The sequence below is a fragment of the Anabaena sp. AL93 genome, assembly GCF_001672085.1.
GTDB classification, from domain to species: domain Bacteria; phylum Cyanobacteriota; class Cyanobacteriia; order Cyanobacteriales; family Nostocaceae; genus Dolichospermum; species Dolichospermum heterosporum.
Map to the genome: position 1 here is coordinate 1 of NZ_LJOU01000013.1, position 57671 is coordinate 57671.

Consider the following 57671-nt stretch of genomic DNA (forward strand, 5'->3'; position numbering starts at 1 on the left):
TGTAAAACCCTATGAATGTAAGGGTTTAAATGTCATGAAACCTTAAAATGAGAATTGCTGAAAGATGAACTTACAAAAACCAACCGTAAGAATGTAAACCCTTACCTAAAAGATTCACACCGAGATAACAAATCCAAACTACAACAAACCCAGCAGCGGCTAAAATTGCCGGTTTTCGACCTTGCCAACCGCGAGTTATTCTAGAATGCAGATAAGCCGCGAAAACTAACCAGGTAATTAACGCCCAAGTTTCCTTCGGGTCCCAACTCCAGTAAGAACCCCAGGCTTCATTAGCCCAAACCCCACCAGCAATAATCCCAATTGTGAGGAGAGGAAAGCCTAAACCAATAATGCGATAGCTGATATTATCGAGGGTTTCAGCTAGATTAAGACGTTGAGGTGAAAGGATTTCAGCAGTTTGAATGGGGGTACTTGTGATTAAATCTAAAACCGCAGTCCCATTTCCGTTGTTGTTACTTTCTACAAGGGAAAAACCATTAGTTTCCGCAGCGAGTGTAGATGTAACTAACTCACCAGCTTTTAGTAATTTATAACCATTACTTCGATAACCGCCATTACCAACGGAACTACCTTGTAATTGGATATTTTGACCGCGAGTAACAATTAAAAAAGCGATCGCTAACAATGCACCTACCATCAAAGCTGAATAACTCAACATCATTACACTAACGTGCATCATCAGCCAATTAGATTTTAAAGCTGGGACTAAAGGCTCTGACACCTGCATATTTGATGGTAAAGTCAGAGTCGCAAAAGCAGCAATTCCCATGGCTACAGGTGCAGTTACAACCCCCACTAAACGGCTACGACTGCTATTTTCGGCAATTAAATGGACAGCGGTAATTCCCCAAGTCAGGAAAAATAAAGATTCGTAGAGATTACTCAGGGGAAAATAACCCGCTTCGATCCATCTTGCTGCTAATAGAGTCGCCATACACAAATTAGCGATCGCCATTCCAGCCGTCCCCAAAGCCGCTGTCACCGATAAACTCGGAAAGGCTGCCCCCACCCAATACACCAACATCGTACAGAATAAGACAGCAAATGAGGCATTATCTAGCCAGTTCTGGAGTACAACCAGATCCATAAACACTTCTCTCCAGTGGATGCTTGAAAATATAAATTCCGATTTCCTTGATCCTAACTGGTTTTGGGTATTAGTAATTGGCAAGATTAATCTTCATAATTCATAGCGCCCAGATATTTAGTTAAAAACCCAGGTGCGTAGGAGTAAAGCAGTGATCATTGGTGTCAACTTAACGTAAAACCCATAGCCCGCCTGGGAATGAATTCCCAGTCTAATAGCAAAAGTTGTCTGTTGATGACTAAAAATCCCCAGTTTACTTTAGTAAACTTTGGCTATTAGCCCTGAAATTCATTATCTCGTTCCCAGTCTCTGACTGGGAATGAATTCTAGAAGGCTCTGCCTTCAATGATATTAGAGGCAGAGCCTCATCAACTGCATTCCTAGTCAGAGACTAGGAACGAGATGCGGTAGTCTTGAGAATATAGTTTTATTTTATAACCGATTTACCATAAATTAGAATATCTTTGACAGTCTCCGGTCTAAAAACGCGGAGATTCTATAGAGAGTTTTAGCTTAAACAGTAGAAGCCTCTCACTTACCCGATAGGGAGGTGATGAGATGAATACGCTCAAATTTTCAAATTAACGTCAATGCAGGATAAAGCAAAGCAACTAGCTTTCATCCCTTGTCTGAAGCCCAGATGCGTTCTCCTAAGTCGAACGCATCTTCAAGGGTTTTCGGCATCTACTTTATAATACCCGGCTGCTTTTTTAGTGACAGACACAGTTTTAATATCAAGAGGTTGTTTGAAAGGTGGTATCCCGTAATTTTCACCACATTTTTACCTCCCTTTCCCCTTTAGAAGGGGGGAAACAAGAAAAATCTGGTTCCCTCCCCTTCACAAGAGGAGAGTTAGGGAGGGCTAACCTAACTTAATTCTAGAAAGTGAAGGTAGTCCGTAAAGTACCAACATATTCGTTGGAGTTCTTATCGTTATGCTCAGGATTCAAGATTACCAACACACCAGGAGTGACCAGGATGTTGTCAGAAAGCTTAATCTTGTACAGACCTTCGATGTGATAAGAAGTGTTTGCATCTCTGGTAATACCTTTACCGCCAGCTAATTTAGGAGGTTGACCGAAGATAAGACCCAAGGTATTACCTTCTTTACCGAAGTCTTTAATACCCAAAGTACCAGCCCAGTACCAGATTTCTCCACTCTTGCTATTACCTGCTAAAGTGCTGGCGGCAGTATAACCACCCCAACCGCCAATTGTGATATTCTTAGTGGGTTGGAGTGTAGCTTGTACACCGTAGTTGCTTGATTCTGCTGCAACGCCAGCACCAAAGGGACTATTTGCACTACTGCTACCTGTGGAACTAAAGAAACTATTCTTTAGATCAATTGTTTTACTTTTATCTGCTGGATCAGTAATAGTAATTCCCCGCTGATAAGTGTGCGCGTAAGTTAGACCAATGTTGATAGCCTGGTTAGGCTTGAAAGCTAACTGACCGAAAATAGTATTATCACCGTTGAATAGCCCATTACCGACATTAGGATTGCTAGAAGAAGTTCTATCGTTAGTTCCATCTTTCAGCCCTTGAGCAAAATAAGCAGCACTTAATGCAATCTTATCATTAGGAGTAACGTTAACAGTGATACCAGCACCGTCACCAGCTTGACGATAAATAGGGCTGAAACGTCCGTAGCGAGATAAAGCACCTGTACCACTGCTTCTAAAGTCGGGGTTGAAAACATTGACGTTCTCATTTAACTCAGCACCAGTAGCATCAATCTTGACGCGAACTTTGTCGCTCAAACTGAAAGCGTAGTTGAGTTTGTCAATGCTTATGGCATTATTTTCGCTGCCATCATAACCTAAACGGGTCATGTTGGTACCAGTGGTATCTTTATTACTGGCAATATTCCGACCTTGCAAACGAGTTTGCAATTGGTCTTTACCAGTGAAGCTGCTATTTAAACTCAACCGCACCCGGTCAGAGAAAGTTGAATTGCTGCTTAAGTCTTTTGTTGGTGCGCCAGAAGCAACTGCTACCTTATCCCCAAAAGCTTGGGATACGCTGAAAATTGCTTCACCAGATAGTTTGGTGGTGGTGGAAAACTGATTGGCTTCCAGTTCGCCAGTACGAGCTTCTAAAGCATCTACTTGACCGCGAATAGTTGCTAATTCTGTAGAATATTCTTCTTGCAAGCGCTGTAAGGTAGCTAAATCTTGCTTGCTTACCATGTCAGCAGTTGCAGTAGCAATGAGTTCATTAACGCGGTCTAAGCAGGAATTTAAACCAGCCGCAAATTCATAACGACTCAAGGCGCGATTACCACGGAAAGTACCGCTAGGATAACCAGCTACGCAACCATAACGTTCAACTAAAGATTGTAAAGCTTGAAACGCCCAATCAGTAGGTTGTACGTCGGAAAACTGAGAAACAGATGTTACTTGACCCAAGCTGTTGGACTCTTGGGACAATTGAGCAACACTTGTTACTTGTTCCTTAGCTTCACCAGCAAAGGCACTGTTACTGGTCAATAAGGTCAAAGCTAGGACGGGGCTAACCTTGAGGATATTCCAAAAAGCTTTTTTCATAAATTTCAATCTCTCTCACACCTATAGTGAATCCAGTCTATGGTAAAGTCCCAAGGGAACTTATACATAAATGTTCTATAGTGATTCTACATCATTAATGGCAATTAAAACAACTAAATATCAAAATTTTTATACAAGGTTATAATTTATTTATTATCTGGTAAATCTGAGATTATACCCTGTCTATGGTATGTATTGATGGGGATCAATATCCAATTTACGATCGCTGACCTGTAACAATATATGTAACTCGTTGAGCAATATTAGTTGCGTGATCTGCCATGCGTTCTAAACAACGAATTGCTAAAGTTAACAAGAGAATTGGCTCAATTACGCCAGAAATATTTTCCTGTTGGGCAAAGGTTTGATAAAGATGCTCATAAGCATTATCTACAGCATCATCTAACTGCTTCATTCTTTGTCCACTGGTTTCGTCTAAATCTGCCAATGCGACTAAACAAGTTGCTAACATTGCTTGGGCGTGCTGGGACATAATTGCAATTTCTGGTAAGGAACTATGTTGAGGATAAGGGAAGAGTTTAATGGCAATTTCCCCTAGCTCTTCGGCATAATCCCCAATTCGTTCTAAGTCACGCACCAATTGCATGAAAGCACTTATACAGCGCAAATCTCTTTCTGTGGGTACTTGACGAATGATAATAGTTGTGCAGTCTGATTCTATTTGCCGATAAAAGCGATCAATTTTTTTATCTAACCGGGGTATTTGTTCCGCTGCGATTAAGTCACCAGCAAATAAGGCTTGGTGACTCAGCCGAAATGATTGTTCTACTAAAGCCCCCATGCGTAATAAATCCCGTTCTAAACGCCTAATGGAGCGTTCTATTGGTAGTATTTTGTGATTGGGAGGATCAAATACAGTTTTCACAGTGGTTATATTAAAAGTGTATATATTTTCTTAACTATAGTCTTGACTAGTACCGCAGGGCGGAATTAAAAATTAACAATTAAAAATTAAAAAAGCAGATTGTATAAGCTTTTTAAGGATTTTTAATGGTTATCTTACTTGCGCTGTACTGTACTAGGTAAATTTGTCATAACTTGAGAAAATTGAATTTGTATCCAAGCACCACCTGTTTCTGGATGGTTCATGGCTTTAATTACACCACCGTGAGCCATGACTATTTGCTGGACAATGGCTAAACCTAAACCGCTACCAGCAATTCTCGTTGTCGAATTTACTTCATTGACTGGTGAACGATACCGGGCTTTATCTCCGCGATAAAACCTTTCAAATACATGAGGTAAGTCGTCAACAGCAAAGCCAACACCGAAATCAATAATATTTATTTCCAACATTTGACCGTTATCAGTAGAAATTATTTTAGTCTCAATGTCAATAGTTGTGGTGGCTGGACTATATTTGATGCTATTATCTAGCAAGTTGACGAATACTTGATAAAGTCGAGATTTATCTGCCTGAATGCAGATGCTGTCTAGTCCAGAATAGTTAATACTGAGAGAATGACGCTGGGCAATTGGTTCTAGGGTTGCCCATGCGGAGATGATGAGCGATCGCATTTCCACCATTTCTAAATTTAACTGCATGGTAGGATTATTTTCCATTTGCGTCAGTTCCAACCAACTTTGCACCAAATTAATCAGTCGGTCAACTTCTTGCATTAACCTATTAACCCAACGGTCTAAAGGTGTTTCTAGACGGGTTTGCAGAGTTTCCACTACCAGACGAATTGCCGTGAGGGGTGTTCTCAGTTCATGGGCTAAATCAGAAAAAGAGCGATCGCGTTCTTGCTTCATATCTAGCACAGATTGGCAATTTTCCAAAAATACCCCCACTTGTCCCGTTGGTAGAGGCAAACTAGAAGCCCGCAAAAACATAGATTTTACCGCTGTCATCTCCCTAGCATCTTCACAAGCAGGATGAAAAACCCATTCCTGCACCTGTGGCTTTTGCCAATCACGAGTTTGTTCAATTAACTGATCTAATTCATAAGACCGCACCAATTCTAACAACAAACGCACCTGTCCTGGCTGCCACCTTTGAAGATATAAAATTTCTCGCGCTTGCTGATTGCACCATAGCAGTTGATTTTCCTCATCTACCTGCAAATATCCCAGAGGTACAAAATCTAGCAATTCCTGATACATAGACAATGATTGCTGCAAATCCTGTCGTTGTTTATTCACCATAGACATATCCTGCCGTAAGCGAGGTCTTAGCAGCAACTTGATGTTATTGGTTTCATGGGAACGAGAATTTAACGGTTGCAACAATCGCTCTAAATACCAGTTCAGGTGAACCTGTTGCCAAACCCAAAAACCAAGGCCGACAACTAAACCCAGAAAAAATCCCAGAAAGAACATGGAAGTCGTTAGTTGGTGTATGATTCAAAACTAACAACTATCTTCACAAATCACCCAAATCTGTAACCAAAACCCCTCACAGTCACAATATGTTCTGGATGACTAGGATCTTCCTCCAGCTTTTCCCGTAACCAGCGAATATGAACATCCACAGTTTTGCTATCCCCCACAAAATCTGGACCCCATATCTGATCCAACAACTGCTCCCGTGACCATACTCGTCGAGTATAACTCATAAATAATTCTAACAGCCGGAACTCCTTCGGAGACAAATTCGCCTCTTCTCCACGTACCGTTACCCGACACTCTTGAGCATTTAAAGTTATATCTTTGTGCTTGAGAACCGGAACTTGTGGCAATGTACTTAAACGTTGACGACGAAGTAACGCCCGACACCGCGCCACCAATTCTCGCATACTAAACGGTTTTGTCAAATAGTCATCAGCACCTACCTCCAAGCCCAGCACTCGGTCAGTTTCACTACCTTTAGCACTCAACATCAAAATTGGCACTGAGTTGCCCTGGTGACGCAAAAAACGGCAAATATCTAGACCATTAATTTGCGGCAACATCAAATCTAACAGCACCAAATCTAAAGGCAGTTTTTCAGAATTATCTTCACAATTTTTCAGATATTCTATCGCTGTTCTGCCGTCACTAGCAACAATTACATCATAACCTTCCCCTTCCAAGGCTACAACTAACATTTCCCGAATTAGTTCTTCGTCTTCGACTACGAGAATACGGCTTGTTTGGCCAATATCTGCCCTGGCGGAATATTTAGCTAATTCACTGGTATACATTAATTTTTTCAGTGTATAACAAAGCCTAGTATATTATAAATCATACCAATCATATATTTATTTTTATTTTCTTTGTATTTACGTTAATTGTAAATTTTTGTGTCAGTAATCCAGTCATCCCCCTTGACAATTCTTATCAAGCTATGAAAGAAATAGCCTTAGAACAGGCGAAAAGTCAGGCAAAAGCTAAATAGACATCTCCGAAAATTAAATGTGCGTCGTTTGAAACCCTTGTAGAGACGTTCCATGGAACGTCTCTACAATCTTTACCGGAGAAGTCTAATAATTAATCGGTTGTTGGCAGATATTTTACCTGTGGATTGTGTATTTGATGGTAAGACAGAATTTCCACAGTCCTATTATGACACTGGTACTGACAAGGAGTAATAATAATGCGTAAGTGGATTGTTTTTCGGGCTGAGAAGCGTCAACCCGGTTAGCCCGCCTGGGAATGAATTCCCAGTCTAATAGCAGAAGTCATCTGAAGATGACTAAATAACGCGGAAATTTTTGAGTAAACTTTAGTTTACTTTCGCTATTAGCCCGGAAATATGGCTTACGCCACGCTACGCCACGCTACGCTATCATTTCCGGGCGGGTGTGGAAGCCAACAGATAAGCCATTTTTAACTTAAGTTGACACCTATGATGAACTAAAAATGTCCATATTCTGAGTATTTAGCAGTTCAAGCTTTTGGATAATCAAATATTTAAATATTTTCACTGAGTGTTGGTGGGTATTGCCCACCCTACGAAGTATTTTGTACAACAACATCAGCTATGAATGCTACCATCAGGCATAATTGCGCCAGTTAAAAAAGTCTCACTCATATCTGTATCATCTAAATTAGCGCCTGTTAAATTCACTTCGCACAAATTAGCCTCGCTTAAATCTGCACCACTCAAATCTGCACCTTGTAAGTCTGCTTTCCACATTCTCACACCTCCCATTTTTGCGCCACTGAGGTTTGCACCCTGCAAATTTGCGGCGGAAATTGATGCCATGTGTAAATTAGCATCACATAAATTAGCACCACTCAATAATGCACCGCTAAGGTCTGATTCATTTAAATGAGCAGTTTTTAATGTAGCTTGAGTCAAATCAGCACCACAGAGAATAATTTCGGATAAATGCGCTCTTGCTAATGTTGCTCCTTTGAGATTTGCCTTACTCAAATTAGCACCACTTAAAGAAGCTTCTGTTAGATTTGCTCCTCTCAAATCTGCTCCACCGAAGTCTACACCACCCAAATTGACTCCTTGTAGATTTGCTCCTGGTAAAGCAATACAGTTAAAGCTTCTTTCTCCTGTGGCATATCTATCTAAAAGTTCTTGAACATTCATAGTTTTTTTAGACCTTGGTAAGTCCAATTATTAAATTATTCACATTTTTTAACTTCTCAGCAATTAATAAAACGGAAGTTTAGCAAATGCTACAATAGAATCACCAGTCTCATAGCCAATCCAGTATTTATGAATAGTCATAATTTAAAACTAGGAAAATATCTAACCTTAGAAGAATTTTGTACCTGCACACAAACCTATCATAAATACGCCCAAAATATCAACCCCTATCCACAAAATCTACCAGAAGTAATTCCCGCATTACAGGATTTAAATAAATTTATCATTGACCCAGTGATAGATTATTTTGGTAGAGAAAATTTTCGACTTACTTACGGTTTTTGTTCTCCAGACTTAAAAAAGTATCTAGAGAAAAAAGACCCAATTACAGGGCAAAAAAATGGGCGTGTAGCTCCGCATCTTGACCAACATATTAGCCATGAAATCAACAAAAACGGTAAATACTACTGTGAAAGATTAGGTGCTGCTTGTGATTTTCTAATTACAGATTTACCGAGTACAGAATTAGTAGAATGGATATTACAAACAAAACTACCCTTTGATTCCCTCTATTTTTATAGTCACAACCAACCAATTCATATTAGTTATGGACAACAACATAAACGAGATATGTGGACATTTAATAACTCAGGAATCCCCACAAAAAAAGGAATTACAGATTGGGTCAAACTAGCAAAACAAACATAAATAACCCTCTATTCCTCCTCTCTGCGCCTCTGCGTCTCTGCGTGAGCAACATTCTTCCTTCTTTGTCGAGTTCTCAAAGCTGCTTTCAGTGCTTTCAACTTATAAGCATCTGCATCTTTAGCCCAAGCTAACCGATAACCATCAATAACAGTACAATTTTCCTTTAGACATTTTTCCCAACCAGAAACATGACTAATACTGTGCCAATTATCTAAAAGACCCCTATCTTCTTCTTGACAAGTTAGTTTAACTAATTTCTCATATTGGGGATAATCGGGAGTAACTAAAGCTTCTATTTGGTGTAAGATTGGTGGGTCATCTTCTTGATCATAATCTTGATAAGTAACGTGCAAATCTCGCAAATCAATTGTCATGACTTTTGATAAAATGGGATGAGGGTTAATATCAAAATCAGGATAAAATAAATAAGATATCTTAGGCGTTTTTAGATGAAATTTAATCACATTGGCTGCTTCTAACCGTCCAATAGTGCGACTAGCACAACCTTCATAAAGACGTAATAAGGGGTCAACTGCTTGTAATGCAGAAATGTGAACCCAAAGGGAATTAGGTAATTTTTTCCCGACTTTGCTTTCTTGACAACGTTTAATAATTAGTTCTGTATTTCCCAAACTGCGTAACATTTGGTCAGCATCTAAACAGGCTTGCTTATAACTACTATATAAACCCAGGATGTCCTCTTGTACTGCTGGTGCTAATTGTCCTAATCGGGGACGACGGCTAAAATTACACAGTGCTAAATAAACCATTAAATCTTGACGGCGTTTGTCAGCGATCGCTTGCCATTCTTCCGAGTCAGTTGCCTGTATAATGATATTAAATGCCCGGCGTAAACTCCCAAATTCCTGAACAATTGCCAATTCTTGAGGTAATTCTCCCTTAATAGGCATTCTTCCCCGTTCCGTCAGAAAAGTCATCAGCGGTGTCAATAATTCCTGATGTTCCTCAAACCTTTTTACACAAAGACGGATTCTGGGAGTAGTCGCGCGGGAACGGAAGCGAGAAGCACGGAATAACTCAGCTTCAGCTTCATCTCGAAACACAAAATAAACCCCCAAAGCCACAGGAATTGCGTCAACACCTAATACTTGGTCAATGTAAATTTTTAATTCTTCTTGTTCATAATATTTCTGAAATGTGTTGCGGTTAGTAATGATGCCATCGCCATAAGCAATTACACCCCGCTTAATATCAGATATCAACACTTGGGCGGCTACCAGCAGGACTTTTTGAGTCAGTTCCCAAGCTTGGATTAGGGATTCCCGGCGCTCGCTTTGGTGTTCAATGACATTAATCACAAAACCAATATTCACAATGTCCGCAGCTACTCTAGGCGTATGTGTAGAGTAATAGGGGTCCCAGCCACAACTTGTATAACCCTGTTCAGCAATACGGGTAACATCGCCACCATGTCCACAACCATAATCAAAAAAGGTGGTTTCTGGACTAAATAAGCTCAATTCCAAAGCTAACCGCACAGGACGAGATAAATCAGAGCGAATAATAGCGGCTTTGTGACGGTCTATTTTGGGAACTATATTTGTACTTATGGAACTACTTTCCCGTTTAATTAAGCAATGTCCTTGCACTTCCACCCCAAAAACTTTTAACCGTTGTTCCCAACCCAACTTAGTCCCAATTCCTTTAGGATGATTAAGTAAACCTAAAGCAACTTGAGCGCGAGTTAAAGCTGCAAACTCTTCATAGAGGGGATATTCTGGAGTCACAAAAGTTTCTTTGCGGTGCAGAATCGGGGGGTTTTCCGAATCGCTGTAATCCCGATAACCAACTTCTAGAGTTTCTAAGTCAACCTGAATACTAGCTTGTAAAGCCGGATGAGGATCAGTATCAAAATCAGGATAGAATAGATAGGAAATTTTGGGTTTGTTTGTACTAAACTTGACCAGAGTTGCCAACTGGACTTTAGGTAAGACACTACGGGCGCGGCTTTCACATTCCTGAAGCCAAGGGTCAAGAGTATGTAAAGCTAAAATATGAATGTAAAAGGCATCAGGTAACATTTTGCCAACAGGATTGTTTTGGCAACATTGATGTATGTTATTTATATCAATAGAGTGAAACCTTGAGAGGTTTTCCTCAACTGCATTCTTTATGTTGTCAGGTTGAACCATTACTTTGTCATCTTGTAAAAATATAGATAACCTGGTTACATTTACCTTAGTACAAAAAATCTGAAATTGGAAGTTAATAAACTTTGAAACCAAGAGAATGTTTGAAAAGTTTTTAATGTATAAACAAAATAAACCCCTCTCCAAACCTCTCCCCGCAGCGGGGAGAGGCTTTGAAACCCCCTTCCCTTGTAGGGAAGGTGGGCAGGGGGGTTAGGTTTTTGGAGATTATCGGTTTCATCTAATACTTTTCAAACAACCTCTAAAGTAAAAACAGTTCAAACCATTGTTTATCAATTTTTTTGTCAAAATAGTAAAACACAACAAAAAATAACGTTCATTGATGACAAATTGTAGTCTTAGTTAAGTAAAATTAAGTTAATTCATATAACTTGACATTTCTTAATTTTCAGCAAAACATTTGGTCATTTATTAAATTTTTAATAATAGTTATATCTAGTTGTAGATTTATGCAGTCAGTTAATATGAGAATTGTGTAATCTGAAAAGAACTAAACTAATGATTAAATAGAGGTCTAATGACTCCAACTATCATGCGTCAGCTTTGGTCAATCGTTGAAGCCACCCACACAGTAACACTCTTACAGCTTGATGATGCTAGTTTGGTGCAGTGGTTGGTTAAACAAATAACTAATCAAGCTTTTTTAGATCCTCATGAAATTGATTTCTTGTGTGATTACATCCAATCTCGGCTGAGTCTGATTCGTGATTTAGCTTATGAACGCCAACAGTCATAGTCAAGTGGCTGTGCTGTTTATTTAAGTTTCGATGGTAAATAACCTTCTACTAAGCAATCATTACCGACAATCCGCCAAGTTACCCGCTCCAACGGTAACGCCTCAGTCATACTAGTTAAACCCAAGTCTCCCACAGGTGTAGGAGCATGATCTCCACCAATAATTTTGGGGGCGATAAATGCCATGATTTTTTGGACAGCGCCTTGAGCGATCGCACTAGCTGCTAAAATACCACCACATTCCCATAGCACGCTACAAAAACCGCGCTCATATAAATAACCCATGACTATTTCCGGAGTGAGGGAGCTAAATTCCAGCACCTCCACGCCTTTTGACCGCAGCATTTTTTGAAAAGCTTGTGAACTGCCAACTTCCGTTACAACCAAAGTTGGAGCTTCCTGAGTATCCCATAGGCAAGCCTGTTCTGGTAAATTCAGACTACGACTCATCACAACTCGTAGAGGATTATGAGCCGCAACTTGATGGCTAGTCAAGTAAGGATTATCTTTTCTCACTGTATTCCCACCAACAATCACCGCATCACAAGCCCCTCGTAATTGATACACCTCAGTGCGAGCATCTTGATTTGTTACCCAAGAACTATGACCAGCAGTAGTGGCAATTTTACCATCTAAAGTCATAGCATATTTCAAAATACCTAAAGGTCGTTGATAGAGAATGCGATGAATAAACCCTTCATTTAAACGCCGACAAGCCGCTTCCTCTACTCCAACTACAACTTCAATCCCCGCAGCCCTTAACCGTGCAATCCCGCTACCTGCTACCAAGGGATTAGGATCAACCATCCCTACCACCACCTTAGACACACCAGCATTGATTAATCCTTCTGAACAGGGAGGAGTCCGTCCATAGTGATTACAAGGCTCAAGACTCACATAAATAGTGCTTAAGTGCGCCCTTTCTCCCGCTGCTCTGAGGGCAAAAACCTCGGCGTGTGGTTCACCAGCACGAGGATGAAACCCTTCCCCCACAATCTCCCCATTTTGGACAACCACTGCCCCCACCAAGGGATTTGGTGAAGTGTATCCCAACGCAATGCGAGCTAATTCTACGCACCGTAACATCATCCGCGAATCAAAGTCATTACCTACTAATTCCGGGACTACAGGCTGTGCAAATTGATGGTTTTCAGATAAGGGTGTAGATGCTGGAGAGACTCCTGGAAAATTATCCATTTGACTTAAGAATTACGAATTAATTTCATCTGCTGCCACCAGCGATTAAGAGGATAATAAACCACAGGCGCCCACAAACTACTAAGAATTGCCGAAGCTAAGGTTGCACGCTGGTAATATGTCCAAATACTGGCGGCATGACGATTTCCTTCCCAAGATAACTGGAAAGCAAAAATAGTGCCTGCCACCACAGCCATCACAAATACAATTAAAGCAATAGAAATAAAGTCTTCTTGAATAAACCGCTGTTTTTGCATTAGGGCTGTTAACATTCCCACGATTCCCAAACCCAAAGCATGAGTGGGATTTGGCGATGTCATTGCATCTTGCAATAGTCCTAAAATGATTCCTGACAGCAGACCAGAAAATACTGAGCGATTAACACTCCAAGCCACTACCCAAATTAGTAGCCAGTTAGGACCAATGCCTAATAATTCCATCCCAGGAAGACGAGTTGGCAACATTATTAAGCATAACATTACAGTTAAAAATATTACCATCCAATCCATAAATTGATGCCACCAAGGATGCCAAAGTGCTAATGGGGGAATCAAAAAATAGGATTTTCCTCTAGTTGAAGTTGATTTTTTATCTCTGTTACTGGTAAATCCAGGTATCTTCATCTTTTTATGATTAGTGATTGGTTATTATATAGCAGGGAACAGGGAACAGAGTGGAAAGTCCTTTGGTGTATGGTTTTTTAGGTAAATTCTGTATCTTATTCAAGTGCATACCGCTATGTCATCGCTTAATTTTAATCTTTCTCAACCTAATCTGACTACAGATTAATTTCTCAAAAGCTGGGAAAATATACTTATAAAATTAGTTACTTTTTCATATATCAGTAGCTTTTGCCGAATAATTAGCGACAATTTTGCCAAAAGATACAAACAAATGTCCAAATTTTTGCCAAGATAGAGATATTATTTTGTAAAAATTCACTTGGCAAAAATCAGTATGAGTGAAAAAACCATAGAAAGCCCTGGCAAAAGTTTTCTCGTTCTAATTTTGCCGATATCGTTTTTGATTATTTTCTTGGTCAATACCTGGAAAGTTTTACTGGTAATTTTGGGGCTGTTAATGGTTTTCAACCTTTGGCAGCAATCTAGATGGGAAAAGTGGTGCAACCAAGTTAACCCACTCTTTTATGAATTGGTTGAGGAAAATCATGGCAAAATTACACCCACGGACTTGGCAATCAAGGGTAATTTTTCGGCAGAGGCGGCAAAACGCTATTTAGATGGCAAAGCTAAGGAATTTGGTGCTAGTGTACTAGATTCAGAAAATGAGGAGGATCAATCGTACTACTTTATTAATGCCAGTATTCTTGGTGATATTATTGATAGTAGTGAATTGGTAGAAAAACTTCCCGATCAACCAGTTACTAAAATTGCCCGTTCGTTTTTAGCTCCACCTTCACCTATTTCCCTGGAGGGAGAAGCGCAATCTGAATCCTTATCTGTTCCTACCCATGAGGAAGTGAGAAAACCACTAGAAGAACAGTTAGTTTTTGGTTCGCTGATTCAATCTGAATTAGCTAAACGGCTAAATGTCTATTCCAGTACGGTTTACAAGCGACGCAATGACCCAGATTTTGCTGAGTGGTGTCGTAGCCGTGATCCTGATGGTATTGCTTGGTCCTATTCTCGTAGGTCTAAGGAGTTTTTCCCAATTCAGGAATAGGCAACGGGAAAAAGAATTTTTTTTAGCTTGGGGGGTGTTTGAAAAGTCATGGTTGCTGGATTTTTACCCCACCCTAACCCTCCCCTTAGAGGTTGTTTGAAAAGTATTAGATGAAACCGATAATCTCCAAAACCTAACCCCCCTGCCCCCTTCCCTACGTTAGCGCAGCGTGCCGAAGGCTGGGAAGGGGGGTTTCAAAGCCTCTCCCCGAAGCGGGGAGAGGTTTGGAGAGGGGTTTGTTTATTAAAAACTTTTCAAACATCCCCTTATAAAGGCTACGGTGTACACACAAGTTATCGAATCACCATTATTCCTCAAATTACCCCTCCCTAACCCTCCCCGATGCTTTGGGGAGGGAACTAATTTTTCCGGTTTTCCCCCAAAGCATGGGAACTAATTTTTCCGGTTTTCCCCCAAAGCATCGGGGGGACTAAGGGTGGTAACAATGTGATGAAAATTATGGGATACCACTTTTAAAACATCCTCTAAAATCGCATTACCTATTACCCATCCCGATCGCTTGACTGATGGATGTTAAGCCGTTTTCTTCTAGTTTGGTTAATAAACCGGCGAGGATGCGGCGTACCATTATTGGTCCTTCATAAATCCAGCCTGTATAGGTTTGAATAAGACAAGCACCGGCTGTGATTTTTTCCCAAGCATCCTCGGCGGTAAATATGCCACCTACGCCAATGATGGGCATTTGTCCCTGGGTTTGTTGGTAAATAAAGCGAATTACTTCTGTGGAGCGATCGCTCACTGGTTTACCGCTAATTCCTCCCGCTTCTTCTTGGGGGGATTTGCCAGTTTTTTCAATGATTTGGGTTTTGAGTCCTTCCCGGCTAATAGTGGTGTTAGTGGCGATTAAACCAGCGATTTGGTAAGTTTTAGCCAGAACAATAATGTCAGATATTGCTTCCCATTCTAAATCGGGGGCTATCTTCACAAATATGGGTTTTTGTAAATTATTTTCTTGTTTTAACACATCTAGTATTTGACTGAGCATGGCAGCATCTTGGAGCGATCGCAATCCCGGAGTATTGGGAGAGGAAACATTAACTACAAAATAATCACCCAAATCCTTGAGTAACCGAAAACTCTCTAGATAATCCTGGGCTGCTAATTCCAAAGGTGTGATCTTGGATTTACCCAAATTTATACCTATAGGTATGGGTATTGGATAATTCGACTTTTCTTTAACCTCATTCAGTCTTGCAGCCATAGCGACAGCACCAGCATTATTAAAACCCATCCGATTAAGTGCTGCTTGATCTAAAGGTAAACGAAACAACCGAGGGGGCGGATTTCCCGGTTGGGGGTGATAAGTCACAGTACCCAATTCAGCAAAACCAAACCCAAAATTATGCCAGATATTAGCGCCAACGCCGTCTTTGTCAAATCCAGCCGCCAAACCCAAAGGATTGGGAAATTTCATTCCCAGTATAGTTTGTTCTAGTCGTGGATCATTTAAACACAGATATTGCTGAAGGAGGTTATTCAACCAGTTGGTAGAAGGATAATAACTGGCTTTCGACAGCCAATTTAGACTACCGATGGTTTGTTTGTGCAACCACTCCGGTTCGGTTTTCACCAGAGTAAATAGGAAATGACCAACTAATGATTTATAAAGATCCAATTTATGTTACGAGTCAGTTAACGTAGAATTATATTCATATTATAGCTTTACGTGAATCTGAGAATTTTAAAAAATGTTTTGCTTCTTTCAATTCTGATTTCGTAGATGTAATTTATAAAACTGGTAATTTGCAAAATCCCAACTGAGAAGAGTTCCCGCTTGAAAATCCTCAACTCTGAAAAGACCATGCTTAATTAATGGTTGTATTTCCTCCTTAGCAGCTAGAATAGGTGCTTGGAAAGGTTCTGGTTCTACTCCAATAACAGAAGTAAACCCTGTACGAAGCAATTCCTCTAAAAATGCTCCATCCCCTGTGCCAATATCAATCGCACCATCTAAATTAGGAATATGTTGCATAATTTCGGGTAGAAAACTGGCATAAGTACGACTCGCATAATGAGCTTCTTCCGAACTATCAAAAGCAGCTTCATGGTAGGCGGTTGCTAATTCACTTAATTCAGGAATTGGACTGGCATACAGTACATCACAAGTTGGACAAGATATCAGTCTGTAGTGCATATATTCAAGCAGTTTACGACAAGCAGAGGCAAAACCGTCTAATTGATTAAGATCACAGTCAGCCTCAGCAAAGACTTTAGGGACTTCCAAATAAAAATACGTCCCAAAACTAACGCAAAAACTCTCTCTATTTCTTCTCTCTCTGTGTTCTCTGTGCCTCTGTGGTTCTTTTGTTCATTTATTGGGATAATTTTTTTCTTGGAAGTTCCTTAGACTGATCCTTTGAACCGCAAACTGGACAAGAACGATTAACTATTTTCATTTTTATTTTCTCCTTTTCAGAAATTTCAGACTTGAAATTCTGTTTTCTGCAAATTATCGTAGAATCTGGGAAAACCTATGTAATTAATTTTGCTTGGTTAATTGTAGACAGTACAAGTATTAAAAAATCCTTGTCATCCGTCTTTAGATGTATTTTTTGATAGATGATGTTTTTCGTGTTTATTGTTACGTTATTGTTACGTTATGCGTCCTACTTGTTCTAAATCTGATTTACCGGAAAAAATCTGTGTAGTATGTCAACGTCCGTTTACTTGGCGGAAAAAATGGCAAGATTGTTGGGATGAAGTGAAATATTGTTCAGAACGTTGCCGTCGTCGTCGTTCTCAGGCTAAAAATGAGAGTTAGACCAACCAATAAATATATGGGCGCAGGCCCTGCGCCCCTACGAAGAAAATAAATGATTTTACAAATGCAACCTAAATTAATTATTCATGGTGGCGCTGGTAGTTCTCTCCAAGGTAAGGGGGGATTAATAGCAGTCCGCAACTCTCTGTCTCAGATTGTTGCGGAAGTTTATGCTCTTTTGCTGACGGGTGCAAGTGCGACTGAGGCTGTAGTTCGGGGTTGTCAGATGTTGGAAGATGAACCCCGCTTTAATGCTGGTACTGGTTCTGTCCTCCAATCTGATGGACAAATCCGCATGAGTGCTTCCATTATGGATGGGACAACAGGGCGCTTTAGTGGTGTGATTAATGTGTCACGGGTGAAGAATCCGATTGAAATGGCGCTGTTTTTACAAGATGCTGATGATCGGGTTTTATCCGATTATGGTGCGGCTGAGTTGGCGCGGGAGTTACAACTGCCTATTTATAATGGTTTAACTGATTTGCGCTTGAAAGAGTGGACTCTAGAACGCCAGGATAACTTTAAAAGAACCATGGCTGGGGTAGTAGCAGAACCAGAAATGGCAGAAAGTGCTGGTAGGGGAACTATTGGTGTTGTGGCTTTAGATGGCTATGGTAAATTAGCTGCTGGTACTTCTACTGGAGGTAAAGGCTTTGAACGCATTGGGCGAGTTAGTGATTCAGCTATGCCAGCGGGTAATTATGCGACTAGTCAGGCGGCGGTGAGTTGTACGGGGATTGGGGAAGATATTATTGATGAGTGTTTAGCGGCTAAGGTTGTGGTGCGCGTTACTGATGGAATGTCACTACAGGAGGCTATGCAGCGATCATTTACAGAAGCAAAGAAGAATAATCGGGATTTTGGAGCGATCGCTCTTGATGCCACTGGTGCGATATCCTATGGTAAAACCTGTGAAGTATTACTGGCTGCTTACCATAATGGGGAAAACATTGGTGATACTTTGGAATGGAATGATCAAGAACTAATTGGTAATTGGTAATTGGTAATTGGTAATTGGTGATTGGTGATTGGTGATTGGTGATTGGTGATTGGTGATTGGGAAGAGTAAAGATGAATATTTATCTTGATTTTCCCTTTATTATTCTTTTCGCTTTTGTTTTAGGAAAATGAATCTCCCTGTAACACAATCTTGGCAAGATGTTCGCGCAGCATTAAAGGCAATTTGGGGATATGATGATTTTCGTCCTCCTCAAAAAGAAATTGTTAACTGTTTAATATCACAAAAAGATGCTCTAATTATTATGCCCACTGGTGGGGGAAAATCAATTTGTTTTCAACTTCCCGCCCTCCTAAAAACAGGATTGACTTTAATAGTTTCTCCTTTGGTGGCACTAATGGAAAACCAAGTTGCGGAATTACGGCAACTATCACAAAAAGCAGCACTTTTACATAGTGAATTAACTGCATCTCAACGCAATGCAACCTTGCAAGCTTTGGAAAAACAGCAATTAAGATTATTGTATTTATCACCAGAAACATTACTCAGTCCAGCAGTATGGCAAAAGTTATGTAATCCCCAACTCCAAATTAATGGTTTAATTCTGGATGAAGCCCATTGTTTAGTACAGTGGGGTGATACTTTTCGTCCGGCTTATCGGCGTTTAGGGGCTGTGCGTGAAGCTTTGCTAAAATCAAAACCACCGGGAACAAAAATTAGTATAGCAGCTTTTACGGCAACGGCTGATCCTTTAGCCCAAAAGATTATTTCTACAGTTTTAAAATTAGACAAACCTGAGATTTTTCGGATTAATCCCTATCGGGAAAATTTAAATCCTATTGTCCGAATTGCTTGGACTCCTAAAGGGAGAAAACAACAATTATTAAAGTTTATTCAAAAACGACCAAATCAAGTTGGTTTAATTTATGTACGGACTCGAAGAGATAGTGAAAATTTAACGGAATGGTTAACAGAAAATGGTTATCAAACTGCTAGTTATCATGCAGGATTGAGTCCAACGGAACGCCGCAATATTGAAGCTAGTTGGTTAGGTGGAAAAATCCCATTTGTTGTGTGTACTTGTGCTTTTGGGATGGGGATAAATAAATCGGATGTGCGCTGGGTGGTTCACTTTCATGCGCCACATTTATTATCTGAATATGTGCAAGAAATAGGAAGGGCAGGAAGAGATGGCAAACCTGCTGATGTTTTAACTTTGGTAAGTGAACCGACGGGATTTTTAGATGCTGAGGATAAGCAAAGACAGAAGTTTTTTGAGTCACAAATGAAATTGCAACAACAAAAAGCTCAACAATTAGCCAAACAATTACCACTCCAAGGAGAAATAAATACTGTAATTAAAGAATTTCCGAATAGTGCTGTGGCACTTTCTCTTCTGCATAGTAATGGACAATTGGCATGGCTTGATCCTTTTCATTATTCTATGTCTTTGCAGTCAGGAAATCCAGAAAAAACACAATTACAAGCTACTAAACAAATGAGTGAATATCTCACTAATAAAAGGTGTCGTTGGCAATTTTTATTAAATGCCTTTGGCTTTGAAACACCAACTGCTAATTGGCGTTGTGGACATTGTGATAATTGTGATTAAATCAAGAAACACAATCTGGAAAGCTAATTATTGCGATATTTCCATATTAATTATATGCCTAATTTTTTAAATAAAATATTATTTCTTTGTTTTGCATCTTTAACAAGTTTGTTAAATGATAATACTTCAATATAGGTTTTTAATCCAGGGTTAAAACCAAAAAAACCTTGAAGGTCTGGTGTTGGAGTCAGAGAAGAATTAACAGCAAAAGTTTGTATTTCTTCTGTTAAGTCACAAATAATATAGGCATAGAAAGGTGTATCTTCACGAAGGGATATTAATCTACCATCTTTATTCTTGTGTTTTCCTGATCTAACCTGGCGTATATAAGAATAAACTTGAGCAATAGGATCTTCTGATGCAGAATATCCCTCTCTCATTGGGCGTTTAAATTCTATTACTACAACGGAAGAATAAGGCTGTTCTTCATCTGGTACAAAAGCAATAGGATGGTTGAAAACTAAAAGGTCTGGTCTATCATTACTTTCTGAATCTAAATTTTCTAGTCTTTTTAAGGATTGATCAGAGGAAAGATACTCATGATAAGACAATCTTTCATCTATTATCCAGAGATTTTGTTTTTCAAAAACATTGATTTCATCAGAAGATGTCCTCATTGGAAAAATTATTTCATGTATATCTTTTTCAAGACTATATCTTCCATCTGAATCAACAATTAGGTTTTTTTCAAACAGACTGATTATGATTTTTCTATGAATAACATATCTTGCTAACTTAGACATCCCTAGATCATTATACTGTTCAAGAAAATCATAATATTCTTTGCTATATTCAGGAAATCTCTCAAAGTGTTCTAGAGGAGTTCTCAATATTTTTACTCCCGTTTCTTTCAGGGATAGTTCATAGCTCGACATTATTTTATGAAGTTCTATTTCTAGCTTTTCTGGAGGGAGTCCAGGTTTTATAGACTCTAATTTATCTGTAGCATATTTTAGTAACGGACGATATTCTACAGCTTCTTCTATAATGTATTTTTGGATTTCTTTCTGTTTCTCTTCCTGTAATCCTTGTAAAAATGGAGAAAGATTATTAGATATTACAGAAATTAATTCATTTTGTATTTCTTTATAAGCAATAAGTCCAATGTCTTCTGTAAAACCCTCATGATTATGAATTAGGTTAAAATTAGTTCTTTCTTGATTAACATATTGATCTAAACAGTCACTAGAAACAAAAGCCAGATAGGTAAAAAGCCTTCCTTCTCTGTCACGAATTTTTCTTTTTTCAATTAAATTAGGGATATAGTTGTGTAAATTTTCAGAAATAACGGTTCTATGATTAGCGCAATAAAAAAGTTTATGGCTTGAATCGGATGAGTTGTAATATTTAATTCCTTTAAGATTAAAAGTATATTCTTTTATTTTAATTACATCATTATCCGAGAATGATTCTAAATTTTGATTAAAGTATGTATTAATGTTGAATTCTTTTTTTCCATCAATTACTCTAATTTTGGGTGGTGTTTCTAAAATAAAGTATGAAATACAGTGTTCTAGAATTTGCTTGCCTATAGTTTCACATTTTTGATGGCATTTTCCTTTATATGGGTTTAAGAAATTTTTAAGTTCAACTTTTGTATAAAATTCTTGTTCATTATTTAGTTCTATTTTCTGCTTAGAAGTTTCTTGAACTCCTTTGCAAAAAAGGCTAAATTCTATATTACGTTTGTAAAAATTATTTTCTTCTTCAAAAACACTTTCAATCAGTATTTCTGTAAAAGCTTTAAGCCATAAAAATCTACCAACTCCTTTTGAGCCTCTGCTTTTTTTATATGTACTATCTGAAGTACAAAAAGACATATAGTTAATATAGTTAAATCCTACTCCGTTATCTACAACAACAAAACCTTGTATTGGAGATAAATTTCCATCTTCTATGAGTTCTGTTTGATTACCTTCCCTTAAAAGAATAATGTCAATATATCCATTATTGATTTTTGAATCCTCAATAGAATGAATTGAGTTTACTACACACTCAAACAATGGCAATAAACATTTATTCTCAGCTAAAGGGGTGTTGTTAATTCTACCTTCTAAACTTATGTCCATGACTTAATGGGTTTAGTTATTTACGTATCCGTTACATTTTACTATACTATATACAAATTTATTTATGTGTTCAGATATTTAAATTAACTTAGCATTTCTTTTTAAATTCTCATTTTCGATCTAGCTTGCCACGCTTTTACTTCAACAGTAAGTAGGTGAACACAATAAAACCAAACTGTGTAAAGAAATGTAAAATCGCCCAAACCCTTTTCACTCTTGCCTCTTGCCTCTTGCCTCTTGCCTTTTGCCTTGCCATAACGACAATTTTCAACGCTCACCTACTTAAGTGCCTAAATATTACACAAAAACACACTACAATGTATTAATGCTTTTCGTAATGCGAATAAATTCGTCCTTATCTTTGTGGATGATTAATTTGTACAGTCTGTAGGTCTTAGCAAGATTAAAAACTAAAAAAAGAAGAGTAAAGGATATAACTCTTACAATTTTTAATTTTTAATTCTCAATTTTTAATTGATTCCGCTTGGCTACAATATTTATTTAATTGAACGCCTAGAGTATCTGATTCTTTCCCGGCAGTTTTGGCGGCTGTTGTTAGTGCGGAATCAATTTCTTTTCTGGCTTTTTCAATTTTTGCTCTACCATCTGATGATGCCTCTGCTTTTTTAGCTTCTCCAAGTGCTTGAGAAGCTTTGGCTATGGCTTCACTAAGATGATCAAAGATTTTGATAAATTTGGTTTCAAATTCTTGCAGTTTGGGATCTTTTAAATTTAATTCCTGAATAGACTTAGTAACATTTTTTAAGTCTTTGGATAGTTGCAAGCTAGTTGATACTTGCTGACCTTTTTTCATATCAATCAGTGCTGTACCCTGATTGACAACTGTAACTAATCGCTGACATTGGGAGATTTTAGTCTCGCTGCAACTAGTAATTAACAAAGCAATGCTCAGGCTAACAGGAGCAATAACTGAATGACGGGAAAACAACATTAAAATCCCAAGAGCAATAAAATCCCCTAAATATTAAGCCAATTGATTATTAATTCGCAATTACGAATTTCTGTGTTGAGCAGTTTACCAATCTAATGGCAATCCTAATTTATCTAAGGTTTTGCCATCTTGCAACAGTGTTTGAATGTCGCTGTCTATTTGGATTTTACCCGTAGATAGGACTAAAGCCCGTTGAGTTACTCTTCCTAGCCAATTGAGATCATGGGAAGCTATTAACATCACTTGTACGGGCAATTTTAATAACACGTGAGCTAAATGTCGTCGCCATGCTGGGTCTAGTCCGTTGGTGGGTTCGTCTAAGATGAGAATGGCTGGATCTAGGGCTAAAATTGCTGCTAAGGCGGCTAAACGTCTTTGTCCTCCAGAAAGTTCATGGGCGGAACGGTGGGCGTAAGCTTCTAATCCGAAGTCGGCTAATAGTTGATGGGCTTTATCTTTTGCAGCTATGGGTGAAACACCATAGTTAAGGGGTCCGAAAGTAACGTCTTCCAGAATTGTAGGCATAAATAATTGGTCGTTAGCATCTTGAAAGCTAAAACCAATTTGTTGGCGTATTTGAGGTAAGGTGGTTGGCAATAGGGGGATGCCGTTAATCCAGATTCTGCCACTTTGGGGATGTTTTAAGCCGATGAGGTTTTCTAATAAGGTGCTTTTTCCTGAGCCTGTAGCCCCCATTAAGGCGATGCGATCGCCTGTTTGTAAGCTAAAAGAAATTTCTTGTAATACGGGTTGCTGGTGCGAATAGGCATATACCAGATTTTGGACTTCAACGACATTGGTATGCGGTTGAGAGAGGGAAATTTGGGGATTAGAAGTTAAGGATGTCAAGATTCACCACTCAAATAACAGTAAGGTAGGAACTTAGGGTTAAACAAGTAGCTGTCACCCCAGCTATTAACAAGATAAAACGTTCTTTCGATTTGAGGGGGGAATCTATCGGTAATTGTCCATTATATCCACGAGCTACCATAGCAGCATAAACTCTTTCCGCTCTGTCGAGGGTGCGAAGATACAACGCCCCAATCATGGAAGCACTGGCATAACGCAGCCATCCTGCTGCACCATTTAAACCACGTAATTGGGCGCTGCGCTGCATTTGCGTTACTTCTGAAAGTAAGATTTCCAAGTATTGTGCGGCTAAGATCAGGTTTTCTTTTAATGGGGCAGCTATTGGTAAGCTTTTGAGGGCAATACCCAAACTGTGGGGGGGTAAGGTTAATAAGAAACTATTCATGGTAATTAAACAAATTAGGGAACGCACAAGTAAAAAACTGGCTTTTTCCCATCCCAAAGGCAAAGCCATCAATGATAGAAAAATTAATTCTGCACCAAGTAAACCGCTTAATTTACGAATGGGTACTTGTAATAGGCCAACCCATAAAAGGGCGATCGCCCCATATACTAGTAAATTAGACCAAGTATGATGTTTTAAAAACGCTGCGCCAATTACAATAATGAGGGATAATTGCAAGCGTAATGGCAAGGAAATTTTAAGCATTCTTAGGTTTCATAACTTTAGCAATTCCAAAAGCCACAGTGAAGCAAGCTGTAGAACCTACCAAACCGGCAATACTTGTGCCGATTTGCCCTAAACCTTTAATCTCATAGTCAGCCAAAGGTGTTGGTACTACCACTCTGACTTGTTCAGCTAAGTTGATAAAACCCACGTTTTCTGCTACTTTTTCCAAACCATCTGGCCAAGCAGAAGCAAATAGAGACAACACACCCGAAATCAGCAAAATACTGACAACGGGAACTAACCAGCCTCTAACTTTGTGTTCTTCACCTGGTAACAAATCTGGACGGGCTGTGGCTAAATAGGTTAATACACCCCCGGTAATTAATCCTTCTCCAATACCAATCAAAATATGTACACCTGCCATGGTGGGTAAAACTATGCTGGCTGGCGCTGTTCCAGAAAGGGCTAATTCAATAGCACAAGCTACTGCGGCGACAACTACGCTAACTGCGGCCGCTATGCCGGCTGCTAGGGGTAAACGCCTTTGAGAACCGCCCAATAGTCTTTGTAAGGTTTGGGTTAATCCCCACGCTACCCACACGCCGACTATTCCCATATTGAAAATATTTGCACCTAAAGCCGTAATTCCACCATCAGCAAATAACACGGCTTGAATAATTAAAACTGTGGCAATACATAACATTCCCGCCCAAGGACTACCTAAAATAATTGCCGCTAAAGCCCCTCCTAATAAGTGGCCGCTAGTTCCTCCCGCTACGGGAAAATTAATCATTTGGGCGGCGAAAATAAAGGCTGTGGTTAAGCCGAGAATGGGGGCGCGACGAATGCCAAAGGCTGTTTGCGATCGCTCAAAAGCTACAAATAAGGCGGCTGTACTGGCTAAACTGGTGGCTGCGGCTACTGGTACAGAAACAAATCCGTCGGGTATGTGCATGAAAATTCCTATTTCTTTTATGTGGTTTTTTGCAGTGCTAAAAGCAATATAACGACTAACAAAATTAATAGCAAACTAAAATTTATCTGTTCTGACAATAGCCTATTGGTAGATATTTTGGGATTTTATTTAGGATAATTTTTCAATAAAAAATACGTCAAATTATATATTTATTTTTTGAATTGTTAACATTTATAAATCTTTATGACATATTTTCATAATTGTTCATGATTATGAATTTATTAATTTTCTGGAGGATGCCAACCAGCAAGTACCCAATAACTGCGAACTTCTAAAACATCTGCATCATCACTTAAATGCAAAGCTTTAACAGTAGCTCTCCCAGTTGGTGTTTTACCCACAATTTGCAATCCATCTTTTGTCCAGGAAAAATGCTCAGACCAAATTTGAGTACGCGGGTTAAATAATTTAACTATTTCACCTGTTTCTGAATCAATATTTGTTATTTTATCGCTTTTATATCTATTACAAATAGGACAAGCTAACCATAAATTCGATTCATCATTAAGTAGGTGAGCGTTGAAAATTGTCGTTATGGCAAGGCAAAAGGCAAGAGGCAAGAGTGAAGAAGGTTTGGGCGATTTTACATTTCTTTACACAGTTTGGTTTTATTGTGTTCACCTACTTATTGTAACGCTAAAATGTTAATATACAAGTAACTTAGTAAAACCAAGTTATAATGGAATTAACACCGTGCCAGCTAAAGATGCTTTTCATAACATTGTCAAAACAGCACTAGAAAAAGAGGGCTGGTTTATTAGTCATGATCCTTATCCATTGCAAGCGGGAACATTAGAATTACATATTGATTTAGGAGCAGAGAAAGTTATTGCAGCCGAAAAAGAAGGACAAAAAATAGCTATAGAAATCAAAAGTTTTCTTAATCCTTCAAAAATCACGGAACTTTATGCTGCATTAGGACAATTTATAATTTATCGTCTTGCTTTACAAGAACAAGAACCAGAACGAATTTTAGAGGGTGTTTGAAAAGTTATGGTTGATGTATCAAATATTTTTTACCCCACCCTAACCCTCCCCTTGTAAAGGGGAGGGAACTGGATTTTTATTGTTTCCCCCCTTTACAAGGGGGGACTAAGGGGGGTAGCAATGTGATGAAAATTACGGAATACCACTTTTCAAACATCCTCTTATATTTAGCAGTTCCTATTACTGTTTACAATGAATTTTTTATCTTGCCTTTTATTCAATCAGTTATTAAAACAAATCAACTTTGTTTAGTAGTTTATAATATTGAACAGGAGGTAATATCACAATGGCAAAATTAGAAGAATATCAGCAATATATTCAGAATTTACTCAAACAACACGCTAGTATGGTTTGGGATAAACGCATTCAAGCACAAACGATTTTTGATATTGAAAATAACCATTATCAATTAATTTAAACCCCGTCTAAGTTGAAACCTATAGTTTTTCTATGGCGAAAACCCAAGTTTTCAAGATGGATGGAGTATATGTGGGTTGGCGTGATCAAAATCGTATTTATGGACCTGTTTTACATCTAGACATTATTGATGATAAAATTTGGATTCAGCAGGATGGTACAGAGGTAGGAATTGCCAATGAATTAGTTGAATTAGGTGTACCGAAAGAAGATATTGTTTTAGGTTTTCAATTGCCTTCCGTCCGCAAATATACAGATTTTGCTGTTAGTTAATTAAATCTCAATTATTAACATAATCTATGTTAATATACAAGCAACCTAGTGAAACCTAAGTTCAAAACTATGACCAATATTAATATTTCTGTACCTGAATCACTGAAAAGTTTTATTGATTACGAAATTGTTGAAGGTGGTTATAGTTCAGCGAGTGAATATTTACAACAGTTAATTATTGAAGAAGCACAAAGAAAAAGTAAAGCAAGTTTAGAGGAGTTTTTGATAACTCAGGAAGAATTTGAAAAGACTTTAGATGAATTAGCTGATGATTTTGTAGCTTCTGTTGGTGCAAATGCGCCTATTCTATCAGATTATGCTGTTAGCCGTGAGAGTATTTATGAGGATCATTATTAAAAATGGAATATTTAGTAGATACGAATATTTTATTACGTCTTGTGCAGCGTAATGATCCATGTACAGTGTAAATAGCAATACCTGCGGTCGGCTTCTATATCCGGCGTTGCTGAATTGGCGTATGATTTTTGGAGGTAGAGACGTTCCATGGAACGTCTCTACAAGAGTCTTGAACGTATGCAAAATTATTTTCATCCCTAAAATCAGCAACGCCTATAAATCTTTCCTCTTGTCATCTTTCCTGTTCCGTCAGAGTCAACATCTAAGGAAATTGATTTTTATTCTTGACGTGGATCTAATAGTGGTGGATGCCAACCTGCTTCTACCCAAAAATGCCGAGCAACTTGAATAGAAGGCTCATCACGTCGTTTATCATTGAAATCAAAGCGATCGCTAGTAGCTCTTCCTGTAGGCGTTCTACCTACAATTTTTATACCATCTTTTGTCCAGATAAAATGCTCTGACCATTCTTGCTGACGAGGGTTAAATAAAGCAACTTTCTCTTGAGTTTTAGGATCAGTAGCTACTATAAAATTATAATGACGCTCATTACAGCGATGACAAGCCAAAGCTAAATTATCCAATTCATCTGAACCCCCCAAAGACTGGGGCATAATATGGTCAATGGTAAAACGGTCGGGACTCAGGTATTCAGGAGAGTGGCAATATTCACATAAGAATTTAGCTCGTTTTCTTATAAGTCGTCGAGTTGGTTCGGACACCATTTACTTTTAGCCGCTAGTTGAGCATTAATTAAGGTAAATATTCGCTGTAACTCCGATATACCTACATATTCCGCTTCCTCTTCAGAAGTCAGTTTATCAGATTTTTTCTTTGCTAATAGTTCTTCAAAACGTATCTGTAGTTCCTCGGTAAATTTAAATAGATAAATATTACCAAATTCACTCATCTTCATACCAGAAGATATTAAAGACGAAGGTTGAACCATTAATTGAGTAGCCATTGTATGTTCACAGTGTCTTTATTTCTATTATCTCATAAAAAATCCTGTAAATCCTGAAATCCTGGATATCCTGATATGGCTTGCGCCACGCTACGCTATCAGACAAATAATCATATAATAGTGAATAAATATTTACCTTAATTAACTATGCAAACCACAGAATCTCCCTTACAATTGCGGCTGTGGACTGTTGATGAATACCACAGAATGGCTGAAGCAGGAATATTTGAACCAAGTGAACGGGTAGAATTATTAGAAGGGAAAATAATTTTGATGGTTGCTAAAGGAACAGCCCACCGTTCAGCAGTGGGAAGAACATATAAGTTGTTGGAAAATAGAATTGGTCATAAAGCTTGCATAGCTATTCAAGACCCTGTAAAATTAAATGAAAGGTCTGAACCAGAACCAGATATTGCTGTGGTGAAAATAGATCCGCTAGACTATGCAGATCATCATCCTACCCCAACAGAAATTTATTTAATTATCGAAGTTGCAGATAGCAGTTTAAAACTAGATACAGAAATCAAAGCTAAAGCTTATTCTCAAGCAGGAATTAAGGATTATTGGGTATTAGATGTAGTGAAACGCGAATTAATTGTATTTAGAAATCCTACAACAGAAGGTTATCAAAATCGAGAAATTATCACAGAACATCAAAACATATCTCCTTTAGATTTTCCTGATTTAGAAATTGTAGTTTCCCAGATGCTACCTCTTGTCTAAATAAGGATTTAAGGATTTACAGGATATTATAGCGGTATGTCACTCAACAGATAACCGCTATAGTTAAATTTAACTATTAATTCAACTCTTTTATATCTACTTAATTTCCCCTAACTGGCAATTCTTTCCGATGCTGAATTAACAACCCAATCGCCATACCCATACCCACAATAGCCGTAAAATAAAATAACCCAATCAACCGAATATACATTGGTGGTGCAATTCCCTCAACTTCCACAGATTGCGCTACCTTCACCGCTGGAAATTGACGTTGAGATTCAGCTAAAGAAATAGCTTCTACCTCTACCTTATGAGGTGAACCATCAAAAAATTGTTCTTGCCATATTAACCTCCCTTCTGAATTAGGAAATCCCTGATAAGCAAATACAGTTAAATTATCTTCCAATGCGATCGCTTTTACTCGCAATCCGACATCCTTAATAGCTGCCCCTGTCGTGCTATCCTTGACCTCAACCGCTAAATTTGCCAATCTCCCCACAGTCGCCAGTTTATCCCCTGTAATCCTCACTTCCATGCCCTGAGATTGGCTAATTGATGGGGCAATCTTCTCATTTTTGGGAGAATGTGCATCACCATGAGCCTCCGCAACTTCCGCCGTGATATTAATAAATAATAGCGTCACAATTGCCACTACAGTTAATGCACTTAACAACAACCGGACAGACTGCGGTGCAATTTCCCCCTCTTTGATTTCCTCTTGTCCACCAATTACCCAACCGCCTAACAATCCTAATGATAATAAAATCGCTGCAAGCACAACAAAATATTTATATTTAACAGGATTTTCTCTCACATTCAAATTCAAAGTTTGCTGATAACTAGCAAAAGCATTAGCAACTAAAGGAGAAACATTAACTTGAATTTGATAATTACCCCGAATTGGTAACATTTGCTCAAATTCTAATTTACCATTCGGTGCAGCCGCCTCCAGTTCTAATAATTCTGTTCCCTCAACAATTGGAAAATCTGTAGTTAAGAAAGGATTGCGGGGAGGTGTGGAAATCTGCAATTTAATTAAGGCATTTGTTAACAGTTTTCCGCCAGCATCAACAGCTTGTAATTTGAAAGTCACCGGAGATTGTTTCCTATCTGTACCAGCTTCAAAAGGCAGAATTTTTTCTAAAGGTGGATTTGTCGAAAGTAAAACTTGAGATTGGGACGTTTGAGAAACTCCCACCAAAGAATATAAAATTGATAAACAAATACAAGCAGAACTAACAACAGCAAACAGACGATATTTTCTCATAGGAAATTAGAATTTAACTGGGCGTTGCTGAACTGAGGTATGAAATTGAAAAATCAAAAAATGAAACTCTTACTCTCTGCGACTGGAGCGCCTCTGCGTGTTCGCGCAGCGTGCCGTAGGCATAATAAAATCATACTCTTAATCAGCAACGCCGAATATTTTAGATTTAGCAAATGAATTTGAGTCTAACTTATTATTTATCTGGGCGATTGTAAATCGCAGCTACACAGGATGAACCCTTAATTTTTCCTTAGTCCACGCAGGTGGACTTTGTTTGTGTAGAAGTGATTTCTAATCGCCCAATACGTTTAAAACTTTATGATAGTTTAATGACAAGCAACGCCCAAAGCATGGTGACGCGCTGAGTGTGCTGTGTTATGCGCTGGTGGATAGGTAGAGAAAAACACAGTCCAAATCAGCAAAGAAGATAACATCATGTAAAGACTTACCTGTACAGGCTTAGAAAGGGTAATGCCCGCAGTTTTTTGTAATACTGAAGTCCGAGAAAAAGCAGTCATTTGTGAACTCCTATAAATAGTTGCGCTACTTGGTGACAAAAAGATATTGTTAACATCAGCAGCTATTGTCAAAATCCTAGCACCTTATTCCATTTACTAGGCTGCAAGCATCATCTGTTCTCTAGTCAACGGTAAATCAACCAATATATCAGGAATACTTCTGAAAATTACTATAGCAAGATCCCCGACTTCTTAGAGAAGTCGGGGATCTGAATCCTGAAAATCATTTTTCCAAGTTATTGACAATGATTCTTAATTTTCATATTATACATAAAGCTAATTGCAAATTATTCGCAATTTCTCACATACGCATATTCCTATTAGTCTCATGTCTGACAACTTTACTTTCAGTAAAGATAAAATTTGGAGTCGTCGCCAACTGTTGCAAATAGGATTATCCGGCGCTGGAGTCCTAAGTGCAGCGACAATTTGGCAGATATTGAATACCAAAAATCATCCCAGTGTCAGAGTACCACCGATGGAAATGGCAGCATCTAATGGTGCTACTAACCCTATGCAGGTATTACGAGATTTTGATTATGGGACAATTAAGCAGGAAAATGGGCGCACAGTCCGCGAATTTCAGCTAACTGCTGGTACTTCCACCATTCAGCTTAATAGTGCTGTCTCTTACAACATTTGGGACTTAAACGGGCGGATTCCAGGACCGACACTCCGGGCTAAAGAAGGAGAAAGAATAAGAATACTTTTTCTCAATAATGCTGGACATTCCCATTCTTTACATTTTCATGGAGTTCATCCTGCTGAAATGGATGGAATAAGACCTGTAAGTAATGGTAGAGCAACCATATATGAATTTGATGCCGAACCCTATGGTGTTCATTTATATCACTGTCACGTCGCCCCGGTTACTCGCCACATTGCCAAGGGTTTATATGGGATGTTTATCATTGACCCGCCTAAGCCTCGCCCACCAGCAGATGAAATTGTTTTAATTATGTCTGGGTATGATGTAAATGATGATAACAAAAATGAATATTATGCTTTTAATGGTGTGCCACATCATTATATGCACCATCCCATTCAGATTTATCAAAATCAGCTAATTCGGGTCTATGTTTTGAATATTATTGAATTTGATCCTGCTGTGACGTTTCATCTGCACGCTAACTTCTTTGATGTTTATCGTTCCGGTATGACAATGACCCCCAGCGAGAAAACCGATGTTTTAACAATGGGTGTAGCAGAAAGGCACATTTTAGAGTTTGCTTTCCGCTATCCAGGTAAATATATGTTTCATCCTCATCAAGATGCGATCGCTGAAAGCGGGTGTATGGGACAGTTTGAAGTAATCGCAGAAAAGGATTCCCAAATGATTGGAGTGTAAAAAAAATGAAGAAAATTGGCGACGATTACATCAGTTAACCTGGGCAGTTACAATTTTTCTTTAAAACTAGACGGTTTAGTTTACTCACCCTCATAGCTTCTTCAGACTACCTCATTATCGGGATTATCGTTACAACAGTTCAGCGATAATAAAAATGTTATTGCGTGTTTAAACGAATTTGTTATGAAAAAATTTAATTAGAGACTTCCAAGAAATAAATTATCCTAAGAAACGAACCACAGAGGCACAGAGTACACAGAGAGAGAATTTCTGCATCAGTTTTGGGACATTTTTTTATTTGGAAGTCTCTTAGTGAAAATAATTTGCAATTAGCTTGACGAAATATGCATGTAAGTGATACTAATATTATTGGCTGTTGATAAGAAAGATTATCAATAAGTTTACAGGTGCAAAGTGAGAACAGTAATCACAAAAAAACAAAACATGAATCATAATCAACCCTTCGATTTCGTACCAGGAAAAGTCATCACACTCAGTACTCATCTAGAAAAACCCAGCCCATTTTATTTTGGATATGGCATTCATCAAAGTTTTTTATCGGAACTAGAGAAATATAGTTTTGACAAAATATTTTTCTTTACGGAGCCACATCTATTTGAGAGTTACGGCAAAGAATTGTATGATCAAATAAGTGCAAAATATCCTTGTTCAGTTGAATTTGTACCTGCTGGTGAGAAATGTAAATACTTCCCTGTTCTGGAAGAAACCTGCGAAAAGCTAATTGCTAAAGGTGCATCCAAAAAATCTATTTTGTTAGCATTTGGTGGCGGAACAGTTGGTAATGTTGTCGGTTTAGCAGCTGGATTAATTTACCGTGGGATTCGTTTTGTTGAAATCCCTACAAGTATGACAGGTCAAACTGACAGTACATTAAGCAATAAACAGGCGGTTAATGGCGGCACGGGTAAGAATCATTTTGGTCTCTACCATGCACCCTTATTTATCTGGGCAGATACCAAATATCTCAAAACAGAACCTCCTTTTTCTCGACGTAGCGGCATAATTGAAGGTATCAAAAATGGGTTCATCTCCGATGAAAATTTTTTGGAATACTTAGAACAATCCCTCAATCCTGAGTTAGATTTTACGGACGCAAAATTAACGGAAATTGCCTATAAAATCATTCTCTCCAAATTACCAATTCTCCAGCAAGATCCCAGCGAAAAAGGTTATGCTATTACCCTTGAGTATGGTCATACATTTGGTCATGGTATTGAATGGTTGGAAAAAATATCTCACGGAGAAGCAGTTTCGTATGGCATGAAAATTGCCTCACATCTTGGCAAAGAACTTGGATTAATTTCACAAAAAGATGTGGAGCGTCATTACTATGTCATTGAAAAGAAACTAGGGTTTAACAATCCTTTCCCTGAAACAATCACAACTGAAAAACTCATGGATGCGATGATTGCAGACAATAAAAAAACAGGAGCAGCCCTGCGCTTTGTTTTATTGGAAGGAATCGGTCAATGTTATAACCCTGAAGGAGATTTTTTAGTGACAGTTGACAAAGAATTAGTAATAAAAGTTGTCGAAGATTTCATTCAGCAGGAGCGTCAGAGAAAGAGTGCTAAGACTTACGCATTTGCTGTATAGAACACAACACAATCTTATTTGGATGTGTAAGCCTTAACTACTCGAATCAAAAGTACCCTAATCATGATGCTGATCTCGGCTCTGGCAAGCTGGGATCGGCTTGGATACATTAGTCAATCATAACAAAGTTTGCACAAATTTAGTTTTTAGCTAGTTGATAATATTAGCTTCAATTGTCAGCAGATACGTAGGCAAGTTTCGACTAAGCTGTTGTGCATCGCAAATAAGCTACCCATTTTAAATGTCTAAAACCTTTGCTCTCTGGGATCGCTTTACTGAAGCAGAGGGTAGTTTTTCTCCTGCTTCCCTCGATCAACCACTCGTAGAGAGATCAAACTATTGAAAACATCAACAAATCGTGATCAACCGCCACAGAAACTCTATCAAGACCAAAATCTTCAAATTGTTATTGCTGTAACTTTAATGGCAGTTTTGGGTTCTAGCAGCATAGGTCCAGTATTACCAACCGTGGCAGAGGACTTTAAAATTTCTCCCGAACGCATTGGATTAGTCATATCAGCCTTTGTTTTACCGATCGCAATCGGTACTCCAGTCTGTGGGGTACTGGCGGATCGCTTTGGGAGGAAACAAATCTTAGTGCCTTCTCTGCTATTGTTTGCGATTGCAGGATCTGCCTGTGCAGTGGCTCCGAATTTTCGCACCCTGCTGGAGATGCGTTTTCTGCAAGGCATCGGTGCAGCCAGCTTAGAATCTCTAGCACTGACTATCATCAGCGATCTTTATACGGGCAAAATGCTGACATCTGCAATGGCATTCAATGGCAGCATGATCGGCATCAGTTTAGCAGTGTATCCCTTAATTAGTGGAGGATTGGCAGCACTAGGATGGCGGTATCCTTTTCTCCTACCTTTGACGGCTATTCCTGTAGCATTTTTGGTGTTATTTTCTCTAAAAATACCCAAGTTGCCAAAGCAAGAAGAGTTTCATCTTAAAGCTTATCTACAAAATATTGGACGCAGTATCAACAATCGTAAAGTGATTGGACTGCTGTTTGCAGTAATAGCCTTATTCATTCTCCTTTTCGGCGCCTACTTCACCTACATTCCCATCTTAGCCAGCAATGTTTTAGGTGCTTCTAATGTGGTAATTGGCATCATTTTGGCAAGTATGGCGCTTTCGCTGGCTTTTGTTTCTTCCCAACTGGGACTATTTGCCCAAAAGCTTTCAGAGCTAACACTGATCAAAGTCTCGTTTATTCTCTATGCACTGGCATTAGTTATTACCCCATCTATACAGAATGTCTGGCTGCTATTCATTCCCAGTTTGCTATTTGGAGCGGCTCATGGCATGGTGTTTCCGGCAACTCAGGCTTTATTGGGTGGATTGGCACCAAAGGAGTATCGAGGGGGATTTATGGCGGTGAATGCCACGTTATTGTCACTGGGACAGGCGTTGGGACCTCTTTTGGCAGGTGTTGCCTTTGGACTGTGGGGAATGCCGGGGGTTTTTTACTCTAGTGCCGTTTTTGCGATCGCTACATTGGTATTGCTCAGTGGGCTTTTTGCTAAAAACCGTAACAAAAGAAAATAAGAAAAAATGCTCTGTGAGAATCTTTTAAGTTTTCGATAGAGCCAAAAATATGTTGATGAAAACAAACTCTACATTGTAATTAAAAGTGAGATTACTATGAAAAGACAAATTGGTGTAACCACATGGATATTTGGTAATCTCAATCTTGTTGATACCGCAGAAATAATTGCTCAAATGGGATTTAATGGAGTGGAATTGTATGTAGATATTGATTCTGTTTCGGTGAAAGATGTCAAAAATATTTTTGCAAACGAAGGTTTAGAAATTTTTTCTCTCACACCTGGAAATGTAGATTTAGCCAGCAGCGATCAAAAAATTAGAAAATTTGCTATTGATTACTACAAAAAGTTAATTGATTACGGCGCTGAACTGGGTCAGCCAGTCATTACCTGTCATGAATACATCCAGAACCAAATGGGAAGTATTTATTCGGGGTCGATTGAGCTTTTAGTAGAATCATGTCGAGAGATTGCTCTTTATGCTTCACAAGCTAATCTCAAATTAGGCTTTGAACCTTTGAATCGTTATTTATGTCGTTTCATTCTCAAAAGTACTGATGTCCTTTCTCTGCTTGCCCAAATTAATACCTCGAATCTGACCATCGTTTTAGACGCTTTTCACATGAATCTTGAAGAAGACGATCCAGTTAAAGCCATAATACGATGCGGAGAGCAACTCAGCGCTTATCAAATAGCTGATTCTAATAGGAAAGGTATCGGGTTTGGACACATTGACTTTGAGCGGCATTTCGCAGCCCTTGATACTATTCAATATACTGGACCAATTGTGTTTGAATGTGCCGCTCCTCGACAAACACCAGGTTCCGATTCAGAAGACAACTTGGATGAACTCAAGTTACATCTCTCAGCTAGCAAAGACTGGCTGACTAATAGAAAACAAGCATTAGTATAACCTGAGTTTGCCAAGCTAAATTTGAGTAATTAAACATTTGTAGAGATGTTATAGGTAACGTCTCTAATAGATAAATACTGGAGAAAATCATGCATCCAATCTATCCCGATTTGAAAAATAAGCACGTTTTGATTACAGGTGGTAGTCAGGGTATTGGAGAAGCTTTAGCTCGAACCTTTGCAGAACAGTCAGCTGAGGTAACTATTTTAGATATAAACTACGACAAGGGGTTATTAATAGCTACAGAATGTGAACAATTAGGATGTAAAGTTAATGTATATTCTGTAGATTTAACTGATACCTCAGCACTAACTGCAACCTTGGCACAGGTTAAAAAAGAAAGACCTGTGGTGAATGTTTTAATTAATAACGCTGGTTATGATCCTAGATATCCCTTATTGGAAATGTCAGAGAACCAGTGGAACGACTTGTTTCAGTTAAATGTGGTGCATTATTTCGTGACTTGCCGTGAACTTTTGCCCGACATGATCGCTGTTGGTGGAGGTAGCATCATTATGACTAGTTCTCATGTAGTGTGGGTTGCTAAACCAGATATGATTGCCTACAACACAACTAAGGCAGCAATTATCGGTATGGTTCGCAGTCTGGCGACGGCAGTGGGGAAACACCATATCCGGGTGAATGCTGTAGCACCAGGTTGGATTATGACCGAAAGACAGATAGATCAATGGGTGACACCAGAAGCCAAACACAAAAATCTACACGAGCAACAATTGATTCCCATCGAACTTACACCAGATGAATTAGTGGGAACTTATCTGTTTCTGGCCTCGGACACCTCCAGAGCAATCACTCGTCAGACATTGGTTGTGGATGGTGGATATGCCCAAAGCTAAGATTTTAGATAGAAATATTTCTTTCAATCTCCCAAAATTGTAATTCACTCTAAAGAGAGATGTAATTTGAGCGCAGCATTCACTAATTCTATCAATTCTGTACTCAAACTACCCATAGCATCTCCTAAAATCCGCTGTTTAGAAATTGTGCGTACTTGCTGGGCTTGAACTTTAGAAACCACATTCCGCAGGTATTTTTTGAATTTTCGGAATTATCTATAACCCAATGATAATAAGGCTTTCAGACAATTACACGCAATTCTATATTAGGGCGATGCCTTCGGCGCGGCGTAGCCATCGCAGCTTTAGGTAGAGCTAGAATCAAGCTTATTGAGAATAATGTCAATAAATTAGTTGGTTTGAGATTAAATTCATTGAATACCGACCTAGATTGCAAAAAGCATGAAGTTGTTATTATGATTGGGTTTTAGCTGTTTTATGAAATTCTTTTTTTGACAAAATAACCTGCTGGGAAAAATATTTTGAGTATATTTACTCATGCTGAATGTGGGCTTTACAGCAATGGCAACAAGTTGTTAATACTTGGCAACAAGCTACAAGACTCATGCAAACTATTCCAGTTTCTAGTATTCATTATCCAGTTGCCCAAAAAAAGATGATTGAATATCAGCATAATTTGCATTATGCTCATAAAAAACACGCTCTTTAGTAAAAAATAATATAAGTACATAGGCAAATAATTTAGAATCCTAGATAAATTATTTGATAAAACCTCTCATTTGTGATAGATCAAAAGTAAGAGGTTATTAAAAAAGCTATTAAGTAGGTGAACGTAAAATAACCAAAATGTGTAACGATATGTAAATCTACCCTTATGCGTTATTGTGGTTGAGTTTCAGCCATTTTACAAAACGGAATATATTTTGATTTTCCTCCGCCCACCTACTTAAGCTGGTTAGAACTATTCAATTTACCAGGAGTAAAAATGATCAAATTCCGTTATTTATTCTTATCTATCGCGGCTTGTGCGATGATTTCCCTGAGTTCTTGTACCAGCGACTCACCCACAGCAGATGTTAAATCAACACCAAGTACAGCCCAAGTTGCCGAAACCAGCGCCCATAGCGGTCATAGTGGTAAAGCTAAAATTAATATCAATAATGCAATTTTATCCCAATTAGATAAATTAGAAGCTACATTAGGAATTCCGGCTTTATCCAACAAAATCCAAGCTAATCGTCCCTACGCTAATCCAACGGATTTGGTCAGTAAAAAAGTGATTACTCAACCACAGTTTGACCAAATTAAAGACATGGTGACAGTTGAGGAAGTGGTACTTACAGGTGAAGCTAAAGATATTGACTACATGACCAAATTGGGGTTAATGAAAGGACATCTTTTAGTAGCCAAAGAACTACTAGATCAAAATCAACCCAAACAAGCTCAACCCCATATTGGACATCCAGTAGAAGAGATTTATATTGATATTGAAGAACAATTAGATGAGCGCAAAGTTAAAGAATTTAAAAGTAATTTGGTCAGTTTAACCGATTTAGTTAAATCTAATCCCAAGGATGCCAAAATAAAAACTAACTTTACCACTTCCGTGCAAGCTGTGGATAGTGCGATCGCCGCTTTACCAACCGAAGAACGTAGGAAACCCGAATTTGTTCTCCAAGTTATCAACGGTTTACTAGATGCTGCTAACTCAGAATATGGCGCAGCAATTGCCAACGGCAAAATTACCGCCCCCATTGAGTATCAAGATTCTCGTGGCTTTATAGTCTACTCTCAAGAACTATATAAAGGTATTTCTAGCCAAATGACTCAAGAACATCCTGAGTCGCACAAAGCCATAGATACAGCTTTTATGGAATTGGTGAAAGTTTGGCGTACTGCTATCCCTCCAGTCCAAGCAGTCAGCACTCCAGAAGATGTTACCAAGCTAGTAAAAATCATCGAGGAAAATACCCAAAAAGTGCGAACAAAAACCAGCACTAAAGCACAAAATTAGTATTTTCACACCATTGGAAGTCCAGAATAAGACGTTTAAAATGGTGAATAAGAGAGAAAATAGTTAAAAACCAAAAGTGAAACCAGTTTGGGGTTTTAAAACCTGAAAAAAGTATAACTGCTCACTAATAATTGGTATCTAAAAACTCTCCTCATGTAACTTTGCTCAACTTAACAACTAATGCAAGAACTCGACCACCAAAAGACCATTGATATTCTCAACTCCATCATGGAATTTGAACTAGCAGGGGTAGTTCGTTACACCCATTATTCCTTAATGGTGACAGGTCCTAATCGTATCCCCATTGTGGCATTCTTCAAAGCACAAGCCGCAGAATCTTTACTTCATGCTCAACAAGTAGGAGAAATTCTCACAGGCTTAGAAGGGCATCCTACGTTGAGAATTGCTCCAATGGAAGAAACTTTCAAGCATAATGTTAAGGACATATTACAAGAAAGTTTATCCCATGAAAAGAAAGCTTTGGATATGTACAAAACTCTTCTAGAAACCGTCAATAATGCCAGTATCTATTTAGAAGAATTTACTCGTGGTATGATCGGACAAGAAGAGATGCACAATCTCGAACTCAAGAAAATGTTACGCGATTTCAGCTAATAAAGCAGGAGTCAGGAGTCAGGAGTCAGAAGTTAGACCTTAGACGTTAGACGTTATAAATCACGAGAAGCAAAATCTACAACTAACAACTAAGAGGGTGTTTGAAAAGTTATGGTTGATGTATCAAATATTTTTTACCCCTCCCTAACCCTCCCCTTTACAAGGGGAGGGAACTGGATTTTTATTGTTTCCCCCCTTTACAAGGGGAAAGGGGGGGTAGCAATGTGATGAAAATTACGGAATACCACTTTTAAAACATCCTCTAACAACTGACAACTGACAACTGACAACTAACAACTGACAACTGACAACTGACAACTGACAACTAACAACTGACTAATAAAATGAATTTTAGTACCGCTCTACCTACTTTTGTAATTACCCTCAGAGAAGGTGTGGAAGCCGCTCTAGTTGTGGGTATTGTCCTCGCATTATTAAAAAAAGCCAAACAATCTCGATTGAACCCTTGGGTTTATGCTGGTGTTATTGTTGGTATTATAGTTAGTGGCTTAATCGGTATTTTATTTACGGGGATCATTAAATTCTTAGGATCTATTAATCCTCAATATACCTCCGTTGTTGAGCCAACATTAGAAGGTATATTTAGTGTTTTAGCTATAGTTATGCTCAGTTGGATGCTTATCTGGATGACAAAACAAGCCAGATTTATGAAAGCACAAGTTGAGGGAGCAGTCACAGACGCATTAGGCAAAAACTCAAATGCTGCTTGGGGAGTTTTTAGTTTAATTTTAGTCGCTATTGTCCGCGAGGGATTTGAAACTGTTTTATTTGTTGCAGCCAATTTTCAACAAGGTTTATTACCAACTTTAGGCGCACTGGGTGGTTTAGCAACAGCCGCAGCTATTGGGGTTCTATTATTTAAATGGGGTGTGAAAATTAATATCCGCCAATTTTTCCAAATCATGGGCGTTTTATTAATATTAATTGTTTCTGGCTTAGTAGTCTCCGGGTTACAACACTTTGATGAAGCTATAGCCAATCTGTCCCTGAGTAGTCGTTCTTCAGAAAATCTTTGTTTCTATTATGAACACTTTACCAGAATTCATTCTTGCATCTTAGGTCCAATAGTTTGGAATACCGAAAAAATCTTATCTGATGAACAATTCCCCGGTATCATTCTCAAATCATTATTTGGTTATAGGGACAAAATATATATTGTTCAAGCTGTAGGATATTTAGTATTTCTTACCAGTATTGGTGGACTATATTTCCGCAGCATTACAGGTGGAAATAATCAATCTAGCAAAAACAGCAAAAATAAAGTTATGACTAGTACCGCCAGCAGGAATTAAAAATAAAAGACTGATAATCAGGGAACAGGGAAGAATTTGACCCTGTTCTCTGTTTCCTATATCTTGCATTTTACTCCGAAATATGAAAAGTCGAACTAATTATAGGCGCTGACATTTCTGAAATAGGTGAGACTACCTTGGGACGTATTGGAGTAGTATTACTCAATACGGCGATAAGTTGCAATAAAAATGTAATAAAGGCTGCTTGTATAAGTTTTTCTAGCATAATAACCCTCTTTTTATTTATATGGATGGGACTCCATAGGAAATTGTTATTCTCAATGCACTTTGTGTTATTGGTTTATCGAATTCGGTGAATATAACTTGAGAATATCGCAGAAATCTATTAAAGAATGTGATCTAGATCTCTCTTTATATGTACCTAACAACTGAGACGGTTATTTTTCAAAAAAGTGTCTTGTAACTACAAATTTATTTTTAAATTTACGGAAATAGACAATTCCAATACTCCAGGTACTCAATTACTGGAAACCGTATAAATACTGATATTTGCGTAAGATATATTTCTTCATAAAAAATCCTATCTGTTCTCTTTACCCAGTTTCTTTGAATGTTAATTGGCAATTTCAACACAATTAGCCTTTGTCACCGATAGAATAAATGAAAAATAGCTAAAAACACGCTAAATGATTCCTATCGTTATTGAACAATCGGGTCGAGGCGAACGTGCCTTTGATATCTATTCACGGCTGTTGCGTGAGCGGATTATTTTTTTGGGAGAACAGGTTGATAGCAATCTGGCCAACTTGATTGTTGCCCAACTGTTGTTTTTAGATTCTGAGGATGCGGAGAAGGACATATATATGTACATTAATTCTCCTGGTGGTTCAGTAACAGCGGGCATGGGTATTTTTGATACAATGAAGCATATCCGCCCCGATGTCTGTACAATTTGTACTGGATTAGCCGCAAGTATGGGAGCTTTTCTCCTTAGCGCGGGTACAAAGGGTAAGCGGATGAGTTTACCCCATTCACGGATTATGATTCACCAACCTCTCGGTGGCGCACAAGGACAGGCGACTGATATAGCAATTCAAGCCCGCGAAATTTTGTATCACAAGCAGCGGCTGAATGAATATCTTGCTGAACATACTGGGCAACCTTTTGAGCGAATTTCTGAAGATACAGAACGTGATTTCTTCATGTCTCCTGCTGAAGCTAGGGACTATGGATTGATTGACCAAGTAATTGACCGTCATGCTGCTGGTAGTCGTCCTGTAGCTTTAGTTTAGTCATTGGTCATTAGTCATTGGTCATTGGTCATTGGTCATTGGTCATTGGTCATTGGTCATTGGTCATTGGTCATTGGTCATTGGTCATTGGTCATTGGATAACTTCCTCCTAACTCCTGACTTCTGACTCCTGACTCCTGACTCCTGACTCCGAACTCCGAACTCCGAACTCAGGTGACTCCTGATGCTAAAATCCCGCAATGGGGTCTGGTTGGGATTTGAGGTAAGTGAGAAAATTTCGTAGTTCTTCTTCACTTAGGAGAGAACGTCCTCGTTTGCTGTAGGTTTTGACTAGATAATCTTTTCCTTGTTCTGGTGTCCAGCCTAATCGCTCGATTTCTACGTCTGTTTGGGCAATAACATCAGATAAGTTGACTGGTTCATTGCGTCTTTTGTTTTTACCAATGGCTGACTGGACACCAGTATCTTCGTAAGGTGTGTAACTCCGAGGGGTGAACGGTGTAACATTACTCGGAGGGACTTCTGCTAAGGGTCGAGATTCTGGTTCTTGATGTGGGAATATTTCTGGTTTTGTAACTTGAGTATCAATTTGCTCTTCTAGAAAGGGTGGTGTATATATTGCAGTGTTGGTGTTGCTGACCGGAGGAAGGGGTGGCGATTCCTGTAGAGCAGGTTTGATTGGTGGTGGAGTTACTGATGGTGAAGCTGATTTTGTGGCTTCTACTGGGAGGTTTTTGATGCCTAGAACTGTGAATGCTCTATCTCTAGCTTGGTCTTCTGCTGCTTCTACTGTTTCTGCTCCTGCCATACCCGTTGCCTTGGTGATGCCTTCGAGTTGTATACTGACACGGACGATATATTTCCCTTGAAAAATTTCTATTAGTTCTGAGATAATACTGCCGTTGGGGTACAAGTTCTGGAATTGTGCCAACATAATGCTTTCAACCATTTTTATCTAAATTTTCCTAATAACGTCAGTTCTTAATTAGGGAACAGGGAACAGGGAACAGGGAACAGGGAATGAGTCAAGAATTTTTCTCCATTACCAATTACCAATTATACTCAACACGGCTTAATAATTTGATTCTGTGGGTAGGGGTAAAGCAAAAGCTTATTGGTGTCAACTTAACGTAAAACATCTATCCCGCAAAGAACTCAAGTCGTCTCGTTCCCAGTCTCTGACTGGGAATGAATTCTAGAAGGCTCTGCCTTCAATGATATTAGAGGCAGAGCCTCATCAACTGCATTCCTAGTCAGAGACTAGGAACGAGATGTGGTAGGGATTTGAGCTTAAGTTGACACCAATGAAGCTCTTGCTTTACCCCTACAAATCTAGGTTTTTCGTAATTTTGTAAAAGTCCATGTCTCAACCGTGTTTAGCATACCAATTACCAATCCCCTAGACAAAACCCTATATTTCAATATAAAGTCTTACTGAGAACTAAGCACTCACAATTTTAAATATGTTCTGATACTAGCAGTTGTTCAACACAAATTGTTGTCTATCTTTAAAATGCTATACTAATTACCCAATTAGATATCTAGAAGTATTTTTAAAGAAGTGCGCTCTAAATCTACAATGATAAAGATAAGGTTTGCCCTCGTTGCCTGTGTTTTACTGCTTACCTGATTGTTACCAATCCTACATAAGCGAGAATTGGATTTTTCAGCGGTTTCTGCCAGTGAAGACATGGCTAACGCCACGCTATGTTATCAGATGCTAATGGCGTGAGATTACCTTATATCTAAACCATCAAACACCTATGCTTAAACCAGTTTGTAGTTTGTGGGTGGTATAGAGAGTTCTTCAAACCAAGTCTCTCACTCATCCATGATCTAATTACTTAGTGTTTAATTATTGAGTATCAGGAGTGCATGGTGAAGATTGTTTAGATCAGGTCAAGGGTCACGCAAGCAAACTCTGAGATTGTCGTGCAGTGAGAAGTCACTCGATTTTGGATTGACGATTTTGGACTTCGACTTCGCTCAGTCGAACGATTTTGGATTGACTCCACCAAACAAGTGTAGAAGCTCGAAAACTTTGGATTTGGGATTTACGTTAGCGAAGCGTACGCAGCGCAGCGAGTATTTTTCCGTCCTGAAAGACGGAAACCCATACTAAATTTTTTTAATCTAAAATCTAAAATCTAAAATCTAAAATTTCCGGTCAACGCAGGGGCTTTCTTTGACAATGACTATGGCTAATGCCGCGCTGCGCTATGAGCGGACTTGCCTTTTCTACGAAACACTACGCAAGGGCGAAATTCGTACGGCAGCAAGTGTCTGTAGACCGTGAGGGGATACAGTAAAGGCCGGACTCGACAACAAATGATGTTTTGACCAAAGGTCGGTTCACTGCATGGAATTTTCAATCGCTACACTTCTTGCCAATTTTACAGATGATAAATTGGTGGCTCGTAAAGTCCTAGAAAAGAAACTGGGTTGTGAGGATGAAGAAAGTCTAGAAAAACTCCAGATTACTTTGGATGTGTTGGAAAAAATTGGGCTTTTGGTGAAGGAACGGGGAAAATATCGCCGCGTTACGGAAGAGGGATTGATTGAGGCGAAACTACGTTGTTCTAGTAAGGGCTTTTGTTTTGCGATTCAAGATAGCGAAGGCTCAGAGGATATTTACATCCGCGAAAGTCATTTGAGTAATGCCTGGAATGGCGATCGCGTTTTGGTTAGAGTCCTTAAGGAAGGTAGTCGCCGGCGATCGCCTGAAGGTGAGGTGAAGTTGATTATGGAGCGGTCTAATCATACTTTACTCGCCAGAATTAAGCAGGTGGAGGAAGGGTTTCGGGCTGTTCCTTTGGATGACAGATTGCTGTTTGAACTGAAACTACAACTCAACAGTATGAAGTTGGAAGAGGCTATTGACCATTTAGCTCACGTAGAAATTCTCCGCTATCCGTTGGCACAATACCCTCCCTTGGGTCGAGTGGTACAAATTCTGGGTAGTGATGCTGAAGCGGCAGCGGATATAGATTTGGTCACTTGTAAACATGATTTATCCCGAACTTTTCCCGATTCGATCCTCGATGCGGCGGCGAAGTTACCCAAGAGACTCCTGAAAGCAGACCTGAAAAATCGTCTGGATTTACGTGATGTTTTTACCTTCACTATTAAGAGTACCAACGGTGATGAGTCGGTGGTAGAAAATGCCTTTAGTGTCGAAAAAATTAGTGCTGACAATTGGCGATTAATTTTTCACATTACGGATGTTTCCCACTATATTCAAGCGGATGAAGCTTTGGACAGGGAAGCACTCAAGCGTGGTAAGTCAGTGCATCTAGGAGAGTTATTATTGCCGATGTTACCAGCAGCGGTGACAGAACGGTGTTCTTTAGTCCCTGGGAGCGATCGCTTGGCTCTTTCCTTGATCATCACCATTAACCCTCAATCAGGAGAAGTGGAGGAGTGGGAAATTCAACCTAGTGTGATTAATGTAGATGTAGCCGTTAGTCAAGGGGAGACAGAAAGCATTCTCGCTGGTGAAAGCACCAAAGTGGCAGCCGCAGTCCAGGAGAAATTGCCAGATTTGCAGACTTTAGCTAATGCTATTAAACAGGTACGTCTACAGCGCGGTAGTTTACAGTTGAATCTCCCACCTAGTCATAACCCCTATTATGATGAGGGATCAATGGGATCTGTGGTACTGAATGACTTACCTGGGCGATCGCTGATTACAGAGTTGGTAATATTAGTGAATCAACTCATGGCTGATCACCTCAGTGCCTTGGGGATTCCTAGTTTATGGCGAGTTCAAGGCACACCTGATCCCGAAGATGTTCAGGAAATGCTCAAACTAGCTGTTAATTTAGGTGTGGAATTGGGACTAGATCCAGAATTGGAAATCCAACCCCTAGATTATCAACACTTGACCGGTGCTTTTGCCGATTCCCCCTCGGAACAAGTTCTCACCTATTTATTACAAGATACCCTCAAGCCTTCCGTCTACAGCACCACCAAAGGTTCTCATTTTGGACTGGCTTTATCCCAATATGTCCACATCACCGCCCCCTTACGTCGTTATCCAGACATCTTCTTACAACGGGCGTATCATCACTTAATAGAACATGGGCGCGATCGCCGGAATACCCGCGTCAAAGATCGGATTAACCTGCGCCATTCCAATTGTCACGAAGAAATTAATTGGAACGTTCTCCCCCCAGAACTCCACCAAGAAATCCAAAGTGACTTAGCCAGAGTCATTGTGCAAATTAATGACCGGGAAAAAGAAGTCCAAGAAGCTGAAGCAGATTTAGCCGGACTCCAAAAAGCTTCCTTAATGAAACAACGCATTGGCGAAGTCTTTCCCGGCGTAATTACCGGAGTTCAATCCTACGGCTTCTTTGTCGAAATTGAAGTCCCAGTAGAATCGCCCACAGAAACCAATCTCGCTAATACCTTACGGGTAGAAGGACTGGTTCACGTCAGTTCCCTCAAAGACGATTGGTACGAATATCGAGCCAGACAACAGGCTTTATTTGGGCGGAAAAATCGAGCTTCCTACCGATTAGGTGATAGCTGTATGGTACAAGTCAAAAGTGTTGATTACTACCGTCAACAAATTGATCTTGTCACCGTTGGTGCTGATGGTTTACCAAAAAGTATGGGCGCAAATGGTAACAATGAAGATGAAGATACAGGAGACATTTATTCACCCAATAAAACCGACCCTTTTGATCAAGAACCCTATGATGAGGAATAGTCAGTTGTTCTTTGTCAGTTGTCAGTTGTCCATTGCTCTTAAATACTGATCACTGACCACCGACCACTGACCACTGACTAATGACCACTGACTAATGACTAATGACCAATAACACAAAACCTTTAATCCTGGGCGTAACAGGTGCATCCGGTCTGATTTACGCTGTTCGCGCCCTCAAATTTCTCTTGGCAGCAGAATATCAGATTGAACTGGTAGCCTCTAAATCAACTTACATAGTTTGGCAAGCAGAACAGGAAATCCGAATGCCAGCAGAACCAGATAAACAAGAGCAATTTTGGCGACAACAAGCCGGAGTTCCCGAACAGGGGAAACTTCGGTGTCATCCTTGGAGTGATGTTGGTGCTGGTATTGCCAGCGGTTCTTTCAGAACTTTGGGGATGGTCATTATGCCTTGTAGTATGAGTACAGTTGCCAAACTGGCTGGGGGACTCAGTTCTGATTTACTAGAACGAGCCGCAGATGTCCAAATTAAAGAAGGACGTAAACTGGTAATTGTCCCCAGAGAAACTCCTTTTAGCTTAATTCACCTGCGGAACTTAACGACCTTAGCGGAAACTGGCGTGAGAATAGTACCTGCTATTCCTGCTTGGTATCACAACCCTCAAACCATTGAGGATTTAGTTGATTTTGTGGTTGCTCGCGCCCTAGATCAACTAGATATTGATTGTGTACCGATTCAGCGTTGGCAAGGTCATCTATAGCAATCAAAAATTAATCATTAAAAATGGAAAGACTAAATTTTTAATTTTTAATTCTATTTAAGTAGATGAACCGAAAAATTTAAAGGTATGTGAAGAAAATTCAGAGGGAACAGGGAACGGGCAACAGGGAACAGGGAAAACTCATGTTTAAAAACATGAGATTGAAATAATGACACTGTTTTTTTTCGTGCTACGCATCTTTTAAAAACATCTTTTTTCTTGACTGAGCTTTAAACTCAGAACTAAAGTTTCCTGTTCCCTGTTCCCTGTTCCCTGTTCCCTGTTCCCTTTCTTTGTAAAATCGCCCAAAACTCTCTTCCTGTTCCCTGTTCCCTGTTCTCTGTTCCCTTGCCCCAACGACAATTTTTAACGCCAACCTACTTAACTCGTTTGTGGCAATAGCTATTTTCATCTGTTTTCCCCTGGTGTATTCTCAAATTTTGCTGCAATTTTGAATTCGTTATGGCTGTAATTCGCTTAATTATCTTGGTGACGGCAATGCTGGGACTAATAATAATATTAGTTCAAAATTTGTCGCCCTCACTTCCACTAATATTTTTGGGAATGCGAACTCAAGCATTACCATTAGCATTGTGGATTTTATTGAGCATAACTGCTGGTATTTTTACATCTTTAATAATTACTAAATTATTAAAATTTACCACTGATTTAAATTTACAAGCACAACAACCTATCCCTAAATCAATTCCGACTTCACCCCGTGTCAGAGAAAATACGCCTCCTCCTAAAAGTCCGTCACCGACCGTTACTCAAGCTGATGATGAATTTGATGATTGGGACACAAATCGGAATCAAGATGATTGGGATGGTAGCGAAACTTCAGAATCAGCACAAGCAACTTCTACAAGTCCACAAACTTCTAATTCCCGCGCCAGTTCTGTTTATTCCTATAGTTCTCAATCCCCGAAAAATACTGCTGTAGGTAAAACTGAATCAGTTTATGATGCTGATTATCGGGTAATTATTCCTCCTTATCAAGAATCAGGGAAAAATCAGGTAACGGATGATGATGACTGGGATTTTTTTGAAGATGATGATTTTGAGGATGATGAAGAAAATAAACCACAAAAACGCTAATCTAAGCTTAAATCATAAATAGTAATTTTAATTTTACAGGAGAAAAATACTGATGATTGATATCTTAAAAGGAGTTAACCTCTACTTAATTGGCATGATGGGTGTTGGTAAAACAACAGTAGGAAAGTTACTAGCAGAGGAAATTGGTTATAGATTTGTAGATACAGACGAAGTGATAGTCAAAGCCGCGGGTAAATCTATCAACGAAATATTTACCGAAAATGGTGAACCAGAGTTTCGTAAGTTGGAGGGTGATGTCTTAGCTCAAGTTTGTGCCTATACTAAATTGGTTGTAGCTACTGGTGGGGGTGTTGTCATGCAGCAACAGAATTGGAGTTACCTCCATCATGGTTTGATAATTTGGTTAGATGCACCAATACAAATAATCTTACAGCGATTGGCGGCAGACAATACCAGACCACTTTTACAAGATGCTGATATGGAAAGTAAATTGCGATCGCTTTTGGAACAACGTCAGCCAATGTACTCCCAAGCTGATTTACATATTACTATTAGCGCGACCGAAACACCAGAAGAAATTGCCACACGCATCCTAGCCACAATTCCCAGTATTCTCAAACAGCAATAATTCTTTCTACACCCATTTATAACCCACTTGAATATCAGATCCCCGACTTCTTAGAGAAGTCGGGGATCTGACTCTTGCAATGTATACCTACGGCACGCTACGCTATCACAAATCAAATAAGTAGGTGAGTGTTGAAAATTGTCGTTATGGCAAGGCAAAAGGCAAGAGGCAAGAGGCAAGAGTGAAAAGGGTTTGGGCGATTTTACATTTCTTTACACAGTTTGGTTTTATTGTGTTCACCTACTTACTTATATTATATCTATAAAAAGGAATAGAAAGCAGTTAATTTCTTGTCAAAAGCAAGATGCAGAATTTCCACATCAGGAGTTGAATTGAATCTAGATTCTATCATTATCCTCGACGGGGATGAAATCTATGACTATATTTTCTCTTGATGAACTCAAAAATTTAGTCCAAAATCCTGAGTATCCATGCGTTTCTCTGTATCTACCTATGGAAAAACTAGGCGGAGAAACACGACAAAATCCAATTCGGTTTAAAAATTTAATTCGAGAAGCTGAAAATCGCTTAGATGACATAGGGTTACGCCATGCTGAAACTATAAATTTGCTCAAGCCAGCAATGGAATTAGACAATACTGATTTTTGGGAAATTCAAAATCAGGGATTAGTAATTTTTATTTCCCCAAATCTATTTCGTTACTATTGTTTACCTATTTCCTTTCCCAAATTAGTGGTTGTGGGCAAAAATTTCCACATTAAACCCTTACTAAATTTGATTAATAATGATGGACAATTCTACATTTTGGCTTTAAGTCAAAAGAATGTTCAGTTTTACTCAGGAACGCGCTACCAACTCCATGAGGTAGAAGTAGAAAATATGCCTCGTAATTTGGAAGAAACTCTTTTAGAAGATGAATTTCAAAAAGGTGTACAGCATAGAGTTGGTATAGCTAGAGGTGCGACTTCCGCCGCTCAACAGCCTGGTTCTGTCCATGGACAAGGTAGTCCAGATCGAGAGAAACATGAAGAAGATATTTTACAATTTTGTTATGCTGTTGATAGTGCATTACATGAAAAATTACGAGGTAAAAAATCACCTTTAATATTAGCAGGTGTGGAGTATTTATTACCAATTTACCAACAGGCTAATACTTATCAATATTTAGTAGAAACAGGTATTACTGGCAATGTAGAACTTCTCAAAACCCAAGAATTAAATCAGGCAGCTTGGGAAATTGTTGCCCCTTTATTTCAACAAGAATATGAAGATCTAATGGCTGTTTATCTGCAACTAGCTGGGGAAGAAAGTAACAAAATTGCCAATGATATCAAAACAATTGTTCCCGCTGCATATTATCAAAGAGTTGATACTTTATTTGTGCCTGAAAAAGAATATATATGGGGTAAATTTGATTTACCAACTGCTACGGTTGAGTTACATCCAGAACCGGCACCAGAGGATGAAGATATGTTAGATTTTGCCGTGATTCACACCATGTTAAATGGTGGTAAAGTATATAGTCTAGAGCCAGAAGCAATGCCTAGTGGAGTCAAAGTGGCGGCTATTTGCCGATATTAATTTTTTGAGTCGTTAAGTTGTCGCCGTGCTGCTGCTAAAATTAATCTTTGTTCAGCACGAGCGATCGCTTGATAAGTCCTTTCCACCGCTTCCGGTTCTACAGAAATAGAACTAATCCCCCATTCTATTAATTTATCAATCATTTCTGGATAAAGCACCGGGGCTTGACCACAAATAGAACAGGGAATACCTCCAGCTTGAGACATTTTAATTAATTGAGATATTGCCCCCATTACTGCTGGATGACTTTCATCAAGATATTTCGAGCCTATTCCTGGTTTTCCCTGTTCTCGATCTATTCCTAACAATAATTGTGTTAAATCATTTGTGCCAATGGAAATACCCATCACACCAGCTTTAATATATTCAGGTAATAGAAATAATACACTAGGAACTTCTGCCATCATCCATAATTGAAACTGGGATATTTGCATTAACCCAGCTTGTTCAACCTTGTGACGACAAAATACAAATTCTTCAACACTGCGGACAAAAGGTAATAGCAAATTAATATTTCTATAGCCAGATGCTTGAACTATCGCTAAAGCTTGTAATTCTAATTCAAAAACAGCCGGATTTTGTATATAGCTGAAAATACCCCGATCACTGATAGTTGATGACTTTGATAATGGGGGATCTGTACTCAATGATTGCAAATCATGAGGTAGCCAATCTAAAGACCGATAAAAAATCGGTCTGGGTGAAAAAGCACGGGCAAACTGCATAATTTGTTTAGATAATAACTCCAATAATTCCGCTTTTTTTCCGGCTTTCAACCATTCTTGAGGATGTTTTTTCTCCAGAATATTTAACATCATTAATTCTGAACGCAATAATCCCACCCCATCCACAGGTAAACTTTTTACTTGTTTAATTAATCGTTCTTGACTCAGATTTATGAGTAACTTAGTCGCAATTATGGGTAAATTTATTGGCTGGTAACTGACAATTTTTTCCTCTTTAATTAATCCTTCTATCTCCTCACTAGGAAAATTTTCCTCATCTCCGGTGAGCCGATATACTTCTCCCTTATCACCATCTATTAATAATTTTTCACCTGCTTGTAAAATAGTTGTTGCACCAGTGGCACTCACCACCGCAGGAATACCCAACTCTCTGGCTAAAATCGCCCCATGACTAGTTAATCCCCCTTGTTCTGTAATAATCCCCGCAACGCCTTGTAGTAAGGGCAAACAATCAGGAGTAATCATTGGGGCGATGAGAATTACGCCTTGAGGAACTTGGGTTGCTTTTTGTGATGAACTAAAAATATGGGCATTAGCAATAATTCTCCCTCTGGCTGCCCCAACGCCTTGAATAAATTGCACACTCTTATTTACAGATTGGGGAACAGTGACTTCTGTAATATAGAGTTTTGTGGCTAAAGATTCTTTGGCAACTGTCCATTTCATAGTTAAAGTTGCACCTAATTCACTGACTATTTGATTGCCTACAGTAATTAATTCTTGCAAAAATTCTTCTGGCAAAGCATATTCTTGTTGTTGAGATTCTTCTAAAATATAAGCTAATAAAAAATCAGTATCTAATGTTGGTTGCAGTTGTTCATCTGTAAAAGCATTACCATGATTAAGACGATACGCCAACATCTTATTACCCAATTGTCTTTCTACCACTGCGCCGGTTTTTGGTTCTATGTAGTAAACATCTGGTAATACTTCACCGTTGGTAATGGCTAGTCCTAAACCCCAAGTAGCTTCAATATCCCATGCCGATGATTTAGTATTGATTACACCAGAAGCGATCGCATTGTCAACTGGTTGCACTAACACCCCTAAATTAATGCTAGGCAAACTAATCCCCGCACTGTGCCAATATAGTAAACTTCTCGCCCGGAATAACTGACTCCAAAGCAGCTTTAAAGCTTCACCTATTTCCTCTTCTTCACAAGGACAAAATACTGGTTCTAATAACCCAGATACATTTTTCATTTCTTGGTTATTTGATATTGCCAAACTGGGACGCAAAATTAAACTGCTTCTTTGCCATTGTCGCGCAGCTTGAAAAATTGTCCTCACCCAATGAGGTGGCACAGTCGCTGAGATAATTTCCTGACGTAAGCGTCCGGCTACCTGTTGCAGTTGTCGCCAATTATGTACATCTAAATGTAGAGAAGAATAGGGTAAATCAGCAATTAACGACTCTGAACTGTTGAGAGTTTCTAGAAACTGCCGTAAAACATCCGCTTCTACCACAAAACCAGGCAGAACAGGATAGCCCTGCTGTTTAATCTTACTTAAATAAAACGCCTGAACGCCAACCTTGGGGCGGTCTTGTAGTTTAATTTGGTCAAGCCAATAGAGTTTATCCACTCAATTTATTAAATAATATTTATTACATACTTTTTGTTACTATATTACCAATTAGTCCGAACAATTGCCCCGATTTCATTTATTAAATTATTTACCACCGAAAAAAATTGATCAATCCTTATTATATTGCCAGTAGTGACTGGCTAAACACCGGTCTTCGTCTGTGTTTCGCCTTGTTTATTGGGGCTATAATTGGCTTAGAACGACAACTAAAAAACAAACCGGCAGGTTTAAGAACCCATATGTTAGTAAGTTTGGGTTCAGCCGTATTTACTCTCATCACTATCCAAACAGGTGGTACACAACTTAGTGCTGATTCTATTAGTCGCGTAGTTCAAGGTATTGCGGCTGGAGTCGGTTTTTTGGGGGCTGGGGAAATTTTGCGTGAATCTTCCCAAACATCAAAATCACCGGAAATTCACGGATTAACTTCTGCTGCTGCAATTTGGGTATCCGCTGCTTTGGGAATTGCTGCTGGGTGCGGTTTATGGCAATTAGGATTAATGGGTGCTATTTTAACTGTAATTATTCTACACATTTTTAAAAGACTAGAAAAATTTAATTAAGTAGGTGAACAGAAAAATTTATATGACATTAATTGCCTTTTTCACCCAGATTAGGACAGCTGATAATTAACAATTGTACCCCACCATCAGCTGTATTAATAGCCAATACAGGAGGGCGCTGATCAAATTTAGCTTCTGAAGGCATAGATGGAAACACATAAACCCAACCATTACTTTCAATTAATAGCCGCCAAACAGTAGATTGATCTGTATCATCATTTATTCCCTTAAAAGTCTGGTTGAACTGTTCTAAGCTGTTACGCAGCTAAATTTGACAACCATAATTTACTTGAACTTTGTGGTGCGGGCATCTTGCCCGCTAGAATTATACAAACTAAATACACAACAGCTTACATCCCCAAAAATACGAGATTCTTTCAGGGAGGGATTTGTGAATAGATTATCTAAATTACGTCCCAAAGGAAGTTTATCTTTAGCACTAACAAGACTAACTATAGGTCTTGTAGAAGTATTATTAATCTTTCATTAATAATTTGGTGACGGGAGATAACTACTTCATATACAGCACTTCCCGGTGTTATGAGGTACATATCTAGCGGGCAAGATGCCCGCACCACAAGAGTTTCATGATTCAACTTTGTACCTCATCAGAGTGGAAAACGCTGTATAACCCACATTCCGCACCATTAACTGTCACAATCGGTTATTACGGAATTTACTTCACATATCCAAAATCATCTTGAAGCTACCCTGACGCGCTATGTTTTTTTGTTATGGTTTTGGACGTTAATTAAAATCTAAGAATAGTATTTTTTCTCTAAAGCATATTTAAACGGTGACTCAATTTAATTTATCTTTTACTTAATAAAATACGCCGTACTGATTATTACTATCTTCTATGGTTTTTTCGGTTTATATCAGTTTTCAAATAGCTTGTTTAAGTTGTTCTGAATTATTATTTTCATCTTATAATTAGATTTTAATCTCTTTGTTTTTTTGTCTATGAAGAATGCAACAGTTAAAGAAGCAAGAGCATATCTTCTCGAATTAATAGAGTCAGTGTTAGAGGGTGAAGATGTGGTCATTAGTCGAGAGGGTAAACCGTTGGTGCGTTTGATCCGCTATGAAGCGGAACCTGAGCCGCGGACTCCTGGGGCTTGGGAAGGGCGCGTTTGGATGGCTGATGATTTTGATGATGAGTCAGAGGAGATTAACGCTATGTTTTATGGAAAAGGTTAATGGGGTTTTTATTAGATACCCATGTTTTATTGTGGTGGTTAGCAAATGACCCAAAGTTGTCGGCAGATGTGCGAGAAATTATTAGAAATCCAGTCAATGATAGTTTTGTCAGCGCAGCAACAATATGGGAAATAGCGATTAAAACTTCGTTAGGAAAGTTGAAGCAACCCGATGATTTGTTGGCGGTGCTTCGGGATAATCGGTTTCAAGTTTTGGATATTTCGGCAGAGCATTGTTTGAATGTGGGTAGTTTGCCTTGGCATCATAAAGACCCGTTTGATAGGATGTTAATTTCTCAAGCTTTGGTGGAAGGTTTAACAATAATTACGGTAGACCAAAAGTTTAAATTTTATGATGTGCCATTATTTTCTGACGATTTCGGGTAGTTGAAAATCTCCAATGTTTGCAAAGTGTTTTTCTATTAGAGACTTCCAAGAAATAAATTATCCCAAGAAACGAACCACAGAGGCACAGAGTACACAGAGAGAGAATTTTTGCATCAGTTTTGGGACATTTTTTTATTTGGAAGTCTCTTATAAGAATAATTTCTATTTAGCTTCAAAAAATTCTGGAGAGCAAGGGGGGTATAGCCTTAGCGCGGTTGGGGTGTATTTATTGAGATTGGGAATTGCTATAAAATTGGTATTAGTTGTCAATTTTTCCCGCACTTACATATAAAACCTGGGAAGATTTCAACCATTGGGAGTCAAAAGCGCTCAAATGAGTGGTAGTAATTAAGGTTTGAAAGCGGTCTTGAATAGCATCAAGTAATTGATTTTGGCGAGATGGATCTAATTCGGCTAAAACATCATCTAATAATAATAAGGGTGGTTCATTAATAACTTCTTCAATTAATTGTAATTCTGCTAATTTCAAAGCTAAAACTAATGTTCTTTGTTGACCTTGAGAACCATATTGACGGGCAGGAGTTTGATTAATAATTAATTCTATTTCATCGCGGTGGGGTCCAACTAACGTTATCCCTCGATGTGATTCTGCAACTGCTCTTTGTTGAAGTTTAGTAAAAAAGGCTGCTTGTAATTCTTGAGGAGAGGTTTTTTCTAAGGGAATATTAGCAGCATAATTGATTTGCAGAATTTCGGATGCTCCACTAATACTAGCGTGCCATGCAGAAGCTATAGGAGCTAGTCGTTGAATAGCTCTATTTCTTCTCATAATCACCCTTGTACCAGCAGTTACTAATTGTGCATCCCAGATAGCTAATTCTGATTGTAGAGATTTTTCTGGTGTATTTAGATAAAGTTTTAAAAAGGCATTGCGTTGGCGTAAAACTTGGTGATATTGGTGCAAAATGTGAGCATAAACTGGTTCTAATTGAATTAAGAGTGTATCTAGCCAGTTGCGACGAATTTCAGGACTACCACGCACCAATTCTAAATCTAAACTAGAAAACTCTACTGCGTTGAGAACACCGAGAAAGTCCATTTGTCTGGGGACTATTTGCCCATTTATGGCGACGGTGCGACGCGCTTGACGACGGAAGGTGAGAGTTAAATCGCTATGGCTATGAATCCGGTCTAGGGTGGCATGAATTTGGGCGGTAGATTCACCTTCCTTAATTAAATCACGATCGCGTGCCATCCGGTGCGATCGCAATGTTGCCAATAACTCCACAGCCTCTAACAAGTTCGATTTTCCTTGAGCATTATTACCTACCAAAATTGTTTTAGCAGCGGTAAATTCAACTTTTTGGTTTTGGTAATTCCGAAATTGTTTGAGGTGTAAAGTTTTTAAGTACATAATAGCTGAAGAGTCAAGATCCCCGACTTCTATAATAAGTTATCTTTGAGATGAGAAAATTGTTTTCAGAAGTCGGGGATCTTTTGGGGATTTTTCGGGAGATGAGAAAATTTTTTTAAGATCCTGTTACCAAACTTACTTGGTATTTTTTAGAATCACTTTTCATACATATAAAGTCATTTAATGGGTCGTATGTATCAAAATTCCTGAGATTTTCCTCTTTGTTTATATCATTCTCCAAATATGCTAGGGCTAATGTGGAAGTAACATAAATATTTCCATGTTGTTTGAAAGCTTGGACTAATTCAGATTCGGGAGGATAGTCTTTTAATAAATGTTCAGCGAGATACCCTGTGACAATTATTCCTTTTAAACCCGTTTCTTTGTAGCCTTCCTTAGCGATCATCAACGATATACTATCACCATCGAGATGAGATAAATTATCGTAATCCTCAAAAAACGGGCAAAAAACTTTCATAAGATTTCTGACAGGATTTTTAACTTTCCCGTAGTTGGGATCTTGCTGTTTTCTGCGTTTGGATTCACCCATGATATCTATCTCCTAATTAATTCTAGAATTGTCCCTGCACCCAAAGGGTTTTCTTATCTCGTCGAAGTTGATTTTTAGATACATATTGATGACTAATTGGTAATAAATATCAGAATCAGGATAAAAAAATACAAAGATAATGAAATGAAATCCTGTAAATCCTGATTCTGACAATTTACCAATTAAACACTTTTTTTGCCCATCAAGCGGAAGAATATCTTCTCA

At 38.8% G+C, this 57671-nt stretch carries 57 protein-coding genes and 1 pseudogene (1 of these 58 running past the window's edge); 30 read left to right on the forward strand and 28 right to left on the reverse strand.

All coding sequences use genetic code 11. The features are described 5' to 3' along the window. Positions 1 to 70: 70 nt before the first annotated feature. From ccsB to AN486_RS04970, 5 genes are all read right to left on the reverse strand, one after another. On the reverse strand, positions 71 to 1108 hold the full coding sequence (gene ccsB, locus AN486_RS04950) for a c-type cytochrome biogenesis protein CcsB (protein WP_027403575.1): 1038 nt from the start codon (positions 1106 to 1108) through the stop codon (positions 71 to 73). An 878-nt stretch (positions 1109 to 1986) separates the two neighbouring features. After that, entirely contained in the window at positions 1987 to 3654 is a 1668-nt protein-coding gene (locus AN486_RS04955) for an iron uptake porin (RefSeq protein WP_290599474.1), read from the reverse strand. A 217-nt stretch (positions 3655 to 3871) separates the two neighbouring features. Continuing rightward, complete coding sequence (gene phoU, locus AN486_RS04960; protein WP_168635170.1) at positions 3872 to 4540, reverse strand: phosphate signaling complex protein PhoU; 669 nt, start codon at positions 4538 to 4540, stop codon at positions 3872 to 3874. A gap of 134 nt (positions 4541 to 4674) precedes the next feature. After that, entirely contained in the window at positions 4675 to 5997 is a 1323-nt protein-coding gene (locus tag AN486_RS04965) for a cell wall metabolism sensor histidine kinase WalK (RefSeq protein WP_290599475.1), read from the reverse strand. 50 nt (positions 5998 to 6047) lie between these two features. Continuing rightward, complete coding sequence (locus tag AN486_RS04970) at positions 6048 to 6800, reverse strand: response regulator transcription factor (RefSeq protein WP_027403571.1); 753 nt, start codon at positions 6798 to 6800, stop codon at positions 6048 to 6050. Between the two features lie 246 nt (positions 6801 to 7046). Here AN486_RS04970 and AN486_RS04975 point away from each other — a divergent pair, with 246 nt between their 5' ends. Further along, positions 7047 to 7187, forward strand: a complete 141-nt coding sequence (locus AN486_RS04975; RefSeq protein ID WP_168634706.1) for a hypothetical protein — start codon at positions 7047 to 7049, stop codon at positions 7185 to 7187. Positions 7188 to 7573: 386 nt separating this feature from the next. On the opposite strand, the gene AN486_RS04980 is transcribed toward AN486_RS04975, so the two are convergent. Next, a complete protein-coding gene (locus tag AN486_RS04980) occupies positions 7574 to 8143 on the reverse strand; it encodes a pentapeptide repeat-containing protein (RefSeq protein ID WP_039202790.1) in 570 nt (189 codons plus the stop codon). A 129-nt stretch (positions 8144 to 8272) separates the two neighbouring features. Here AN486_RS04980 and AN486_RS04985 point away from each other — a divergent pair, with 129 nt between their 5' ends. Further along, positions 8273 to 8851 carry a hypothetical protein gene (locus AN486_RS04985; RefSeq protein WP_290599476.1) on the forward strand — a complete coding sequence of 193 codons (579 nt, stop codon included), beginning with the start codon at positions 8273 to 8275 and terminating at the stop codon, positions 8849 to 8851. Between the two features lie 8 nt (positions 8852 to 8859). Here AN486_RS04985 and AN486_RS04990 read toward each other — a convergent pair whose 3' ends face one another. Next, positions 8860 to 11004, reverse strand: a complete 2145-nt coding sequence (locus AN486_RS04990; protein WP_290599477.1) for a DNA phosphorothioation-associated putative methyltransferase — start codon at positions 11002 to 11004, stop codon at positions 8860 to 8862. 535 nt (positions 11005 to 11539) lie between these two features. On the opposite strand from AN486_RS04990, the gene AN486_RS04995 reads away from it, so the two are divergent. Then, positions 11540 to 11758, forward strand: coding sequence for a hypothetical protein (locus tag AN486_RS04995; RefSeq protein WP_053537647.1), 219 nt, complete (start codon positions 11540 to 11542; stop codon positions 11756 to 11758). Between the two features lie 17 nt (positions 11759 to 11775). Here AN486_RS04995 and ribD read toward each other — a convergent pair whose 3' ends face one another. After that, positions 11776 to 12954 carry a bifunctional diaminohydroxyphosphoribosylaminopyrimidine deaminase/5-amino-6-(5-phosphoribosylamino)uracil reductase RibD gene (gene ribD, locus AN486_RS05000; protein WP_053537646.1) on the reverse strand — a complete coding sequence of 393 codons (1179 nt, stop codon included), beginning with the start codon at positions 12952 to 12954 and terminating at the stop codon, positions 11776 to 11778. Positions 12955 to 12959: 5 nt separating this feature from the next. Continuing rightward, complete coding sequence (gene mreD / locus AN486_RS05005) at positions 12960 to 13577, reverse strand: rod shape-determining protein MreD (protein WP_053537645.1); 618 nt, start codon at positions 13575 to 13577, stop codon at positions 12960 to 12962. Between the two features lie 334 nt (positions 13578 to 13911). Between mreD and AN486_RS05010 the strand changes: the two genes are divergently transcribed. Then, positions 13912 to 14637, forward strand: a complete 726-nt coding sequence (locus AN486_RS05010; RefSeq protein WP_053537644.1) for a hypothetical protein — start codon at positions 13912 to 13914, stop codon at positions 14635 to 14637. A 496-nt stretch (positions 14638 to 15133) separates the two neighbouring features. Here the strand turns inward: AN486_RS05010 and AN486_RS05015 are convergent, their stop codons facing one another. Next, positions 15134 to 16273 (reverse strand): quinone-dependent dihydroorotate dehydrogenase, encoded by a 1140-nt coding sequence (locus tag AN486_RS05015; protein ID WP_290599478.1) that lies wholly within the window; start codon positions 16271 to 16273, stop codon positions 15134 to 15136. Between the two features lie 87 nt (positions 16274 to 16360). Further along, positions 16361 to 16882 (reverse strand): hypothetical protein, encoded by a 522-nt coding sequence (locus tag AN486_RS05020; protein ID WP_290599479.1) that lies wholly within the window; start codon positions 16880 to 16882, stop codon positions 16361 to 16363. A gap of 375 nt (positions 16883 to 17257) precedes the next feature. On the opposite strand from AN486_RS05020, the gene AN486_RS05025 reads away from it, so the two are divergent. From AN486_RS05025 to AN486_RS05035, 3 genes are all read left to right on the forward strand, one after another. Next, complete coding sequence (locus AN486_RS05025) at positions 17258 to 17419, forward strand: DUF2256 domain-containing protein (protein WP_071992819.1); 162 nt, start codon at positions 17258 to 17260, stop codon at positions 17417 to 17419. A 52-nt stretch (positions 17420 to 17471) separates the two neighbouring features. Beyond that, positions 17472 to 18419, forward strand: a complete 948-nt coding sequence (locus AN486_RS05030; protein ID WP_053537641.1) for an isoaspartyl peptidase/L-asparaginase — start codon at positions 17472 to 17474, stop codon at positions 18417 to 18419. Between the two features lie 127 nt (positions 18420 to 18546). Next, on the forward strand, positions 18547 to 19989 hold the full coding sequence (locus AN486_RS05035) for an ATP-dependent DNA helicase RecQ (RefSeq protein ID WP_053537640.1): 1443 nt from the start codon (positions 18547 to 18549) through the stop codon (positions 19987 to 19989). Between the two features lie 50 nt (positions 19990 to 20039). On the opposite strand, the gene AN486_RS05040 is transcribed toward AN486_RS05035, so the two are convergent. The 6 genes from AN486_RS05040 to AN486_RS05065 all read right to left on the reverse strand — a co-directional run bounded on the left by AN486_RS05040 (position 20040) and on the right by AN486_RS05065 (position 26026). Next, positions 20040 to 22058: a hypothetical protein gene (locus AN486_RS05040; RefSeq protein WP_290599480.1), complete on the reverse strand. Its 2019-nt coding sequence runs from the start codon at positions 22056 to 22058 to the stop codon at positions 20040 to 20042. Positions 22059 to 22521: 463 nt separating this feature from the next. Further along, positions 22522 to 23010 carry a hypothetical protein gene (locus AN486_RS05045; RefSeq protein ID WP_290599481.1) on the reverse strand — a complete coding sequence of 163 codons (489 nt, stop codon included), beginning with the start codon at positions 23008 to 23010 and terminating at the stop codon, positions 22522 to 22524. 84 nt (positions 23011 to 23094) lie between these two features. Next, a complete protein-coding gene (locus tag AN486_RS05050) occupies positions 23095 to 23859 on the reverse strand; it encodes an energy-coupling factor ABC transporter ATP-binding protein (RefSeq protein WP_039200054.1) in 765 nt (254 codons plus the stop codon). Positions 23860 to 23869: 10 nt separating this feature from the next. After that, positions 23870 to 24529 (reverse strand): energy-coupling factor transporter transmembrane protein EcfT, encoded by a 660-nt coding sequence (locus tag AN486_RS05055; RefSeq protein ID WP_053537637.1) that lies wholly within the window; start codon positions 24527 to 24529, stop codon positions 23870 to 23872. Beyond that, positions 24522 to 25445: an energy-coupling factor ABC transporter permease gene (locus tag AN486_RS05060; RefSeq protein ID WP_039200050.1), complete on the reverse strand. Its 924-nt coding sequence runs from the start codon at positions 25443 to 25445 to the stop codon at positions 24522 to 24524. The genes AN486_RS05055 and AN486_RS05060 overlap by 8 nt, the downstream gene beginning before the upstream one ends. A 242-nt stretch (positions 25446 to 25687) precedes the next feature. Beyond that, positions 25688 to 26026, reverse strand: coding sequence for an HNH endonuclease (locus tag AN486_RS05065; protein WP_290599482.1), 339 nt, complete (start codon positions 26024 to 26026; stop codon positions 25688 to 25690). A gap of 133 nt (positions 26027 to 26159) precedes the next feature. On the opposite strand from AN486_RS05065, the gene AN486_RS05070 reads away from it, so the two are divergent. The 4 genes and pseudogenes from AN486_RS05070 to AN486_RS05080 all read left to right on the forward strand — a co-directional run bounded on the left by AN486_RS05070 (position 26160) and on the right by AN486_RS05080 (position 27500). Further along, the gene (locus tag AN486_RS05070) at positions 26160 to 26453 is read left to right on the forward strand and encodes an element excision factor XisH family protein (RefSeq protein ID WP_081424107.1); all 294 of its coding nucleotides are present in this window, start codon (positions 26160 to 26162) and stop codon (positions 26451 to 26453) included. A gap of 125 nt (positions 26454 to 26578) precedes the next feature. Further along, positions 26579 to 26752, forward strand: coding sequence for an element excision factor XisH family protein (locus AN486_RS26620; protein WP_081424106.1), 174 nt, complete (start codon positions 26579 to 26581; stop codon positions 26750 to 26752). Beyond that, positions 26740 to 27143, forward strand: a pseudogene (locus AN486_RS05075) (XisI protein). The gene AN486_RS26620 and the pseudogene AN486_RS05075 overlap by 13 nt, the downstream one beginning before the upstream one ends. A gap of 69 nt (positions 27144 to 27212) precedes the next feature. Continuing rightward, the gene (locus AN486_RS05080) at positions 27213 to 27500 is read left to right on the forward strand and encodes a type II toxin-antitoxin system ParD family antitoxin (RefSeq protein WP_053537636.1); all 288 of its coding nucleotides are present in this window, start codon (positions 27213 to 27215) and stop codon (positions 27498 to 27500) included. Positions 27501 to 27778: 278 nt separating this feature from the next. On the opposite strand, the gene AN486_RS05085 is transcribed toward AN486_RS05080, so the two are convergent. Continuing rightward, the gene (locus AN486_RS05085; protein ID WP_053537635.1) at positions 27779 to 28225 is read right to left on the reverse strand and encodes an HNH endonuclease signature motif containing protein; all 447 of its coding nucleotides are present in this window, start codon (positions 28223 to 28225) and stop codon (positions 27779 to 27781) included. Continuing rightward, positions 28195 to 28464, reverse strand: coding sequence for a hypothetical protein (locus tag AN486_RS05090; protein ID WP_027403169.1), 270 nt, complete (start codon positions 28462 to 28464; stop codon positions 28195 to 28197). The genes AN486_RS05085 and AN486_RS05090 overlap by 31 nt, the downstream gene beginning before the upstream one ends. A 147-nt stretch (positions 28465 to 28611) precedes the next feature. Between AN486_RS05090 and AN486_RS05095 the strand changes: the two genes are divergently transcribed. Then, a complete protein-coding gene (locus AN486_RS05095; RefSeq protein WP_053537634.1) occupies positions 28612 to 29187 on the forward strand; it encodes a Uma2 family endonuclease in 576 nt (191 codons plus the stop codon). Positions 29188 to 29287: 100 nt separating this feature from the next. Here AN486_RS05095 and AN486_RS05100 read toward each other — a convergent pair whose 3' ends face one another. Both AN486_RS05100 and AN486_RS05105 read right to left on the reverse strand, forming a co-directional pair. Further along, the gene (locus AN486_RS05100; protein WP_053537633.1) at positions 29288 to 30454 is read right to left on the reverse strand and encodes a hypothetical protein; all 1167 of its coding nucleotides are present in this window, start codon (positions 30452 to 30454) and stop codon (positions 29288 to 29290) included. A gap of 326 nt (positions 30455 to 30780) precedes the next feature. Beyond that, positions 30781 to 30972: a CbtB-domain containing protein gene (locus AN486_RS05105; RefSeq protein WP_071992818.1), complete on the reverse strand. Its 192-nt coding sequence runs from the start codon at positions 30970 to 30972 to the stop codon at positions 30781 to 30783. A gap of 328 nt (positions 30973 to 31300) precedes the next feature. Between AN486_RS05105 and AN486_RS05110 the strand changes: the two genes are divergently transcribed. The 5 genes from AN486_RS05110 to AN486_RS05130 all read left to right on the forward strand — a co-directional run bounded on the left by AN486_RS05110 (position 31301) and on the right by AN486_RS05130 (position 37257). Further along, positions 31301 to 32320 carry a multicopper oxidase domain-containing protein gene (locus AN486_RS05110; protein WP_053537632.1) on the forward strand — a complete coding sequence of 340 codons (1020 nt, stop codon included), beginning with the start codon at positions 31301 to 31303 and terminating at the stop codon, positions 32318 to 32320. A 444-nt stretch (positions 32321 to 32764) separates the two neighbouring features. After that, entirely contained in the window at positions 32765 to 33937 is a 1173-nt protein-coding gene (locus AN486_RS05115) for a 2-deoxy-scyllo-inosose synthase (protein ID WP_053537631.1), read from the forward strand. 339 nt (positions 33938 to 34276) lie between these two features. Then, entirely contained in the window at positions 34277 to 35488 is a 1212-nt protein-coding gene (locus AN486_RS05120) for an MFS transporter (protein WP_233455451.1), read from the forward strand. A 96-nt stretch (positions 35489 to 35584) separates the two neighbouring features. Further along, on the forward strand, positions 35585 to 36400 hold the full coding sequence (locus AN486_RS05125; RefSeq protein WP_053537629.1) for a sugar phosphate isomerase/epimerase: 816 nt from the start codon (positions 35585 to 35587) through the stop codon (positions 36398 to 36400). 89 nt (positions 36401 to 36489) lie between these two features. Beyond that, positions 36490 to 37257 (forward strand): SDR family NAD(P)-dependent oxidoreductase, encoded by a 768-nt coding sequence (locus tag AN486_RS05130; protein WP_053537628.1) that lies wholly within the window; start codon positions 36490 to 36492, stop codon positions 37255 to 37257. A gap of 44 nt (positions 37258 to 37301) precedes the next feature. Here AN486_RS05130 and AN486_RS05135 read toward each other — a convergent pair whose 3' ends face one another. Further along, entirely contained in the window at positions 37302 to 37439 is a 138-nt protein-coding gene (locus AN486_RS05135; RefSeq protein ID WP_234413266.1) for a type II toxin-antitoxin system PemK/MazF family toxin, read from the reverse strand. 323 nt (positions 37440 to 37762) lie between these two features. On the opposite strand from AN486_RS05135, the gene AN486_RS05140 reads away from it, so the two are divergent. From AN486_RS05140 to clpP, 5 genes are all read left to right on the forward strand, one after another. After that, complete coding sequence (locus AN486_RS05140; RefSeq protein ID WP_290599483.1) at positions 37763 to 37927, forward strand: hypothetical protein; 165 nt, start codon at positions 37763 to 37765, stop codon at positions 37925 to 37927. A 276-nt stretch (positions 37928 to 38203) separates the two neighbouring features. Continuing rightward, positions 38204 to 39232 carry a helix-hairpin-helix domain-containing protein gene (locus tag AN486_RS05145; RefSeq protein ID WP_053537627.1) on the forward strand — a complete coding sequence of 343 codons (1029 nt, stop codon included), beginning with the start codon at positions 38204 to 38206 and terminating at the stop codon, positions 39230 to 39232. Between the two features lie 180 nt (positions 39233 to 39412). Further along, a complete protein-coding gene (locus tag AN486_RS05150; RefSeq protein WP_027403547.1) occupies positions 39413 to 39847 on the forward strand; it encodes a ferritin-like domain-containing protein in 435 nt (144 codons plus the stop codon). Between the two features lie 344 nt (positions 39848 to 40191). Beyond that, positions 40192 to 41160 carry an FTR1 family protein gene (locus AN486_RS05155; RefSeq protein WP_053537626.1) on the forward strand — a complete coding sequence of 323 codons (969 nt, stop codon included), beginning with the start codon at positions 40192 to 40194 and terminating at the stop codon, positions 41158 to 41160. A 647-nt stretch (positions 41161 to 41807) separates the two neighbouring features. Beyond that, complete coding sequence (gene clpP / locus AN486_RS05160; protein ID WP_027403550.1) at positions 41808 to 42413, forward strand: ATP-dependent Clp endopeptidase proteolytic subunit ClpP; 606 nt, start codon at positions 41808 to 41810, stop codon at positions 42411 to 42413. Positions 42414 to 42600: 187 nt separating this feature from the next. On the opposite strand, the gene AN486_RS05165 is transcribed toward clpP, so the two are convergent. Then, entirely contained in the window at positions 42601 to 43308 is a 708-nt protein-coding gene (locus tag AN486_RS05165) for a hypothetical protein (protein WP_053541150.1), read from the reverse strand. Between the two features lie 1425 nt (positions 43309 to 44733). Here AN486_RS05165 and AN486_RS05170 point away from each other — a divergent pair. Together AN486_RS05170 and AN486_RS05175 are read left to right on the forward strand one after the other, a co-directional pair. Continuing rightward, positions 44734 to 47088: a ribonuclease R family protein gene (locus AN486_RS05170; RefSeq protein ID WP_290599484.1), complete on the forward strand. Its 2355-nt coding sequence runs from the start codon at positions 44734 to 44736 to the stop codon at positions 47086 to 47088. A gap of 101 nt (positions 47089 to 47189) precedes the next feature. Further along, the gene (locus AN486_RS05175; RefSeq protein ID WP_053537624.1) at positions 47190 to 47810 is read left to right on the forward strand and encodes a flavin prenyltransferase UbiX; all 621 of its coding nucleotides are present in this window, start codon (positions 47190 to 47192) and stop codon (positions 47808 to 47810) included. Positions 47811 to 48000: 190 nt separating this feature from the next. On the opposite strand, the gene AN486_RS05180 is transcribed toward AN486_RS05175, so the two are convergent. After that, the gene (locus AN486_RS05180; protein WP_053537623.1) at positions 48001 to 48222 is read right to left on the reverse strand and encodes a hypothetical protein; all 222 of its coding nucleotides are present in this window, start codon (positions 48220 to 48222) and stop codon (positions 48001 to 48003) included. A gap of 50 nt (positions 48223 to 48272) precedes the next feature. Between AN486_RS05180 and AN486_RS05185 the strand changes: the two genes are divergently transcribed. The 3 genes from AN486_RS05185 (at position 48273) to AN486_RS05195 (ending at position 51039) form a co-directional block, all read left to right on the forward strand. Next, complete coding sequence (locus AN486_RS05185) at positions 48273 to 48908, forward strand: hypothetical protein (protein WP_053537622.1); 636 nt, start codon at positions 48273 to 48275, stop codon at positions 48906 to 48908. A 52-nt stretch (positions 48909 to 48960) separates the two neighbouring features. Next, positions 48961 to 49497, forward strand: a complete 537-nt coding sequence (locus tag AN486_RS05190; RefSeq protein ID WP_053537621.1) for a shikimate kinase — start codon at positions 48961 to 48963, stop codon at positions 49495 to 49497. A gap of 375 nt (positions 49498 to 49872) precedes the next feature. After that, positions 49873 to 51039 carry a hypothetical protein gene (locus tag AN486_RS05195; protein ID WP_290599485.1) on the forward strand — a complete coding sequence of 389 codons (1167 nt, stop codon included), beginning with the start codon at positions 49873 to 49875 and terminating at the stop codon, positions 51037 to 51039. Here AN486_RS05195 and AN486_RS05200 read toward each other — a convergent pair. Next, the gene (locus AN486_RS05200; RefSeq protein WP_290599486.1) at positions 51036 to 53369 is read right to left on the reverse strand and encodes a putative PEP-binding protein; all 2334 of its coding nucleotides are present in this window, start codon (positions 53367 to 53369) and stop codon (positions 51036 to 51038) included. The genes AN486_RS05195 and AN486_RS05200 overlap by 4 nt on opposite strands. Positions 53370 to 53476: 107 nt before the next feature. Between AN486_RS05200 and AN486_RS05205 the strand changes: the two genes are divergently transcribed. From AN486_RS05205 to AN486_RS05215, 3 genes are all read left to right on the forward strand, one after another. After that, positions 53477 to 53935, forward strand: a complete 459-nt coding sequence (locus AN486_RS05205; protein ID WP_290599487.1) for an MgtC/SapB family protein — start codon at positions 53477 to 53479, stop codon at positions 53933 to 53935. Positions 53936 to 54898: 963 nt separating this feature from the next. Continuing rightward, a complete protein-coding gene (locus tag AN486_RS05210; protein ID WP_290599488.1) occupies positions 54899 to 55135 on the forward strand; it encodes a type II toxin-antitoxin system Phd/YefM family antitoxin in 237 nt (78 codons plus the stop codon). Beyond that, entirely contained in the window at positions 55135 to 55521 is a 387-nt protein-coding gene (locus AN486_RS05215; protein ID WP_028090203.1) for a type II toxin-antitoxin system VapC family toxin, read from the forward strand. Before AN486_RS05210 ends, AN486_RS05215 begins: the two co-directional genes overlap by 1 nt. 259 nt (positions 55522 to 55780) lie before the next feature. Here the strand turns inward: AN486_RS05215 and recF are convergent, their stop codons facing one another. The 3 genes from recF to AN486_RS05230 all read right to left on the reverse strand — a co-directional run. Continuing rightward, positions 55781 to 56896, reverse strand: a complete 1116-nt coding sequence (gene recF, locus AN486_RS05220) for a DNA replication/repair protein RecF (protein WP_290599489.1) — start codon at positions 56894 to 56896, stop codon at positions 55781 to 55783. A 115-nt stretch (positions 56897 to 57011) separates the two neighbouring features. Further along, positions 57012 to 57446, reverse strand: a complete 435-nt coding sequence (locus tag AN486_RS05225; protein WP_015083152.1) for a hypothetical protein — start codon at positions 57444 to 57446, stop codon at positions 57012 to 57014. Between the two features lie 182 nt (positions 57447 to 57628). Beyond that, on the reverse strand, positions 57629 to 57671 hold the 3' portion of the coding sequence (locus AN486_RS05230) for a cation-translocating P-type ATPase (RefSeq protein ID WP_290599490.1). 2828 nt of this gene lie beyond the right edge of the window; only the last 43 of its 2871 coding nucleotides appear in the window; the start codon falls outside the window, past its right edge; it ends in the stop codon at positions 57629 to 57631.

What these genes read in the sequence shown, in the direction of transcription:
- AN486_RS04995 (WP_053537647.1), top strand. Translation starts at nt 11,540, where the DNA reads ATGACTCCAACTATCATGCGTCAGCTTTGGTCAATCGTTGAAGCCACC.
- AN486_RS05130 (WP_053537628.1), top strand. Translation starts at nt 36,490, where the DNA reads ATGCATCCAATCTATCCCGATTTGAAAAATAAGCACGTTTTGATTACA.
- AN486_RS05210 (WP_290599488.1), top strand. Translation starts at nt 54,899, where the DNA reads ATGAAGAATGCAACAGTTAAAGAAGCAAGAGCATATCTTCTCGAATTA.
- AN486_RS05145 (WP_053537627.1), top strand. Translation starts at nt 38,204, where the DNA reads ATGATCAAATTCCGTTATTTATTCTTATCTATCGCGGCTTGTGCGATG.
- clpP (WP_027403550.1), top strand. Translation starts at nt 41,808, where the DNA reads ATGATTCCTATCGTTATTGAACAATCGGGTCGAGGCGAACGTGCCTTT.
- AN486_RS05155 (WP_053537626.1), top strand. Translation starts at nt 40,192, where the DNA reads ATGAATTTTAGTACCGCTCTACCTACTTTTGTAATTACCCTCAGAGAA.
- AN486_RS05090 (WP_027403169.1), bottom strand. Translation starts at nt 28,464, where the DNA reads ATGGCTACTCAATTAATGGTTCAACCTTCGTCTTTAATATCTTCTGGT.
- AN486_RS04980 (WP_039202790.1), bottom strand. Translation starts at nt 8,143, where the DNA reads ATGAATGTTCAAGAACTTTTAGATAGATATGCCACAGGAGAAAGAAGC.
- AN486_RS04985 (WP_290599476.1), top strand. Translation starts at nt 8,273, where the DNA reads ATGAATAGTCATAATTTAAAACTAGGAAAATATCTAACCTTAGAAGAA.
- AN486_RS26620 (WP_081424106.1), top strand. Translation starts at nt 26,579, where the DNA reads ATGAAAATTACGGAATACCACTTTTCAAACATCCTCTTATATTTAGCA.
- AN486_RS05085 (WP_053537635.1), bottom strand. Translation starts at nt 28,225, where the DNA reads ATGGTGTCCGAACCAACTCGACGACTTATAAGAAAACGAGCTAAATTC.
- AN486_RS05045 (WP_290599481.1), bottom strand. Translation starts at nt 23,010, where the DNA reads ATGTTGTTTTCCCGTCATTCAGTTATTGCTCCTGTTAGCCTGAGCATT.
- AN486_RS05140 (WP_290599483.1), top strand. Translation starts at nt 37,763, where the DNA reads ATGTGGGCTTTACAGCAATGGCAACAAGTTGTTAATACTTGGCAACAA.
- AN486_RS05190 (WP_053537621.1), top strand. Translation starts at nt 48,961, where the DNA reads ATGATTGATATCTTAAAAGGAGTTAACCTCTACTTAATTGGCATGATG.
- AN486_RS05025 (WP_071992819.1), top strand. Translation starts at nt 17,258, where the DNA reads ATGCGTCCTACTTGTTCTAAATCTGATTTACCGGAAAAAATCTGTGTA.
- AN486_RS04990 (WP_290599477.1), bottom strand. Translation starts at nt 11,004, where the DNA reads ATGGTTCAACCTGACAACATAAAGAATGCAGTTGAGGAAAACCTCTCA.
- AN486_RS05170 (WP_290599484.1), top strand. Translation starts at nt 44,734, where the DNA reads ATGGAATTTTCAATCGCTACACTTCTTGCCAATTTTACAGATGATAAA.
- AN486_RS05125 (WP_053537629.1), top strand. Translation starts at nt 35,585, where the DNA reads ATGAAAAGACAAATTGGTGTAACCACATGGATATTTGGTAATCTCAAT.
- AN486_RS04955 (WP_290599474.1), bottom strand. Translation starts at nt 3,654, where the DNA reads ATGAAAAAAGCTTTTTGGAATATCCTCAAGGTTAGCCCCGTCCTAGCT.
- AN486_RS05165 (WP_053541150.1), bottom strand. Translation starts at nt 43,308, where the DNA reads ATGTTGGCACAATTCCAGAACTTGTACCCCAACGGCAGTATTATCTCA.
- AN486_RS05080 (WP_053537636.1), top strand. Translation starts at nt 27,213, where the DNA reads ATGACCAATATTAATATTTCTGTACCTGAATCACTGAAAAGTTTTATT.
- AN486_RS05110 (WP_053537632.1), top strand. Translation starts at nt 31,301, where the DNA reads ATGTCTGACAACTTTACTTTCAGTAAAGATAAAATTTGGAGTCGTCGC.
- AN486_RS05030 (WP_053537641.1), top strand. Translation starts at nt 17,472, where the DNA reads ATGATTTTACAAATGCAACCTAAATTAATTATTCATGGTGGCGCTGGT.
- ccsB (WP_027403575.1), bottom strand. Translation starts at nt 1,108, where the DNA reads ATGGATCTGGTTGTACTCCAGAACTGGCTAGATAATGCCTCATTTGCT.
- recF (WP_290599489.1), bottom strand. Translation starts at nt 56,896, where the DNA reads ATGTACTTAAAAACTTTACACCTCAAACAATTTCGGAATTACCAAAAC.
- AN486_RS05185 (WP_053537622.1), top strand. Translation starts at nt 48,273, where the DNA reads ATGGCTGTAATTCGCTTAATTATCTTGGTGACGGCAATGCTGGGACTA.
- AN486_RS04970 (WP_027403571.1), bottom strand. Translation starts at nt 6,800, where the DNA reads ATGTATACCAGTGAATTAGCTAAATATTCCGCCAGGGCAGATATTGGC.
- AN486_RS05215 (WP_028090203.1), top strand. Translation starts at nt 55,135, where the DNA reads ATGGGGTTTTTATTAGATACCCATGTTTTATTGTGGTGGTTAGCAAAT.
- AN486_RS05195 (WP_290599485.1), top strand. Translation starts at nt 49,873, where the DNA reads ATGACTATATTTTCTCTTGATGAACTCAAAAATTTAGTCCAAAATCCT.
- AN486_RS05100 (WP_053537633.1), bottom strand. Translation starts at nt 30,454, where the DNA reads ATGAGAAAATATCGTCTGTTTGCTGTTGTTAGTTCTGCTTGTATTTGT.
- AN486_RS05225 (WP_015083152.1), bottom strand. Translation starts at nt 57,446, where the DNA reads ATGGGTGAATCCAAACGCAGAAAACAGCAAGATCCCAACTACGGGAAA.
- ribD (WP_053537646.1), bottom strand. Translation starts at nt 12,954, where the DNA reads ATGGATAATTTTCCAGGAGTCTCTCCAGCATCTACACCCTTATCTGAA.
- AN486_RS05010 (WP_053537644.1), top strand. Translation starts at nt 13,912, where the DNA reads ATGAGTGAAAAAACCATAGAAAGCCCTGGCAAAAGTTTTCTCGTTCTA.
- AN486_RS05040 (WP_290599480.1), bottom strand. Translation starts at nt 22,058, where the DNA reads ATGGACATAAGTTTAGAAGGTAGAATTAACAACACCCCTTTAGCTGAG.
- AN486_RS05115 (WP_053537631.1), top strand. Translation starts at nt 32,765, where the DNA reads ATGAATCATAATCAACCCTTCGATTTCGTACCAGGAAAAGTCATCACA.
- mreD (WP_053537645.1), bottom strand. Translation starts at nt 13,577, where the DNA reads ATGAAGATACCTGGATTTACCAGTAACAGAGATAAAAAATCAACTTCA.
- AN486_RS05180 (WP_053537623.1), bottom strand. Translation starts at nt 48,222, where the DNA reads ATGAAAATAGCTATTGCCACAAACGAGTTAAGTAGGTTGGCGTTAAAA.
- AN486_RS05105 (WP_071992818.1), bottom strand. Translation starts at nt 30,972, where the DNA reads ATGACTGCTTTTTCTCGGACTTCAGTATTACAAAAAACTGCGGGCATT.
- AN486_RS05055 (WP_053537637.1), bottom strand. Translation starts at nt 24,529, where the DNA reads ATGCTTAAAATTTCCTTGCCATTACGCTTGCAATTATCCCTCATTATT.
- AN486_RS05175 (WP_053537624.1), top strand. Translation starts at nt 47,190, where the DNA reads ATGACCAATAACACAAAACCTTTAATCCTGGGCGTAACAGGTGCATCC.
- AN486_RS04975 (WP_168634706.1), top strand. Translation starts at nt 7,047, where the DNA reads ATGGAACGTCTCTACAATCTTTACCGGAGAAGTCTAATAATTAATCGG.
- AN486_RS05060 (WP_039200050.1), bottom strand. Translation starts at nt 25,445, where the DNA reads ATGCACATACCCGACGGATTTGTTTCTGTACCAGTAGCCGCAGCCACC.
- AN486_RS04965 (WP_290599475.1), bottom strand. Translation starts at nt 5,997, where the DNA reads ATGTTCTTTCTGGGATTTTTTCTGGGTTTAGTTGTCGGCCTTGGTTTT.
- AN486_RS05150 (WP_027403547.1), top strand. Translation starts at nt 39,413, where the DNA reads ATGCAAGAACTCGACCACCAAAAGACCATTGATATTCTCAACTCCATC.
- AN486_RS05095 (WP_053537634.1), top strand. Translation starts at nt 28,612, where the DNA reads ATGCAAACCACAGAATCTCCCTTACAATTGCGGCTGTGGACTGTTGAT.
- AN486_RS05035 (WP_053537640.1), top strand. Translation starts at nt 18,547, where the DNA reads ATGAATCTCCCTGTAACACAATCTTGGCAAGATGTTCGCGCAGCATTA.